General features: G+C 56.1%; 42 protein-coding genes and 3 tRNA genes (1 of these 45 only partly in view). 43 read left to right on the top strand and 2 right to left on the bottom strand.

Translation table 11 applies throughout. The annotated features are described in order from the left end of the window. The 6 genes from HMPREF1986_RS07940 to asd all read left to right on the top strand — a co-directional run. Nucleotides 1-1,925: hypothetical protein (locus HMPREF1986_RS07940; RefSeq protein ID WP_021774309.1), on the top strand; the 1,925-nt coding region annotated here is incomplete at its 5' end. A 3-nt stretch (nt 1,926-1,928) separates the two neighbouring features. Beyond that, complete coding sequence (locus HMPREF1986_RS07945; protein ID WP_021774310.1) at nt 1,929-2,579, top strand: ABC transporter ATP-binding protein; 651 nt, start codon at nt 1,929-1,931, stop codon at nt 2,577-2,579. A 117-nt stretch (nt 2,580-2,696) separates the two neighbouring features. Then, nucleotides 2,697-3,728 (top strand): UDP-glucose 4-epimerase GalE, encoded by a 1,032-nt coding sequence (gene galE, locus HMPREF1986_RS07950; RefSeq protein WP_036599957.1) that lies wholly within the window; start codon nt 2,697-2,699, stop codon nt 3,726-3,728. Nucleotides 3,729-3,828: 100 nt separating this feature from the next. Then, nucleotides 3,829-5,757, top strand: a complete 1,929-nt coding sequence (locus HMPREF1986_RS07955) for a DNA gyrase/topoisomerase IV subunit B (RefSeq protein ID WP_021774312.1) — start codon at nt 3,829-3,831, stop codon at nt 5,755-5,757. 21 nt (nt 5,758-5,778) lie between these two features. Then, the gene (locus HMPREF1986_RS07960) at nt 5,779-8,022 is read left to right on the top strand and encodes a DNA gyrase/topoisomerase IV subunit A (RefSeq protein ID WP_021774313.1); all 2,244 of its coding nucleotides are present in this window, start codon (nt 5,779-5,781) and stop codon (nt 8,020-8,022) included. Nucleotides 8,023-8,102: 80 nt separating this feature from the next. Beyond that, a complete protein-coding gene (asd, locus tag HMPREF1986_RS07965; RefSeq protein WP_021774314.1) occupies nt 8,103-9,185 on the top strand; it encodes an aspartate-semialdehyde dehydrogenase in 1,083 nt (360 codons plus the stop codon). A gap of 157 nt (nt 9,186-9,342) precedes the next feature. Here asd and HMPREF1986_RS07970 read toward each other — a convergent pair whose 3' ends face one another. Next, complete coding sequence (locus HMPREF1986_RS07970) at nt 9,343-9,852, bottom strand: COG2426 family protein (protein ID WP_021774315.1); 510 nt, start codon at nt 9,850-9,852, stop codon at nt 9,343-9,345. Between the two features lie 259 nt (nt 9,853-10,111). Here HMPREF1986_RS07970 and HMPREF1986_RS13305 point away from each other — a divergent pair, with 259 nt between their 5' ends. The 29 genes from HMPREF1986_RS13305 (at nt 10,112) to HMPREF1986_RS08110 (ending at nt 50,211) form a co-directional block, all read left to right on the top strand. Next, the gene (locus tag HMPREF1986_RS13305) at nt 10,112-10,267 is read left to right on the top strand and encodes a hypothetical protein (RefSeq protein WP_009214840.1); all 156 of its coding nucleotides are present in this window, start codon (nt 10,112-10,114) and stop codon (nt 10,265-10,267) included. Further along, nucleotides 10,264-11,565 carry a tetratricopeptide repeat protein gene (locus HMPREF1986_RS07975; RefSeq protein ID WP_021774317.1) on the top strand — a complete coding sequence of 434 codons (1,302 nt, stop codon included), beginning with the start codon at nt 10,264-10,266 and terminating at the stop codon, nt 11,563-11,565. Before HMPREF1986_RS13305 ends, HMPREF1986_RS07975 begins: the two co-directional genes overlap by 4 nt. Before the next feature lie 61 nt (nt 11,566-11,626). Then, nucleotides 11,627-12,301, top strand: coding sequence for a hypothetical protein (locus HMPREF1986_RS12630; protein ID WP_051273901.1), 675 nt, complete (start codon nt 11,627-11,629; stop codon nt 12,299-12,301). A 57-nt stretch (nt 12,302-12,358) separates the two neighbouring features. Next, entirely contained in the window at nt 12,359-13,336 is a 978-nt protein-coding gene (locus HMPREF1986_RS07985) for a hypothetical protein (protein ID WP_155978792.1), read from the top strand. After that, nucleotides 13,326-14,183 (top strand): diadenylate cyclase CdaA, encoded by an 858-nt coding sequence (gene cdaA / locus HMPREF1986_RS07990; RefSeq protein WP_330365139.1) that lies wholly within the window; start codon nt 13,326-13,328, stop codon nt 14,181-14,183. The genes HMPREF1986_RS07985 and cdaA overlap by 11 nt, the downstream gene beginning before the upstream one ends. Further along, nucleotides 14,180-15,469 carry a CdaR family protein gene (locus tag HMPREF1986_RS07995; RefSeq protein WP_021774321.1) on the top strand — a complete coding sequence of 430 codons (1,290 nt, stop codon included), beginning with the start codon at nt 14,180-14,182 and terminating at the stop codon, nt 15,467-15,469. The genes cdaA and HMPREF1986_RS07995 overlap by 4 nt, the downstream gene beginning before the upstream one ends. After that, entirely contained in the window at nt 15,466-16,836 is a 1,371-nt protein-coding gene (locus HMPREF1986_RS08000) for an O-antigen polymerase (RefSeq protein WP_021774322.1), read from the top strand. Before HMPREF1986_RS07995 ends, HMPREF1986_RS08000 begins: the two co-directional genes overlap by 4 nt. Then, nucleotides 16,833-17,942 (top strand): sporulation integral membrane protein YtvI, encoded by a 1,110-nt coding sequence (gene ytvI / locus HMPREF1986_RS08005; RefSeq protein ID WP_021774323.1) that lies wholly within the window; start codon nt 16,833-16,835, stop codon nt 17,940-17,942. Before HMPREF1986_RS08000 ends, ytvI begins: the two co-directional genes overlap by 4 nt. Nucleotides 17,943-18,252: 310 nt before the next feature. Further along, nucleotides 18,253-18,684, top strand: a complete 432-nt coding sequence (locus HMPREF1986_RS08010; protein WP_021774325.1) for a DUF6465 family protein — start codon at nt 18,253-18,255, stop codon at nt 18,682-18,684. A 202-nt stretch (nt 18,685-18,886) separates the two neighbouring features. Continuing rightward, nucleotides 18,887-20,311, top strand: a complete 1,425-nt coding sequence (locus HMPREF1986_RS08015) for an RsmF rRNA methyltransferase first C-terminal domain-containing protein (RefSeq protein WP_036599831.1) — start codon at nt 18,887-18,889, stop codon at nt 20,309-20,311. Between the two features lie 144 nt (nt 20,312-20,455). Then, complete coding sequence (locus HMPREF1986_RS08020; protein WP_036599833.1) at nt 20,456-21,832, top strand: carboxyl transferase domain-containing protein; 1,377 nt, start codon at nt 20,456-20,458, stop codon at nt 21,830-21,832. A 9-nt stretch (nt 21,833-21,841) separates the two neighbouring features. Continuing rightward, nucleotides 21,842-22,657, top strand: coding sequence for an OadG family transporter subunit (locus tag HMPREF1986_RS08025; protein WP_021774328.1), 816 nt, complete (start codon nt 21,842-21,844; stop codon nt 22,655-22,657). Between the two features lie 140 nt (nt 22,658-22,797). Then, nucleotides 22,798-23,169 (top strand): biotin/lipoyl-containing protein, encoded by a 372-nt coding sequence (locus HMPREF1986_RS08030; protein ID WP_021774329.1) that lies wholly within the window; start codon nt 22,798-22,800, stop codon nt 23,167-23,169. Between the two features lie 44 nt (nt 23,170-23,213). After that, nucleotides 23,214-24,362: a sodium ion-translocating decarboxylase subunit beta gene (locus HMPREF1986_RS08035; RefSeq protein WP_021774330.1), complete on the top strand. Its 1,149-nt coding sequence runs from the start codon at nt 23,214-23,216 to the stop codon at nt 24,360-24,362. Between the two features lie 153 nt (nt 24,363-24,515). After that, nucleotides 24,516-25,916: an oxaloacetate decarboxylase subunit alpha gene (locus tag HMPREF1986_RS08040; RefSeq protein WP_021774331.1), complete on the top strand. Its 1,401-nt coding sequence runs from the start codon at nt 24,516-24,518 to the stop codon at nt 25,914-25,916. A gap of 195 nt (nt 25,917-26,111) precedes the next feature. After that, the gene (locus tag HMPREF1986_RS08045; RefSeq protein ID WP_051273902.1) at nt 26,112-27,560 is read left to right on the top strand and encodes a cadherin-like beta sandwich domain-containing protein; all 1,449 of its coding nucleotides are present in this window, start codon (nt 26,112-26,114) and stop codon (nt 27,558-27,560) included. An 18-nt stretch (nt 27,561-27,578) separates the two neighbouring features. Next, nucleotides 27,579-30,065 carry an ATP-dependent Clp protease ATP-binding subunit gene (locus HMPREF1986_RS08050; RefSeq protein ID WP_021774333.1) on the top strand — a complete coding sequence of 829 codons (2,487 nt, stop codon included), beginning with the start codon at nt 27,579-27,581 and terminating at the stop codon, nt 30,063-30,065. Continuing rightward, nucleotides 30,046-31,434 carry a DNA repair protein RadA gene (gene radA / locus HMPREF1986_RS08055; RefSeq protein WP_021774334.1) on the top strand — a complete coding sequence of 463 codons (1,389 nt, stop codon included), beginning with the start codon at nt 30,046-30,048 and terminating at the stop codon, nt 31,432-31,434. Before HMPREF1986_RS08050 ends, radA begins: the two co-directional genes overlap by 20 nt. Nucleotides 31,435-31,459: 25 nt before the next feature. After that, nucleotides 31,460-31,530: transfer RNA gene (locus HMPREF1986_RS08060), tRNA-Trp, on the top strand. Between the two features lie 270 nt (nt 31,531-31,800). After that, nucleotides 31,801-32,487: an ABC transporter ATP-binding protein gene (locus HMPREF1986_RS08065; RefSeq protein ID WP_305808217.1), complete on the top strand. Its 687-nt coding sequence runs from the start codon at nt 31,801-31,803 to the stop codon at nt 32,485-32,487. Next, entirely contained in the window at nt 32,488-34,833 is a 2,346-nt protein-coding gene (locus tag HMPREF1986_RS08070) for an ABC transporter permease (protein WP_021774337.1), read from the top strand. A gap of 51 nt (nt 34,834-34,884) precedes the next feature. Next, nucleotides 34,885-36,156, top strand: a complete 1,272-nt coding sequence (locus HMPREF1986_RS08075; RefSeq protein WP_155978793.1) for an efflux RND transporter periplasmic adaptor subunit — start codon at nt 34,885-34,887, stop codon at nt 36,154-36,156. After that, complete coding sequence (locus tag HMPREF1986_RS08080) at nt 36,146-37,042, top strand: ketopantoate reductase family protein (RefSeq protein WP_036599975.1); 897 nt, start codon at nt 36,146-36,148, stop codon at nt 37,040-37,042. Before HMPREF1986_RS08075 ends, HMPREF1986_RS08080 begins: the two co-directional genes overlap by 11 nt. Beyond that, nucleotides 37,039-39,450 (top strand): non-ribosomal peptide synthetase, encoded by a 2,412-nt coding sequence (locus HMPREF1986_RS08085; protein WP_021774340.1) that lies wholly within the window; start codon nt 37,039-37,041, stop codon nt 39,448-39,450. The genes HMPREF1986_RS08080 and HMPREF1986_RS08085 overlap by 4 nt, the downstream gene beginning before the upstream one ends. Further along, a complete protein-coding gene (locus HMPREF1986_RS08090; RefSeq protein WP_021774341.1) occupies nt 39,447-40,355 on the top strand; it encodes an ACP S-malonyltransferase in 909 nt (302 codons plus the stop codon). Before HMPREF1986_RS08085 ends, HMPREF1986_RS08090 begins: the two co-directional genes overlap by 4 nt. Then, on the top strand, nt 40,330-43,842 hold the full coding sequence (locus tag HMPREF1986_RS08095) for a condensation domain-containing protein (protein WP_021774342.1): 3,513 nt from the start codon (nt 40,330-40,332) through the stop codon (nt 43,840-43,842). Before HMPREF1986_RS08090 ends, HMPREF1986_RS08095 begins: the two co-directional genes overlap by 26 nt. A gap of 12 nt (nt 43,843-43,854) precedes the next feature. Further along, nucleotides 43,855-48,447 (top strand): AMP-binding protein, encoded by a 4,593-nt coding sequence (locus HMPREF1986_RS12635; protein WP_021774343.1) that lies wholly within the window; start codon nt 43,855-43,857, stop codon nt 48,445-48,447. Next, a complete protein-coding gene (locus HMPREF1986_RS08105; RefSeq protein WP_021774344.1) occupies nt 48,447-49,085 on the top strand; it encodes a 4'-phosphopantetheinyl transferase family protein in 639 nt (212 codons plus the stop codon). The genes HMPREF1986_RS12635 and HMPREF1986_RS08105 overlap by 1 nt, the downstream gene beginning before the upstream one ends. An 88-nt stretch (nt 49,086-49,173) precedes the next feature. Further along, a complete protein-coding gene (locus HMPREF1986_RS08110) occupies nt 49,174-50,211 on the top strand; it encodes an MBL fold metallo-hydrolase (RefSeq protein ID WP_021774345.1) in 1,038 nt (345 codons plus the stop codon). Between the two features lie 360 nt (nt 50,212-50,571). On the opposite strand, the gene HMPREF1986_RS08115 is transcribed toward HMPREF1986_RS08110, so the two are convergent. After that, nucleotides 50,572-50,655 (bottom strand) — tRNA-Ser (locus HMPREF1986_RS08115). Between the two features lie 145 nt (nt 50,656-50,800). Between HMPREF1986_RS08115 and HMPREF1986_RS08120 the strand changes: the two genes are divergently transcribed. The 8 genes from HMPREF1986_RS08120 to dprA form a co-directional block, all read left to right on the top strand. Continuing rightward, a complete protein-coding gene (locus HMPREF1986_RS08120) occupies nt 50,801-52,273 on the top strand; it encodes a PIN domain-containing protein (protein WP_021774347.1) in 1,473 nt (490 codons plus the stop codon). A gap of 75 nt (nt 52,274-52,348) precedes the next feature. Next, a tRNA-Leu gene (locus HMPREF1986_RS08125) sits at nt 52,349-52,432 on the top strand. 153 nt (nt 52,433-52,585) lie between these two features. Then, the gene (locus HMPREF1986_RS13160; RefSeq protein WP_021774348.1) at nt 52,586-52,729 is read left to right on the top strand and encodes a hypothetical protein; all 144 of its coding nucleotides are present in this window, start codon (nt 52,586-52,588) and stop codon (nt 52,727-52,729) included. Between the two features lie 84 nt (nt 52,730-52,813). After that, complete coding sequence (locus HMPREF1986_RS08130; protein ID WP_021774349.1) at nt 52,814-53,635, top strand: SDR family NAD(P)-dependent oxidoreductase; 822 nt, start codon at nt 52,814-52,816, stop codon at nt 53,633-53,635. Next, a complete protein-coding gene (locus tag HMPREF1986_RS08135) occupies nt 53,632-54,699 on the top strand; it encodes an RluA family pseudouridine synthase (RefSeq protein ID WP_021774350.1) in 1,068 nt (355 codons plus the stop codon). The genes HMPREF1986_RS08130 and HMPREF1986_RS08135 overlap by 4 nt, the downstream gene beginning before the upstream one ends. A 235-nt stretch (nt 54,700-54,934) precedes the next feature. Continuing rightward, nucleotides 54,935-55,189, top strand: coding sequence for a type II toxin-antitoxin system prevent-host-death family antitoxin (locus tag HMPREF1986_RS08140; protein ID WP_021774351.1), 255 nt, complete (start codon nt 54,935-54,937; stop codon nt 55,187-55,189). A 421-nt stretch (nt 55,190-55,610) separates the two neighbouring features. After that, nucleotides 55,611-57,164, top strand: a complete 1,554-nt coding sequence (locus HMPREF1986_RS08145) for a YifB family Mg chelatase-like AAA ATPase (RefSeq protein WP_021774354.1) — start codon at nt 55,611-55,613, stop codon at nt 57,162-57,164. Continuing rightward, nucleotides 57,161-57,671 carry the 5' portion of a DNA-processing protein DprA gene (dprA, locus tag HMPREF1986_RS08150; protein WP_021774355.1) on the top strand. It continues 479 nt past the right edge of the window, so the window shows 511 of its 990 coding nt (coding positions 1-511); its start codon is at nt 57,161-57,163; the stop codon falls past the right edge of the window. Before HMPREF1986_RS08145 ends, dprA begins: the two co-directional genes overlap by 4 nt.

Genomic DNA, 57,671 nt, shown 5'->3' on the forward strand with positions numbered 1-57,671 from the left:
GCGCTGAGGAGAGAACGGAAAAGGAGAGCGCTTCTGTTCCGCTGGCAGGCGGGGAGAGCATCGCCTCGGAAAAGGGCGCTGAGGAGAGAACGGAAAAGGAGAGCGCTTCCGCTCCGCTTGCAAGCGGGGAGAGCGATTCTTCGGAAAGGGGCGCTGAGGAGAGAACGGAAAAGGAGAGCGCTTCCGCTCCGCTTGCAGGCGGGGAGAGCATCGCCTCGGAAGAGAGCGCGGAGGAAGGACCGAAGGAAGAGAGCGCTTTCACGCTGGTGCCAAGCAGTGAGAGTGCTGCCTCCGAAAAAGGCAGTGAGGAAGGGGCGAAAGAGGAGAGCAGCTCCGCCATAGTGACAAGCGGGGGGAGCATCGCCGGAGAGCTGCAGGGGACCGTGTCCTCCGGAACGTGGAATCCTCAGAGCAGGCCGGAGGAGGGATATCACTACACTGTGGAGGAGCCGAAGAAGAAGGGCATAAATCTCCTCCTGATCGGTCTCCTCGCCATCATCGGCATTTTCCTGATCGCCTTCTTCGCCTTTGGCGCGAATACTCTGCTCCGGGGCGGCGGGGGTGCGAAGAAGCAGTTTGTAAACCTCCAAAAGCAGCTCTTCCTGGAAAAGTCCGAGGGGCTTCGGAAGCTTGGCTTTTTTGACATCGACAGGGATTTTTCCACGGATCTTACGATTACGGCTTCCGTCGATGGAAGCGCTGCGGCGGATGAGATCAATCAGCAGCTCGAGGATTCCTCCGTTGTCATGAAGCTCGATACATCGGAGAAGAGGACGCTCTTTGATTTAAGGCTGAATTACATGGGGTCTGATATCCTGAAGCTTTTCACAAGCTATGACAGTGAAAAGGGGAAGGTCGGATTCTATCTTCCGGATGCGGATGAGAATTATTATGTCGCCGATCTTAAGACGCTCTACCAGAATATGACGGACGAGGAGATCGAGCTTCCGGACGAGAAGAATGTGAAGGAGAATCAGAAAGAAGCTCTGAAGATCTATAACCGGTATTTTGATCTTGTCACTTCTATGATCAACAAAAAGAATCTGAAGCTCAGCCGGGAGGAGGTCAGTCTGGAAAGACTGGGAGAGCATTTTAAGGGAAAGGTCTATACCTTCCGTCCGGATGCGGAGGAGATGAGGACGATGCTCCGGGAGCTTGCGGATAAGATGGAGGATGATGAGGAGCTCAGCGAGTTCCTGAAGAAGATGAACCGGGAGAATATGCTTGGCTTTACAGGACAGAAAAAGAGCGACAAGGATATTGAGAGGATGATCCGGGACGGCGCGGACGAGCTCCGGGAAAAGGCGGATGAGTACTCGAAGGAGCTGGAGAGCGAGGATCTTAGCTGGGTCGTCGCGACGGAGAAGGGAAAGGTCAGGCTCATCCGGATCGAATCAAAGAGCGGGAGCCTGAGCTATGAGAGAGGGAAGGATGGAGACGGAAAGATCACAGAGTGCCTGAGCAGAAGTGATGCCTCCGGTTCCGTCGTACTGGAGAATAGCTACCGCGTAAAGGGAAAGAACTATGAGGGAAAGATCAGTCTGGAGGGACCTGGAGTCCCGCCCCGGGCGGCTCTTGTCTATGATTTTGACAGCGGAAAGCACTCCGTCTTCCTCCCGTACGGGGATTATGAGCTTCGGGGCATGGATAATCTGGATTTAAACTTAAGGGTAGAGGAGGGAGAGAAGGGAAGCAGCCTGCATACCTTCAGCCTGGACGGCCTGGAGTCCCTTTCCCTTCCGCTGAGCGGGGCAGAGCTCAGGATTCAATCGACGGACAAGAGTACGGCGGAGCTCCCAAAGAAGGAGGAGACCGACATCAGCGGGTATTCGAAGGAGGAGCTCGGGCAGCTTGCCGAACAGATCGCCGGAAAGCTTGAGGAGGTTTTGCAGTCCGCTATGGACAGCGGTCTCTCTCAGGGATAGAGCGTGGAGGAGCTTCTGGAGATCCGGGACCTTAGGAAGGGATACCGCGGGAAGAGCCGGAAGGGAGGAGAAGACAGGGCGGTGCTGTCCGGGCTGTCTCTCCGTCTTTTCCGGGGGGAAATCCTGGGAATACGGGGGAGAAACGGGGCGGGGAAGAGCACGCTGCTCCAGATCATCGCCGCCGTGAGGAAGCCGGACAGCGGAGAGCTTCTCTACCGGGGAGCGGAGAAGCGGGGGATTTCCTATCTCCCGCAGGAGCTCTCTCTCTATGAGGAGCTCACGGTCTCGGAAAATCTGCACTTCTATGGGGCGGCGCTCTCCCTCCGGGCGGAGCAGATCCGGCCGAGATGCCGCTGGCTGCTCGAACGGCTCGGACTTTCGGGGAGAGAGAAAAATCTTGTGTCGGAGCTCTCCGGCGGCATGAAGCGGAGAGTTCACCTCGCCAGCGCTCTTATGGGGACGCCGGAGCTTCTGCTCCTCGATGAGCCGACCGTCGGAAGTGATGATGAGTCCGCGGAACGGATTCTGGCTCTCATCCGGCATTTCCGGGAGCGTGGAAGCGCAGTGATCATGACGAGCCATCGAAGCGGAGAGCTGGATGAGCTCTGCGACAGGGTGATGACGCTGGAGGGCGGGAGGCTCTTAGAGGCGTAGTTGCGCTGCCGAATGGATGTCTTTGGAATAGGGGCGGATTTTCTGCCGCCCTCTGAGAAACGCGCCGAATATTCCCTTGGGAGTATGGCGCGTTTCCTTGAGAGAAGGGAGAAGAGGATGACGATACTTGTGAGCGGAGGGGCCGGCTATATCGGAACTCATACCTGCGTAGAGCTTCTTCAGAGAGATTATAAGGTGATTATCCTGGACAATCTCTATAATTCCAGTGAGAAGGCGGTGGAGAGAATCCGTGAGATCACGGGGAAAGCGGTGAAATTCTACCGGGTCGATATGCGGGACAAGGAGGGAGTGGAGAGGGTCTTTCGGGAAAATCCGGATATTTCGGCGCTGATCCATTTCGCGGGGCTGAAGGCCGTCGGGGAATCTGTGAGAAAGCCGATGGAATATTATGAGACGAACATCGGGGGGCTTTTGAATCTCACGGATGCGATGCAGAGGCATGGGTGCAGGAACATCATTTTTTCCTCCTCCGCGACAGTCTATGGGGATCCTGCCGAGATTCCGATTACGGAAAGCTGTCCGAAGGGGCTCTGTACCAATCCCTACGGCTGGACGAAGTGGATGCAGGAGCAGATCCTCACGGATATCCACACGGCAGATCCGGAGTGGAATGTGATTCTTCTCCGCTACTTTAATCCGATCGGGGCCCATCGCTCCGGGCTGATCGGAGAGGACCCGAAGGGGATTCCGAATAATCTCCTCCCCTATGTCTCTCAGGTCGCGATCGGAAGACTGCCGAAGATCCAGGTCTTCGGGGCGGATTATCCGACGCCGGACGGGAGCGGGGTCCGGGACTATATCCATGTCGTGGATCTCGCAAGGGGCCATGTCCATGCGCTGGAACGTCTTAAGAAGAAGGACGGAGTCTTTGTGTGCAATCTCGGGACCGGCAGGGGCTACTCCGTTTTCGAGGTGATCCGCGCCTTTGAGAAGGCCTGCGGGAAGGAGCTTCCCTATGAGATAAAGCCCAGGAGGGAGGGGGATATCGCGGTATGCTATTCGAGCCCCGAAAAGGCGCTTCGGGAGCTGGGATGGAAGGCGGAGTTCGATCTCGACGCGATGTGCCGGGACTCCTGGAACTGGCAGAAGAAAAATCCGAACGGCTATGCGGATCTGAAAAAGGACTGAGGCGAGGGGCATGGAGCAGAAAAGCTCTTGAAAAAGAAAACAGATGTATGCTATTATAGCCGCCGAAAGAGAAACTTGAGATGGAGGGCGAGGGATTTTCATGGCAGAGAAGTACAATGCGGACAGTATCACCGTGCTGGAGGGGCTCGAGGCCGTGCGGAGGAGGCCGGGGATGTATATCGGCTCCGTCGGCACGAAGGGCCTGAACCACCTGATCTATGAGATCCTGGACAATTCCGTGGATGAGCATCTCGCGGGGTACTGCACGGAGATCTGGGTCACGCTGGATCCGGACGGCTCCTGCACGGTCCGGGACAACGGCCGCGGCATCCCTGTGGGGATTCATAAAAAGGGGGTCTCCGCGGAGCGGGTCGTGATGACGACTCTCCATGCGGGCGGGAAGTTCAACGCCTCCTCCTACAAGATTTCCGGAGGGCTGCACGGCGTGGGCTCCTCTGTCGTGAATGCGCTTTCCTCCTATATGCGGATCCGTGTCTTCCAGGATGGGAAAATCTATGAGGATGAGTACAGCCGCGGCGTCCCGACGAAGGAGCTTTCGGACGGCATGCCGCCTGTGATCGGAAAGACCAGGGAGAAGGGGACGGAGATCCGTTTTATCCCGGATCCGGAGATCTTTGAGAAGACGCAGTTTCGGGCGGAGTGGCTGATGTCCAGGCTCCATGAGACCGCCTATCTGAACCCGGAGCTGAGCATCCACTACTGTGACAGGAGGGGAGAGGAGGAGATCCTCGCCGACTACCACGAACCGGAGGGACTCAGGGCCTTCGTCAGAGATCTCGACCGGGACTGCGGGGAGGCCGTGAGCCCGGAGATTTACTTCCGGGGAAGGGCGGAGAACACGGAGCTTGAGTGCTGCATTCAGTTCACGGACTCCTTTGAGGAGAATATCCTCGGCTTCTGCAATGATATCTACACCCAGGAGGGCGGGACGCATATCGTCGGCTTTAAGACGAAATTCACGCAGCTCATCAACGGCTATGCCAGGGAGCTCGGACTTTTGAAGGAGAAGGATCCGAACTTTACGGGGGCGGATACCCGAAACGGCATGACCGCCGTCATTGCGCTGAAGTATCCGGAGCCGATCTTTGAGGGACAGACGAAGACCAAGCTTGCGAGTCTGGACGCGGCGAAGCATGTCGCCGCCATCGCAGGGGAGGAGCTCTCGCATTATTTCGACCGGAATATCGAGGTCGTAAAGGCGATCATCGGCTGCGCAGAAAAGTCCGCGAGGATACGGAGGCAGGAGGAGAAGGCCAAGACCAATCTCCTCTCGAAATCGAAGTACAGCTTTGATTCCAACGGAAAGCTCGCAAACTGCATCTCCAGGGAGCCGGAGAACTGCGAGATCTTCATCGTGGAGGGGGACTCCGCCGGGGGCTCCGCAAAGAGCTCGAGGGATCGGAATACGCAGGCAATCCTGCCGCTTCGGGGAAAGATCCTGAATGTCGAAAAGGCCTCCATCGACAAGGTGCTCGCGAATGCGGAGATCAAGACGATGATCAATGCCTTCGGCTGCGGTTTCTCGGAGGGCTACGGAAATGACTTCGACATCTCAAAGCTCCGCTACCACAAAATCATTTTGATGACCGATGCCGACGTGGACGGCAGCCACATCGATACGCTGCTTCTGACCTTTTTCTATCGCTTCATGCCAGATCTCATCCGGGAGGGACATGTCTATGTCTCCATGCCGCCCCTTTATCTCGCGACACCCAGTGCGAAGAAGGAGAAGGCGGAGTACCTCTACGATGACAAGGCCCTGCTTCGCTACCGGGAGAAGCATCGGGAGGGGAGCTATGAGATCAAGCGCTTCAAGGGTCTTGGGGAGATGGATCCCTCGGAGCTTTGGGAGACGACGCTCAATCCGGAGAACCGGGTCTTAAAGCGCGTGGAGATCGAGGACGCGCGGCTCGCCTCCGAGGTGACGGGAATGCTGATGGGCACGGAGGTCGGACCGAGGCGGGAATTTATTTATGAGCATGCGAGAGAGGCGACGATTGACGCCTAAGCCCGGGACAGGAGAGAGGATATGGCAGAAAAGATATTGACGACGGAATTTTCGGAGGAGATGCAGAAATCCTATCTGGATTATTCCATGAGCGTCATCACCTCCCGCGCGGTGCCGGACATCCGGGACGGCTTAAAGCCGGTGCAGAGGCGGGTGCTCTACGATATGAATGAGCTGCACGTCCACAGCGACCGTCCGACTCTGAAATCCGCCAGGATCTGCGGCGACACCATGGGAAAATATCATCCCCACGGCGACGCCTCGATCTATGAGACTCTCGTGGTGCTCGCGCAGGACTTTAAGAGGATGCAGCCTCTCGTCCAGGGGCAGGGAAACTTCGGCTCCATCGAGGGGGACTCCGCGGCCGCGCCGAGATATACGGAGGCGAGGCTGCAGCGCTTCACGGATGAGGTGATGCTTCGGGATCTGGAGACGACGGTCCCCTTTCAGCCCAATTACGATGAGAAGCTCCGGGAGCCGGAGGTGCTCCCGGCGAGAATCCCTTATTTTCTTCTGAACGGCTCGGAGGGGATCGCGGTCGGCATGACGACCTCCGCCCCCTCGCATAATCTCTCGGAGATCATCGATCTCGTACTGGCCTATCTGAAGAATCCCGCGATGGAGACCCGGGAGATGCTCCATTACCTTCCGGGGCCGGACTTTCCGACAGGGGGCATCATCGCAAACCGCTCGGAGCTTCTCGACATCTACCGGACGGGGAGCGGGAAGCTCAAGCTCCGGGGGAAGCTCGTCTTTGAGAAGAGGAAGGGGAGGAGCGATAAGGACAAGCTGATCGTCACGGAGATCCCCTATACGATGATCGGCCAGGGCATCATGAAATTCATGCAGGACACGGCGGCCCTCGTGGAGGAGAAGAAGCTCCCGGAGATCACGGATATCTCGAATCAGTCCGATAAGGACGGCATCCGGATCGTCCTCGAGCTAAAGAGCGGCGCGGATATTGACAGGATCACGAATATCCTCTATAAGAAGACGAAGCTCGAGGACAGCTTTGGCGTAAACATGCTCGCCATCGTAAAAGGGAGGCCGGAGGTTCTGTCCCTTCGGGGGATACTCCGGGAATATCTCAGCTTTCAGTACCAGCTGATCGAGCAAAAGTACCAAAAGCTTCTCGAAAAGGAGCTCCTTCGAAAGGAGATCCAGGAGGGATTGATCCGGGCGGTCGACTGCATCGACGCGATTATCGCGCTCCTTCGGAGCTCACAGAAGCAGGAGGAGGCGAAGAAGGCTCTGATGGGCGAGGGCTCGGAGGGGATTCGCCTCCGGGAGAGGGACCGGGAATACCGGGAGCAGATCCGTGACTTTCACTTTACGGAGCGCCAGGCGCAGGCGATCCTGGACATGAAGCTTTCCAAGCTGATCGGGCTTGAGCTTTTGGCACTCCAGAGGGAGTATCGGGAGAGCCTGAAAAGCATCAAGGAGTACCGGGGGATCCTGAGCTCGAGGGAGAGGGCCAATGAGCTTCTCGCGCAGGAGCTTTCCGAGATTCGGGAGCGCTATTTTGTCCCGAGAAGGACTCTCCTTGAGGACGGGAAGGATGCGGTCTATGACGAGTCCGCCGTGGAGGAGATGCAGGTCGTCTATGTACAGGACCGCTTTGGCTATGTGAAGCTTCTCGATGAGACGGTCTATCAGAGAAATCAGGAGGCGCTTCTCTCCGAGAGCCGCTTCCTGATCCCCTGCAAAAACACGGACCGCATTCTCCTGTTCACAGATCAGGGGAGACTCCATCAGATCCGACTCCTCGATGTGCCGCTCGGGAAATTCCGGGACAAGGGAGTGCCGATCGACAATATCAGTAAGTATTCCGCTTCCGAGGAGGAAATCCTCTTCGCAGCGGCGAAGGCGGAGCTGTCCGGAAAGGAGCTTCTCTTTGTCAGTCAGATGGGTCTTGCAAAGCGGGTTCCCTCGGAGGAATTCGACACCGCAAACCGCCTTGTCTCTGCGACGAAGCTGCAGGAGGGAGACCGCGTGGCGTCTGTCTTTTCCGTTCCGGGAGAGAGCGAAGAGGATCTCGTTCTTCAATCGGAGGCCTCCTATTTCCTTCGCTTCCCGATCAAGGAGCTGCCTCTCCAGAAGAAAAATGCGAAGGGGGTGCTCTCCATGAAGCTTGGGAGAGGCGACAGGATCCGCTCGGCCCTGTTGATCGCCCCGGGGTCTGAGAGGCTTTCCACGGAAAAGGGAGAGCTCATGCTGAGCCGCTTAAAACAGAGCCACAGGGGGGGAAGAGGGACAAAGCACTGAGAGCGGGAGAGCCCGCTTTTTCTGCCCGGCGCCTGGAAGTATGAGTCTTCGGACTTCTTGTGAAAGGATAGGGAAATACCATGGAAAAATTCAAGGTAGGAATTCTCGGTGCGACCGGCATGGTGGGACAGCGCTTCGCCGCCCTGCTCGCGGATCACCCCTGGTTTGAGATCAAGGTCCTCGCGGCCTCCCCGCGCTCTGCGGGAAGTCGCTATGGAGACGCAGTGCGGGACCGCTGGAAGCTTGAGCTTCCGATGCCGGAAAAGCTCGGGGATTTTATATTAAAGGATGTGTCCCGGGTCTCGGAGCTCGCCCCGGAGCTGGACCTGGTCTTTTCCGCGGTCGATATGAAGAAGGAGGAGATCCGAAGGATAGAGGAGGATTACGCGAGGGCGGAGGTCCCTGTCATCTCCAATAATTCCGCGCACCGCTGGACGGAGGATGTCCCGATGGTGGTCCCGGAGCTAAACCCGGAGCACTATAGGATTATCGAAGCGCAGAGGAGGCGGCTTGGCACAGAGCGGGGCTTTATCGCGGTGAAGCCGAACTGCTCCATCCAGTCCTATACGCCGGCGATCTTTGCCTGGAGGGAATTCGAGCCCTATGAGCTGGTCGTCACGACCTATCAGGCGATTTCCGGCGCCGGAAAAACCTTCGAAAGCTGGCCGGAGATGCGGGGGAACATCATCCCCTATATCGGGGGGGAGGAGGAAAAGTCAGAGCTTGAGCCGCTTCGGATCTTCGGGAGAATCGAAGGCGGGAAAATCGTCCCCGCTGAGTCCCCAAAGATCAGCTCCCAGTGCATCCGGGTTCCGATTCTGAACGGACATACGGCCGCTGTATTTGTGAACTTCCGAAAGAAGGCCACAAAGGAAGAGCTCATCGAGAAGCTGCAGAGCTACCGGGGGCTTCCTCAGGAATATGCGCTCCCCAGCGCTCCGAAGCAGTTCATCCGCTACCTTGCGGAGGAGGACCGGCCGCAGGTCAAAAAGGATGTCGACTTTGAGGGGGGAATGGGCATCTCGATCGGAAGACTTCGGGAGGACAGGCTCTACGACTGGAAGTTTGTGGGGCTCAGTCACAACACGCTCCGCGGCGCGGCGGGAGGCGGCGTGGAGTCCGCGGAGATGCTGGTAAAGCTCGGATATATCCAAAAAAGATAAGCTCGTAGAGAAGAAATTAGCCGAGCATCAAAAAAATCCCCGGAAGAGCTCGAAAAATCTCCGAAAGAGCCCGAGGAATTTTCGGGAGAACGAGGACGAGAGATTCCAAAAGAGCGCGGAGAAATCCCCCCGCTCTTGGATCCTTTACGGATTGTGCCTAAGAGGCAGCGTTGAGGATTGCCCCGAGAAGACCGTAGCTTAGAAGAGACATGATCAGCGATGCGAGCATTACGCCGCAGAAGATCGCAAGAAATGCCTTCTTCCGCTTCATCCTGAGGATGCCGGCGGCAAGGGCGCCGGTCCAGGCTCCGGTTCCGGGAAGAGGGATGCCCACAAAGAGTACCAGACCCCAAAAGTCATAGCGCTCAATCGACGCCCTCTTCTTTTCCACCTTCCTTCGAAACCAGAGCGCGAGCTTTTGGCTTATGGGAAAGCGCTCCAGGAAATTGACAAAGCGCTCGATGAAGAGAAGGACGAGGGGGATCGGAAGAAGGTTCCCCGCGATACAGAGGAGGAGGGCGAGCGGATAGTTCAGCCTCAGGACTGAGGCCGCGAGCAGCCCGCCCCGGAGCTCCAGCACCGGCATCAGAGATATGAGGAAGACGAGGAGCTCCTTTGAGAGCACAGCCCCCAGCTTCGAGATCAGAAAGCTTACGAGATTTTCCATGTTTTTTCCTTATAAGAGTCGATTCGCCGTCTGACGAATCCCGTCCGTTTACTTGAAGGATATATTTTCTTGTGCTACACTATCTCAATAGTTTGAAAGGGAGCGCGCTGTGGAGGGATTTCCAGGGCGCGGAAAGGGCACAACGCGACTGATTGTAAGGGAAGAAGGGCGGGACTGTCAAGCGGCTCTGCAGAGGCTCTGTCTTCTGTCAGATCATAGCGCGTCTTCCTGAAATGATACTGAAAAGCGAAGAGGCATCATGATAAATTTTGAAGAAGAAATCCAGAGATTTAAGCCCAGTCTCGATGTGGATCAGATCGAGGACGCGATCGTAAAGGTGGATCTGACCGACATGAACGATATCATGACACAGCTCATCGAGGAAGCTATAAAGAGGGATGAAGGGATCCGATGAAATATGATGTCACCCTGGAGCGCATCGCCAACTGCTATTACAATCTGGGTCTGGAGAGGGCGCGGCTCCGGGACCTCTCCGGCGCTGCGGAGCTTCTGAAGCGCGCCCTGCTCTTTGATAAATACCAAAAGGATGCGCGGAATCTGCTCGGCCTGATCTTTTTTGAGTGCGGAGAGACCGCCGATGCGCTGGTGCAGTGGATCATCAGCATGAATCTCCTCCCGGATGACAATATCGCGGACCATTATCTCGATGAGATTCAGAGAAAGCCCGCAATTCTGCGAATCTGCTCGGACAATGTGCATCGCTATAATCAGGCGCTGGACTATGCCCAGCACAATAACGAAGACCTCGCGGTGATGCAGCTCAATCAGGTGATTCAGGACTGCCCGAACTATGTGAAGGCCCATATCCTGCTCGCTCTTCTCTATATGAAGAGAGAGGTCTTTGTGAAGGCGGGAAGGAGCCTCTACACCGTTCTGAAGATCGACAGGAATAATCCGAAGGCCCTGGTCCTGATGGACGAGGTCAAGCAGAGGACCGGGCGGGCGGAGGTGGAGGCGAACCGCCTTCGAAATGCTTTCTCCCACCGGCAGATGACAGACGACGATGTGCTCATCCCCAGGGAGGTGCGGCAGGTCTCCCTCTGGAATGTCCTGCTCTATGTCCTGCTCGGCTTCGGGCTCGCGATCCTCTGCTTCAAGCTCCTCATCCTTCCCGCCTATACCCGTTCCCTGAACGCGGGGAAGAACCAGGAGCTGATCCTCTATACGGAGAAGCTTGATGCGGCGAACAGCCAGCTGAATTCCCTGCAGTCCGAGAGAGATCAGCTGCAGTCTCAGTACGACGATGCGAGATCTCAGCTCGACAGCTATGAAAATCAGAATGCCTCCTTCAAATCGCAGTATCAGACGCTCACGAAGATCAGTGCCTCCTATCAGAGCGGCGATCTTGTGACCGCTGCGGAGCTCTATACCCAGCTCGATCCGGCCAGCATTACGGATGAGAGCCTGCTCTCCATGTTCTCGGGCATCAAGTCCTATATGGAGGGATCGGTCTACCAGCGCCTGGCGGACCTCGGAACCAAGGCGTGGAATTCGGGAAGCCTGCAGCAGGCGCGCGCCTATTATCAGCTCAGCGTACAGCTCCGGAGCGATCCCGCGAATATGTATCTTCTTGCGAGGCTGTATCAGAGGATGGGGGACACGGAAAACGCCAACAAGCTCTTTGATCAGATCGTCGGAGAGCATCCGGATTCCCCCTATGCGGAGAGAGCGAGAGGGGCGAGAGGCTATTAGGAAAGGTCCTCACCGGACTTTTGGGAGAGGAAAGAGGAGAGGGAAGGAAAGAGGAGAGGGGATGCTGAATCAGGAAAAGATCCGCATGATGGCGCGGCTTTCCATCTTTGAAAAGAGAGAGGGGAGAGATGTCCCAAGGATCAGCCGCTATTATAAGGCGGACTATATCTCAAACCGCATCCTAAGAGCGGCTCTGCACTACAGCCTCTGCTTTCTTCTTGTGGCATCGTTCGTCCTTCTCTTGAAGATCAACATGATCTTTGAAAGCCTGAACCCGGATTTCCTTTTATCTCTGGGAAGAGGAATCCTGCTTCTCTATCTCCTGGGGCTTTCTGCCGCCGTGGTCGCAGCCGCGGCTCTGTCGGCAAATTACTATGACAGAATCCAAAGACTGGGGGATCGCTATCTGGATGAGCTGGAGCGTCTCCTGGAGCTAGAGGAGGCGGAGGACGCTCTTCCCGCGTCCCCCCCGGGAAAAGAGGAGGCTTCCCCGGACTCCTTCCCTTCGGAGCAGGGAGCTCCGGAGCTTTCGCTGGAGGAGCTCTCAGAAGAAGAGTCTCCGGGGGAGAAAGTCCGGGAGGAGACTGAGGAGGGCGCGGGAGAGCTCACAGAGGAGGAGAGCCGGGAGGAGCTGCGCGCTCCTGCGGCAGAGCTTCAGTTCACACCGCAGGTCTCCAGGAGGATGCAGGGCAGCACGGATAAGAAGAGCGGCGGCCGGAGAAGAGGAGAGGAATAAGCGCGAAGCCTGCGGGGCTTGCTCCGCGGGGATGAGGCTTGGGATGAGAGGTGGAGGATGACAGAGTTTTTGCTTTTCAGAGAGAGGGTGCAGGACTTTTACCAAAAGCAGGACTACTGGCTGCTCCCGCTTTTCCGCGCGTTTTTTGCCGCGCTTAGTTTCTTTTCTGTAAATGCTGTCTTCGGGCACGGGGGAGCTTCCGGAAATCCGCTGCTTCTCCTCCTTTTGTCCGGGCTTTGCTTCTTTCTCCCCTGGGGGGCGGTTCCCCTCTTTGCGGGGGCTTTGATCCTGGCGGATCTCTACCGAGTCTCACTTTTTTTTATGCTGGCGGCGGCCTTCGTATTCCTTATGATCCTGCTCTTTCAGACGGCCTTTCGCGGGGGACACGCGGAGCTCATCGCCCTGGTTCCGCTTCTTTTTGTCCTGAAAATCCCCTATCTCGCCCCGGCGCTCTGCGGACTTTTCTTCGGTCTTATGTCCTTTGCGCCGCTGGCTCTTGGGACCTTTTCCTATTATTTCCTTCGCTTTCTCGCGGCAAATGCCGGGAAGGTCACGCTGGAGAGCGAACCGGAGAAGCTCGTAAACCAGATGGCGGAGATCTTCCTCGGCTTTTTCGAGGACAGGGGCATGCTCCTTATGATCTTTTCCATGGTGATTGCCATGCTCTTAATCTATACGATCCGGAATATGAGCTTTCGAAATTCCTGGTACACCGCAGTGGGCGCCGGCTTCTCGGCGCTTCTGCTCTTTGTCTTCGCGGGCTCCCGGAAGGGGCTCATCTCGATCTCTGCGCCCGGCTTTTTGCTCTCTCTCCTTTTTTCCGTCGCTCTTTCCTGCTTCCTGACGCTTTTCTTTCACGATGCGGATTTTCGTGCGGCGGAGCGGCTTTCCTTCGAGGATGATGAGTATTTTTATTATGTAAAGGCCGTGCCAAAGCGCCGCCCGCCCGCTCCCTTCCCCTCTCCCTCCAAAGAGGAGGAGAGAGAGGACGAGGATGAGGAGGAAGAGGAGAAAGGAGCGGAAATTGTTGGATAGATTTGCGGTACTTCACAGCTGGCTCAGCCTCCTGCCGCCCTTTACGAAGACGAGTGTTCTGGAGATCATCATCCTCTCCTACTTCATCTACATCTGTCTTCTCTGGATCAAAAATACCAGGGCATGGCAGCTTCTGAAGGGAATCCTTGTGATTTTCACCTTCACGGCTTTTGCCGTTATCTTCCGGCTGAGCACGATCGTCTGGCTGATCGAACGGATCTCGACCGCGGCTATCATTGCGGCCGTTGTGATTTTTCAGCCGGAGCTTCGGAAGGCTCTGGAGCAGCTTGGCTCCCGGGATTTTTTCGCAAAGATTTTCCCGGAGCAGATCAGCACGGACAACAGCCAAAATACGGTGGAAGAGATCGTGACGGCATGCTTTGAGATGGCAAAGAAGAAGACGGGGGCCCTCATCGTGCTGGAGCAAAAGCAGTCCCTCCGCGAGATCGAGGACACCGGGATCCGGATCAACGGCATCGTAAGCGCGGCTCTTCTCATCAATATCTTCGAGAAGAACACGCCGCTTCACGACGGCGCGGTGGTGATCGCCCACAATATTGTGACCGCCGCTACCTGCTATCTTCCTCTCTCCGAGGCGGAGATCTCAAAGGCCTACGGCACGAGGCACAGGGCGGCGCTCGGGATTTCCGAGAGCACGGATGCCGTGACGGTCGTAGTGTCCGAGGAGACGGGGGGGATCTCCGTCACACTCCAGGGGAGACTGATCCGTATCCCGGACAGGGAGACGCTCCGCAGCTATCTTCCGGACAACAGAAAGGAGAAGAAGGGGGCACAGCGCCCGTTTCTCGGTCTCTCCTTTCTTCGAAGGAGGGGGGAGAAGCGATGAAATTTTTCCGGGAGAATCTGGGGCTTAAGCTGATCAGCGTCGCGCTGGCTCTCGTGCTCTGGCTGATCGTCGTCAATGTCTCAAAGCCGGAGATCGAGGACAGCTGCCTCGCGGAGCTTCAGGTGGAGAACAAAGACATTTTCAATGCGGATTCGAAGACCTGGGAGATCGACCGGGGCAGCGTCACGATAAGCTACAAGGTGCGTTCTGATCAGAGGAGTCTTATCAGCTCCTCGGATTTCAAGGCCTACATTGACCTGAAGGATTATTCGATCACGGGAACCGTTCCGGTCTATGTCAGCGTCTTAAATCACAGCGGGATCATACAGGATGTGACGCCGAAGCCCACCGTGATTCATGTCAGAGTGGAGGATGTCCAGAAGAAGCACTTCGATCTCGTGAGCCATGAGCAGGGAAAGGCCGCGACAGGCTATGAGATCGCCGGGATCCAGACCGATCCGAGCTCGGTCACGGTATCGGGACCGATTTCTGCGGTAGGGCAGATCTCATCGGTCGGGATCCGGGTCGATGTGGATCAGCTCTCGGAGAATCAGAGCGGAAAGGCGAGCCCTGTATTCTATGATGCGAACAATAAGGCGCTCGAGGGACTGAAGAATGTGACGGTCTCCCCCGAGGAGATCAATTATACGGTGAAGGTCTATAAAAAGAAGTCCGTGAACCTTCTCTCCTCCGTCATCGGCTCTCCGGCGGCGGGATATCAATATGAGAGCAGCACGGTCTCCCCCAGCTCTGTCCAGCTCTCCGGGGACAGCAAGACGGTGGAGGGGCTGCAGGTCCTCGAGCTTCCCACGGTGGACATCACGGGCGCGATGGACAATGTCACAAAGAGCTTTCGCATTTCGGAGCTTCTGCCATCCGGCGTGAAGCTCGCGGACCAGAATACGGACGCCGTTGTCACGATCCGGATCGAAAAGATACCGGAGACAAAGAGCAATTCCTCGGAGGGGACCACGGAGAGTCCGGAGAGCACTGCGGAGAGCAGCAGTGCCAGGGATACGATGAGCACGGAGCAAAGCTCCTCTTCCCAGGGAAGCACGGAGACGGGAAGCGCTGAGAGCACGGAGGAGAGCAGCTCCTCTCAGAGGACGACGAGAGAGAGCAGTTCCTCCTCAAAGGGGCATGAGACATCGAGGACGCATGAGAGCAGCTCCTCTCAGAGAGGCCGGGAGAGCAGCTCTCCCCAGAAAACACAGGAGAGCAGCTCCTCCAGGACACAGGAGACGGAGAGCTCTTCCGGAGGAAAGGAAGGCACGACAGCTTCTTGAAGAGAATATCGGAATACTTCGGATATCTTTCGGATCTTTTTTTCTATACGGCGGCCTCCCTCCTCGCTGTGCTGTTTACGGAAAGGGGGCTTTTTCCGCTGGCTTCCCTGAGCCTTGCGGGAGCGGCGCTCTTTCTCTTTCGGAGGAACCGGAGGAGGGACGGATCCTTTTCTCCCGCGGCCCTTTTTGCGCTCGGACTCATCGGGGGGGAGGGGATCGCCTGCCTTAAGCTGAGCCGTCTGTCTACGGCGAGGACCAAAGAGACCTGGCTCTCCTTCTACCTCGCATACCTTCTCTTTTATCTTTGCTATTATGCGGTCCGCGGAATCCGGGCGGGAGAAAAGGAGGGGGAAGGGAGAGAGAACGCGCTTTATCCGGACGGCGAAGAGCGGGAGAGGAGGCTTTCCTTTTACCGCATCAGCATCCTTTCCCTCCTCGCGCTCTCTCTGTCCTGCTTTCTCTTTGAGGCATGGAGGCTTCGCTTTATTCCGCTCTTTACTGTGAATACGCCGCACGCCTATTCCTATTTTCACCTTCCGGCGATCCATTACTTCACAACCCTCTATGTCCTTCTCCCCTCTGTGGCCGCGCTCTACCGGAGGGAGCTTGGAAGGAAGAGCCCGCTCGCCCTTTTTGGCGCGCTTTTTCCGCTTTTTCTGAGTATTCTCCTGGTCTCCCGCTTTCAGTTTCTCTTCTCGCTCCTCCTCCTTCTCTTTAGCCTGTTGCTTTTGGGAGAGAGGCTGTCCCGGGGTCGTCTCCTCCTTCTCTTTTTCGGCGCTCTTTCGGTATATGTGCTGATTACGATCGAGAGAGCGCATTCCATCCGCTACTTAAACGGGATCTTCGAGATGAAATATCATCTCCCCATCTTTCTCAGCCAGCCCTATATCTATATCGCAAATAACTACGACAACTTCAATGAGATGACGCTTCATCTCAGGGAGCATTCCCACGGCATGAAGCTGCTCTACCCCTTCCTGACTCTGAGCGGGATCAAATATTTTTTCACTTTTCCGCTCGCCTGGCCGGATTTCGTGACGAAGAAGGAGCTCACAACGCTCAGCATCCTCTATGACAGCTGGTACGATTTCGGGCTTTTCGGAGTCGCGCTGTTTTCGTGCCTGCTCGCTTCTGTCTCCGCTTTGTTCCATTCCCTCTCCGGGAGGAATCCCTTCGGCGTTCTCTTCCGGGCACAGCTTTCCTTCTACCTTCTGTTTTCCTTTTTTACAACCTGGTTTTCCAATCCCGCGGTATGGTTTTACCTCCTCGCAACGGCTCTTTTATACTTTGCCTTTCAGCGCTTCTGCCTGTCCCGGGGAGAGAGAGGAGAGGGGGAAGTGCAGCTCGGAGAAGGGAGGAAATCATGAATCACAGGCTTCAGCTTATTCTAAATGTCTTGGTGCCCATCCTCTTTCTCCTGGGGGCGTTTTTGCTTCTCCCGAAGCTCCTCGTCTTTTTCTTTCCCTTTCTCCTCGGGGCACTGCTCTCGCTTCTTGCGTCGCCGCTCATCCGCCTTTTAAACCGGAGGAGCCCCCTCATGAAGAGGCAGCATGCCTCCGCGGTCATCATGATCCTGCTCCTCGCCCTGATCGGCTTCCTGCTCTACTGGCTCCTCGCGGCGGGGCTTCACTTTGTAAAGCTTCTTCTCCGGAGACTCCCGGATATGGCGCAGTGGCTTCTGACTTCGCTCAGGGCTCTCGCCGGAGAGAGGAGGAAGCTTCTCTTCGGCATGCCGGAGCAGCTCAATCGAATCATCGATAATCTCATCGCGAATTCCGATGCCTACGGGGAGGAGCTGATCGGAAGGCTCTCCAGTCCCGCTTTTTCGGCCTCCCTGGATCTTGTGAAATCCCTCCCGACCCTGCTCGTCTATCTCGTTGTGACGATCCTATCCGGCTTTTGCTTTTGCAGAGACGGGGAGCGCTACCTGAAAAGGCTGAAGGAGCTCCTCCCGGAGCGCTTCCGCCGTTACTTTTCCCTCCTCCGGCAGGATGCCTGGAAGATCCTCCACGGCTGGCTTCTCGCAAACCTTGAGATCATGGCGCTGGTCTTCCTCCTCCTTTCCGCGGGCTTTTTTCTCCTGCGGATCCCCTACGGCATATTGATTGCGCTTTTTATCGCCTTTTTGGACTTTCTCCCCCTCTTTGGCGTCGGATTCATCCTCTGGCCCTGGATCGCGCTGGAGCTTCTCTCCCAGAGATTCATGGAGGCCTTCTGGCTCCTTCTTCTCTATCTTATGACGCAGCTCGTGCGGCAGTTCCTGCAGCCGAAGATCATGGGGGACGCGATGGGACTTCCTCCCCTACTGACGCTCCTTTTTCTCTACCTGGGCTTTAAGTTCTATGGGATCGGGGGCATGATCTTTGCCATCCCGCTCGGCATGCTCTTTCTCAGCCTCTACCGCTTCGGAGCCTTCGATAAAATGCTGGACTCCGCGAGGGAACTGTTCCGGGAGCTCTTAAGCTTCCTCTAAATAAAGCGCCGGGGAAGGCACGCGGCTCATTGCCTTCAAAAATGCCTGGGAAAAAGCCGCTGCGCTTGACAAGAAAAAGAACAAAGCTATAATAATTTATTGTAAAAGTTCCCGTCAGACAGATTTTGGGCGGGAGGCATCGACTTTTGCGTATGGCGGATTCGCCATGGAGCGGATCGGCTCCGTTTCACGGGGAGATCAGGCGAAGACGGGAGAGCTTTGTCCTGCTCCGGAACTTTGATGCAGGGACTTATCCTGATGCGAGGCTTTTTCAAAACAGGCAGCAGAGCGACTACAGAAGGAGGGAGCTATGAATAAGAAGAGCGGCAGAGAAAAGGATGAGGCTTTAAGAGAGTCCTTCGCGGAGATCAAGAAGGCCGCGAGAGAGCTCTCCGGGGAAAAGGCGGAGAAGCTGCCGGAAAAGGCGGAGAAAAAGTCATCCGAAAAGACCCCGGAAAAGAAGAGCGGGGCGAAGAAGAGCACGGCCGGGAAGACGGCGGCGAAGGCAGAGAAGGAAAAGAGTGCGGAAAAGGCGGAGAAGAGCGCCCCGAAGGTGAAGCTCTGCTTTGAGTTTTTCGGACGAAAGATCGACGAAGAGGATGTCAGAAAGCGCGCACTGAAGGCGGCGGCGGAGGTGAAGCCGGGCGCAAAGAGGGTGGAGATCTACATCGTCGCGGATCAAAACGCCGCCTATTTCGTTGTGGACGGAGTGGGAAGCGCGGATTACCGGGTTGAGCTTTAAGGGAATCATCAGCGGCGTTTTTATCCTTTAAAGAAAATATGTCTTTTCGGGGACGGGTACCTGTTCCGGGACAAGAGCCCGGGAGGGCAGCCGTCTCTTCTTCGCCTTAAGGAGAAGAAAGCGGCGTAAAGAGAAGCGGCACGATGCCGCCTTTTTAAAGCCGGTCTCAGCGATCGAGGAAGAGCAGAGAGGGGAGGAGAGCATGCGGGCTTTGCCGGCGGAATTTCGAAGGCGGATGGAGCGGCTTTTCGGAGAGAGGGAAGAGTATGAGAGCTTTTTGAAAAGCTATGAGAATCCCCCTGTCCGGGGACTTCGACTGAGTCTTCACAGACTTTTCTCCCTCTATGGGGAGGACGCCCGCTCCGTTTACGAGACCCTTCTTTCAGACTGGGGACTCCGGGCGCTGGCGGGGAGTGATGCAGCGTTTTTCGAAGGAGAGGAGTATTTCCGGGAATTCATCCTGGATGAGCGGAGGCTTTTAGAAAGGTCCATACGCCCTGGCCTCCATCCCTATCATGAGGCGGGGCTCTACTATCTCCAGGAGCCATCGGCGATGCAGGCACTTCCCGCCCTCTCAGTGCGTCCCTTTGACCGCGTTTTGGATCTTTGCGCAAGTCCCGGCGGGAAGTCGGGACAGGCCGCGGATCGTCTCTCTCTCTTAGAGGGAGGCATCCTGATCAGCAATGAATATGTGCCGGAGAGGGCCCGGATACTTTCCTCCAATATAGAACGGCTCGGGATAGAGAATGCCGCCGTCTTAAACGAGGACAGCGACCGGCTCTCCCGGCATTTTCCGGAGTACTTCAGCCGAATCCTCGTGGACGCGCCCTGCTCCGGAGAGGGGATGTTCCGGAAGGACGAGAACGCGATTTCAGAGTGGAGTCCGGAAAATGTGGAGCACTGTATTTTCCGGCAGAGAGAGATCCTCCGAAACGCGGTCTCCATGCTCTCCCCGGGAGGGCTTTTGTGCTATTCGACCTGCACCTTTGAGAGAGGGGAGAACGAAGGGCAGCGAGATTTTCTGCTCTCGGAATATCCCTTCCTCCGCCTGAGCTTTGAAAGGCGGACTTATCCGCAGCGGGGACCGGGGGAGGGGCATTATATCGCGATTTTCCGGAGAGAGGGGGAGGACGGGCTTCTGCCCGGGAAAACGGGCCGGAGGCTCTTAAGGGCGGGCGGAAGGATCTATCTCGTCCCGGACAGCATGCCGGAGCTTCGGGGGCTTCGCGTTCTCCGGCTCGGTCTCCTTGCGGCAGAGGAGGAGGGGGGAGAGCTCCGATATGCGCACGCCCTCTCCCACGGAGAGAATCTCCCTCTTCCCTATTTGAATCTTCGAAGGGGGGATCCGAGGGTCAGAGACTATCTCCTGGGACTGGAGCTTCGGGCGGAGCCCTCCGAGATCCGGAGCAAGGGGGAGCAGGGTGGACCGGATCCTATGAAGGAGCCCCCTTCCTTTCTCTCCTCCTTTTCCTTTCGGGAGGGGGAAAAGCAGAGGAAGCTCGTCTTCTCCCAAAAGGATCGGGGGCTTATGCTTCTTTGCTTCGAGGGGGCCGCTCTGGGCCTTGGAAGATACCGGGGCGGGCGCATAAAAAATATTTATCCAAAGGGGCTTCGGAGGAGCATCTGAGAGAGGAAGACAGGGCGATGAGAACTAGTGAAATTTTTAACGACCTCTGTCAAGTCCGCTTGAATTAGGAGGCCTTTTCGTTTACAATAGGACCGAAAAATCGGGGATTCCTTCCCTGCCTGATAGAGAAATGGAGGATGAAAAATGGATAATCAGTCTACATCATCCGCAATGGGCAGAATACGCTCATTGCTCGATGAGTCCAGCTTCGTCGAGATCGGAGCTTTGGTCCGGGCCAGATCCACCGACTTCAACCTGGCGGAGAAGAAGCTTCCCTCCGACGGCGTTATCACAGGCTACGGCACCATCAGCGGGAGACTGGTCTATGTCTATTCGCAGGACAGCGCCGTGCTGGGGGGCTCCGTCGGAGAGATGCACGGAAAGAAGATCGCGACACTCTACGATATGGCGATGAAGATGGGAGCGCCGCTCATCGAATTGATCGACTGCTCCGGGCTCCGCCTGCAGGAGGCCTCGGATTCTCTCTTTGGCATGGGAAGAATCTATCGAAAAAAGACAGCTGCCTCCGGTGTCATCCCTCAGCTCAGCGCGGTATTCGGAAGCTCCGGCGGCGGCATGGCGGTGCTTACGGCTCTCTCGGACTTCGTCTTCATGGAGAAGGAGAAGGGCCGCCTTTTTGTGAACGCCCCGGACGCTGTCCTTGGGAACAAGGATGATCGGATCGCGATGGCAGAGGCACAGGAGGAAAACGGGCTTGTGGATTTCAGCGGGAGCGAGGAGGAGATCCTCGGGAAGCTGCGAGAGCTCTTTTCCCTGCTCCCCTCGAACAATGAGGATTATGCGGAGCCGGAGGGCACGGAGGATGATCTGAACCGCTCTGTCTCGGGGATCGAGAATCTGAGCGCCCCGGATGCCTTAAGGCTTCTCTCTGACGACGGCGTCTTCTTCCGGACGAAGAGGGGCTATGCACCGGATCTCGTGACGGGCTTCCTCCGACTGAACGGGCAGACGGTCGGCGCGGTCATGACAGAGGAGAAGTCCCTCAGCTGGAAGGGGGCGGAGCAGGCCGCCGGGCTCATCCGCTTCTGCGATGCCTATGAGATTCCGGTGCTCACGATCGTCAATACGGAGGGCTACCGGAACGATGGCTGCACGGAGAAGCATATGGCAAAAGCTGCCGCAAGGCTTGCCTATGCCTATGCCAATGCCTCCGTTCCCCTTGTGACAGTGATCCGCAATGCGATCGGAACCGCGGGCCTCGGTCTCGGGAGCAAGGCGCTCGGCGCGGATATTGTCTACGCCTATCCCGACGCGCGGATCGGGATCCTCAATGAGGAGAAGAGCGCGGAGCTCCTCTTTCCGGACAGTGACAGAGAGAGCATACAGAGGCAGGCAACGGAGCTTGGGAAGACGCAGAATTCCGCTCAGGCGGCGGCAGAGAGGGGCTATCTCGACGATATTATCCTGCCGGAGGAGACGAGGCAGAGGGTGATCGCCGCTCTTGATATGCTCTATACCAAGACGGTCTCTTCTCCGGACAAGAAGCACGGGACCGTGTAGGGAGGTGCCATGAAAAAGCGGATAACGAAAACACTGCTCTTTCTCCTTCTCCTTTTTTCCGTCCTCCTTTCGGCCTGCGGAAGAAAAAAGGAGAGCGGACAGATCAGCGAGGATCAGCAGAGACTCATCGCCCAGGAAAAGCAGTATCTGGAAAGCTTTGCGCCGAGCTTCCTGGAGGATATCGCGCGAAGTGATGAGAGCAGCCTCTCGGAGAGGATCCGGGAGGCGGAGAAGAATAAGGATGCCGTGAGCTATAACGGGCTTGTCAACTTCCAAAACAGCAGGGAGCGCCTGGGAGAATTTCAGTCTGTGGAGAGCTCGGAGGCCAGCCAGGATGCGGATGGAAACTGGACGATTTTGGTCAATGCGGTCTTTGAGAAGAGGAAGCTTCTTTTCACTCTGGGCGTAGACGAGAAGATGACGAAGCTCACGGAGATGAGCTTTCTCCCGGATTATACGATGGCGGAAAAGCTCACAGACGCCGCCGGGAATCTGCTCGTCGGAATGGGAACCGTCTTTGCCGTTCTGATTTTCATCGCCTGGGTCATAAGTCTCTTCCGCTATGTCAATCTGGCGGAGCAAAATGTGAGGGAGAGAAGGGAGAAGAGAAGGGCGATCGATGCCCCGCCTCTTGCGAGGAGCGCCGTAAAGGCTCCGCCGGAGCCGGTCATCCCGCAGAAGGAGAGCGGAGCGGAGGAAGACGATGAGCTGCTGCAGGCGGTCATCGCCGCGGCGATCGCAGCCTATGAGGAGGAGAGAGGAGAGGGAGAGAGCGGAGAGAGCCTTCACAACGGGCTCCGGGTCCGCTCGATCCGAAGAAGATAGAGAGGAAGCGGCAGCTTCTGCATAGGGGTGAAGCTTCGCCGGGCAGAGGCATAAAGCGGAGAAGTACAGAAAAAAACGCTCACAGAACAGCATAGAGAATAAAGGCAGCATAAAAGCATAAAGAATAAGGAAGGATTCCCATGAAGAAATATACCATTACCGTAAACGGTGTTTCCTATGATGTGACAGTGGAAGAGGGCGGGGCGGCGCAGTCCGCTTCCCTTCCTCCGCTTTCTCCCGCCCCCTCCGCCGCTCCCTCAAGGAGCGGCTCCCCGAAGAAGACCGGCGGGGAGGAAGGAGCGGTCAAGGTGACGGCCCCGATGCCCGGGAAGGTCCTCGCTGTGAAAAAGCAGGTCGGCGATGCGGTCAAGTCCGGGGACACCATTCTGGTGCTCGAGGCCATGAAGATGGAAAATGACATCGTCGCTCCGAAGGACGGCGTGATCGCAAGCCTCAATGTCTCCTCCGGTGACTCCGTGGAGTCCGGTGCCGTCCTCGCGAGCATGAACTGAGGAGGGGAGGCAGCGGAGCTTTCTGAGCGGGAGGGTTATAAAATATGAATATAGCGGAGACCTTTAGTAATCTATTGCAGCAGACCGCCTTCTTCAACCTGAGCTGGGGCAATTACCTCATGATGTGCATCGCCTTTTTCTTCCTCTATCTGGGGATTGCAAAGGGCTTCGAGCCGCTCCTCATGGTGCCGATCGCCTTCGGAATGCTGCTTGTGAACATCTATCCGGATATTATGCTGAATCCGGATCAGTCCATGAACGGGACCGGGGGACTGCTCTGGTACTTCTTCCATCTCGACGAGTGGACGATTCTTCCGTCTCTGATCTTCCTCGGCGTCGGAGCGCAGACGGATTTTTCACCCCTGATCGCAAACCCCATCAGCTTCCTGATGGGGGCTGCCGCGCAGTTTGGAATTTACGGAGCCTACTTCATCGCGATCCTCATGGGCTTCAACGGGGCTGCCGCGGCCGCGATTTCGATCATCGGAGGGGCGGACGGACCGACCTCCATCTTTCTTTGCAATAAGCTGGGGCAGACCGCTCTGCTGGGCCCGATCGCCGTCGCGGCCTACAGCTATATGTCCCTGGTCCCGATCATCCAGCCGCCGATCATGAGACTTTTGACGACGGATGAGGAGCGAAAATGCAAGATGTCGCAGCTCCGCCCGGTTTCAAAGCTGGAGAGAATTCTCTTTCCGATCGTCGTCACTGTCATCGTCTGTCTCCTTCTTCCGACCACAGCGCCCCTCGTCGGTATGCTGATGCTCGGGAACCTCTTTAAGGAGTCCGGCGTCGTAAAGCAGCTGACGGAGACCGCCTCCAATGCCATGATGTACATCGTCGTCATCATGCTGGGCACCTCCGTGGGAGCATCGACCTCTGCGGAGGCCTTCCTGAACCTGAATACCTTAAAGATCGTCGGGCTCGGCATGATCGCCTTTGCCTTCGGCACGGCGGCCGGCGTCCTGCTCGGAAAGATCATGTACTACGCCTCCGGGAAGAAGATCAACCCTTTGATCGGCTCCGCGGGCGTCTCTGCCGTCCCCATGGCGGCCCGCGTCTCGCAGAAGGTCGGATCGGAATATGATCCCACGAACTTTCTCCTGATGCACGCGATGGGACCGAATGTGGCGGGAGTCATCGGAACCGCGGTCGCGGCGGGAACCTTCATGGCGGTCTTTGGCGTAAAGTGAGAAGTATCCGGGGATAGGAGTGCTGAGAGCGAGCCGGCCCGGGAAAGGTATCCCTTCCTCTCTTAGAGGAAGGGATACGGAAGGGACAGCCGGAGGAATGCGCCGGACTGCACAAAAAGAGAGATAGAGAGAACAGCAGAGAGAGGGGAAAATATGGCCAGAGTAAAGATTACCGAGACGATCCTTCGGGATGCTCATCAGTCCTTGATTGCGACCCGCATGCCAAGCTCTGAGATGGAGCCGATTCTCGACAGCATGGATCAGATCGGCTATCATGCCGTCGAGTGCTGGGGAGGCGCGACCTTCGATGCCTGCCTCCGTTTTCTGAGAGAGGATCCGTGGGAGCGGCTTCGGATGCTGAAGCGCCACTTCCGAAAGACAAAGCTTCAGATGCTCTTCCGAGGACAGAATATTCTGGGCTACAATCATTACGCGGACGATGTCGTCGAGTATTTCGTCGAGAAGTCCATCGCGAACGGCATCGATGTGATCCGGATCTTCGATTGCCTCAATGATATCCGGAATCTCGAGACCGCAGTGAAGGCCACGAAGAAGGAGGGAGGGCATGCGCAGATCGCGCTCTGCTATACCCTGGGCGATGCCTATACCCTGGAGTATTGGGAGAAGCTCGCGAGCGAGGTCGAGAGCCTGGGGGCGGATTCTCTCTGCATCAAGGATATGGCGGGTCTTCTGCTCCCCAGCGCAGCCTTCGAGCTGGTTCAGGCCTTAAGGAGGGGGACGCAGCTCCCGATCGACATGCATACGCACTATACCTCCGGCATGGCTTCCATGACCTACCTGAAGGCCGTGGAGGCGGGGGCAAATATCATTGACACCGCATCCACCCCCTTCTCCATGGGGACCTCCCAGCCCTCCACTGAGGTCATGGTGAAGGCGCTGGAGGGGACGGAGTACGACACGGGGCTCAAGCTCGACAAGCTGATCGAGGTCTCGAATTATTTCCAGCCCTACCGCGAGGAATGCCTCGCGTCGGGGCTTATGTCCACGAAGGTCCTGGGGGTGAACATCAATACATTGAAGTATCAGGTTCCGGGGGGAATGCTTTCGAATCTGATCTCCCAGCTCCACCAGGCGGGGCAGGACGAAAGGCTCACAGAGGTGCTGGAGGAGGTGCCGAGAGTCCGGAAGGATTTCGGAGAGCCGCCGCTCGTCACGCCGTCCTCCCAGATCGTGGGAACGCAGGCTGTCTTAAACGTCCTGACCGGGGAGCGCTATAAGATGGTGCCGAAGGAATCCCATAAACTGGTGGCCGGGGAGTTTGGCCGCACAGTGAAGCCGATGGACCCGGAGGTCGTAAAGAAGATCCTAAAGCCCGGGGAGACACAGATGACGGACCGCCCGGCGGACCACATCGCCCCGCAGCTTCCGGAATTTGAGAAGGAATGCGCGCAGTGGGTTACGCAGCCGGAGGATGTCCTCTCCTATGCGCTCTTCCCGCAGGTCGCAAAGGATTTCTTCGAGTACCGGGAGGCGCAGAAAAGCGGAGTCGCCCTGAGGCAGGCGGACAAGGAGAACAAGGCGTACCCGGCCTGAAGGATCACCGGGGCATGAAGAACCCGGCTTCTATCGGCGGCGTTTCGGGACGGAGAATGACCCATCGGCATAGACGGTGGGTCAGTTTTTCTTATTGACTTTTCTTATTGACGGAAGGAAGGGAAAAAATTAAACTGTATAGAAGTAGCTGAGTAATGTGAGGGTGAACAATCCATGAAGAAACTGCAGTATATAATGCTTACATTCCTGTTCTGCTGTCTCCTCGCCTTCTCCTCGCTTGCCGCGAGCGGACAGATCTCCTTCTCGGATCCCAAGGTGACGGCCGGCGAAGAGGTCAATGTGACGATGAAGATAAAGAGCGGGGACAGCAGCCTTTCCTCCGCGGAACTGGAGCTGAGCTATGATTCCTCGCTTTTGGAATTTGAGAGCGGAACGGATGCGAGCGGAGGAGAGGGGAGCATCCACGTGAGCGGAGCGGGCTCCGGAGCGGGCTCCGGAACACTGGAATACAATTTCCGCTTCCGGACGCTTGGCAGCGGGGAGACCACGATCAACGTCGTCTCTCAGCAGGTCACGGCCTCGGACAATTCCCAGGTGGAGATCAATCATCTGGGCAGCTCGGCGGTGACGGTGCTCGCGGAGAGCGGATCGGAAAAGGATGCGACCTTGAAGGAACTCTCCGTCTCCCCGGGAGAACTGAGCCCCGCTTTTTCCTCGACCAATACGGATTACAGTCTGACCGTGGGCACGGATGTGAGCCGGCTCACGGTCAATGCCGTTCCCTCTGCGGACAGCGCGAAGGTGGAGATCAGCGGAAACGACAGTCTGAACATGGGGGAGAACCATGTGACCGTCAATGTCTCCTCCTCGGACGGCAGCACGACGCTCGCCTATAACCTGAAGGTGACAAAACAGGAGGGAGGAGCATCCCAAAAGGACGAGGACGGCAGCAAGACGACCAATGAAGGGGTGAAGCTCTCCGCAAAGGAGAAGACCATCACGATTATGAATCCGGGATCCGATGTGAAGATCCCGGATGGCTTTGCAGAGAGCAGGATCGATATCGACGGGCATCAGGTGAGGGGATGGGTCTGGAAGGAGGACACGGAGCATCCCTACTGCATCGTCTATGGCATGAATGACGCGGGAGAGCTCAATTTTTACCGCTATGATCTATCGGAAAAGACGATACAGCGCTATTTTCTGGATCCGGTCGCGGAGAAGACAAAGCAGGACGCGGAGGCCTACGCGGCGCTTGTGAAGACGCATGATTCCCTGGTACTGAGATATAACTGGCAGTTTATCCTAAGCTGCGTACTCGCGCTGCTCTGCCTCTCGATGGCGGCCTGGATCCTGTTGAAGCCGCAGAAGGGCGGGAGGGGAAAGGCGCAGCAGAGCCGGAGAGAGCTCTCGAGAAGAGGAACTGGAAAATCCGCTTCGGAGCCTTCCAAGAAGGAAGGCGGGAGGAAGGAGGAGCTCTCCGAGACCAGGGTGGTGACAGATCTTGGGAAGAATGAAAAGGAGGATCTGGAAATCACCCGGATGATTCAAAAGACGGAGGACAGAGATCGGGGAGAGCCGGAGGTTGAGGAGCTGGATCTCTCCGAGACCAGAGTTTTGAAAAAGCCGTCCAGGGAGAAGGACCCAGGGAGCGGAAAGGCTCTGAATATCGAGGAATTATAGGCGGACGAAGGAGAGAGAATGAATCAATTCACCGTACAGGCGCAGAGAGCGCTGCAGCTTTCCATTGAGGCTGCGGAGAGCCTGCACCACAACTATATCGGAACGGAGCATATCCTTCTTGGGCTCCGCCGGGAGGGCACGGCGCTCGCCGCGAAGGTTCTCGCCGCGAACGGGATCGAGGAGGAGAAGATTCTGGATATGATCTCCCGTTTTCTGTCCCCGGACAGCAATGTCACGGTGGCGGACCGCTCCGGCTACACGCCCTCTGCCAGAAGGGTTCTGGACGCCGCGATTCAGGAGGCGAACCGGAGCCGCTCGAAGCTTGTGGGGACAGAGCATATCCTGATCTCCATTCTGAAGGAGCCGAGCTCCGCCGCGTCCCGCATTATCACGACTCTGGGCGGCAATGTCCAGAACATGTACCAGCAGATCCTCAATGCGATCGGCCCGAGATTCAGCGGAGCGGAGCAGGAGGGAGGGCAGAGGGATCAGCGGCAGCAGAGCAGCACCCCGATGCTGGACCAGTACTCCCGCGACCTCACGGCGCTTGCGAGACAGGACCGTCTCGATCCCGTCATCGGGAGAGAGGCGGAGATCATGCGGGTCATCCAGATCCTGTCCCGTAGGACGAAGAATAACCCCTGCCTGATCGGTGAGCCCGGCGTCGGAAAGACAGCGGTGGCGGAGGGAATCGCGGAGAGGATCGTCTCCGGGAAGGTGCCGGATACCATCGCGGGAAAGCGCCTTCTGACCCTCGATATCTCGGCCATGGTGGCGGGCTCCAAGTACCGCGGAGAGTTCGAGGAGAGGATCAAGAGAGTCATAGCAGAGGCGAAAAACGACGGAAGATCCCTGCTCTTTATCGATGAGATCCACACGATCATCGGCGCGGGCGGTGCGGAGGGCGCGCTGGACGCCGCGAATATTCTGAAACCGGCCCTGGCCAGAGGGGAGCTCCAGATCATCGGGGCGACGACTCTCGATGAGTACCGGAAGCATATTGAGAGGGATGCGGCGCTGGAGAGAAGATTTCAACCGGTGAATATCGAGGAGCCCTCCGAGGAGGAGAGCTATGAAATTCTCCGCGGCGTGGCGCCGAAGTATGAGGAGCATCACCATGTGCTCATTGAGGACGGGGCTCTCCGCGCGGCGGTGAAGCTTTCCTCCCGCTATATCAATGAGCGCTACCTCCCGGACAAGGCGATCGACCTCATAGATGAGGCTGCCTCCCGGCTCCGCATCAGCTTCAGCGGGGAGCCCGAGAAGCTGAAGAGGCTCAGGGAACAGATCGAGGAGCTGGAGCTCGAGAAGGAGGACTGCATCCGCAGGGAAGACCTGGAAGGAGCCGCCGCGGTAAAGAAAAAACAGGAGGAGAAGAGGCGGAAGCTCGAGAAGGAGAGCGAGAGCCTGAGAAGGGAGCAGGAGGAGCATCCGCTCCATGTCACAGAGGCGGAGATCGCGAGAGTGGTCTCCCAGTGGACGCGCATCCCGGTGGAAAAGCTTGCGGAGGCGGAGAGCGAGAAGCTGAAAAAGCTCGAACAGAATCTCCATCAAAGAGTAGTGGGGCAGAGTGAGGCCGTCCATGCAGTCGCGCAGGCGATCAAGCGGGGGAGAGTGGGTCTTAAGGATCCGCGGCGCCCGATCGGCTCCTTTATGTTCCTGGGACCGACCGGCGTCGGAAAGACAGAGCTCTCCAAGGCTCTCGCGGAGCTGATGTTTGGCTCTGAGAACGATCTGATCCGTGTCGATATGTCCGAGTACATGGAGAAGTACAGCGTCTCAAAGATGATCGGCTCTCCCCCCGGCTATGTGGGCTATGACGAGGGCGGACAGCTCTCGGAGAAGGTGCGGAGAAGACCCTATTCCGTAGTCCTTTTCGATGAGATTGAGAAGGCGCACCCGGATGTCCTGAACATCCTTTTGCAGGTCCTGGACGACGGGCATATCACGGATGCGCAGGGGCGGAAGATCTCCTTTAAGAACACCATCATCATCATGACGAGCAACGCGGGGGCGGAATCCATCGTGAACCCGAAGCGGCTGGGCTTTTCCTCCGCTGACGGATCCCGCGAGAAAAACTATGAGCTCATGAAGGAGAAGGTCATGGAGGAGGTGAAGCGCCTTTTCCGGCCGGAATTTCTGAACCGTATCGACGAGATCCTCGTCTTCCACCCGATCAGCCGGGAGGATATGGGAGAGATCCTCGGCATCATGCTGAAGGGGGTGAGACAGAGGGCCCTTTCCGAGCTGAATATCCGCTTAAGCTTCGATCAGGGGACGAAGGACTACCTTATTGAAAAGGGCTTTGACGCAAGATACGGGGCCCGTCCCCTCCGAAGAACGATACAGAGCTATGTGGAGGATCAGCTCGCGGAGCAGATTCTCGAGGGGAAGCTCCAAAGAGACTGCTCCGTCCGAATCAGCTTGGATCGAAAGAAGCAGACGCTGAAATACAGCGTGAGGAGCAGCAGGAGGAAAACGGCCGATGCCGAAGGCGAGCACTAGGTTTTTCTGTAAGGAATGCGGCTATGAGACCTCGAAATGGCTGGGCCAATGCCCCAGCTGCCGCGCGTGGAACAGCATGGTGGAGGAGCCCGTAAAGCGAGTGCAGAAGGGAAAGGGCTCCTCCTTTTCCGCTGCACTGCCGCGGGGGGAGAGGACGAGACCGCTCCTTCTGGGGGAGATCCCGCTCTCCTTGGAGGAGCGCTTAAAGAGCGGATTTACAGAGCTGGACCGGGTGCTCGGGGGAGGGATCGTCGTGGGCTCTCTGCTGCTCCTCGGCGGAGATCCCGGTATCGGAAAGTCTACGCTGCTCCTCGAGCTGTCGAGAAACCTGAGCGCCAAAGAGGGAAGATCCGTCCTCTATGTGAGCGGGGAGGAGAGTCTTCGGCAGATCAAAATGAGGGCCATGCGGCTCTCGGTGGGAGAGGGGGAGCTCCGTTTTCTCTGCGAGACCAATATCGAAAATATTCAGGAGGCGATCGCGGAGACGAGGCCGGAGCTCGTTGTGATCGACTCCATTCAGACGATGTTTACGGAGGCTGTCTCCGCTGCTCCGGGCTCCGTCAGTCAGGTCCGGGAATCCGCGGCGGCGCTTCTTCGAACGGCGAAGGAGGGCGGGAGCGCGATCTTTCTCGTCGGCCATGTCACGAAGGACGGAAACGTCGCGGGGCCGAAGATTCTGGAGCACATGGTGGATGCGGTTCTCTACTTCGAGGGGGAGAGCAGCGGGAATCTCCGCATTCTCCACGGACAGAAGAACCGCTTTGGCGCAAGCGGAGAGATCGCGGTCTTTGAGATGAGCGGAGAGGGACTCAAGGAGGTGAGGAACCCTTCGGAGCTCCTCCTCTCCGGGCGCCCTCTCGGGGCTTCCGGCTCTGTCGTGAGCTGCGGCATGGAGGGGACGAGGCCGCTCCTCCTGGAGATCCAGGGCCTCTCCGTCCCCACGAGCTTCGGCTTGCCGCGCAGGACCTCGAACGGCATCGACTTTAACCGCCTGAATCTCCTGCTCGCTGTGATCGAGCGGAGGCTCGGGATCGAGATGTCCCGCTATGATGCCTATGTCAATATCACGGGGGGACTTCGGATTCAGGAACCCTCCCTGGATCTCGCGGTGATCCTCGCCCTGATCTCCAGCTGCCGGAATCTCTCCGTCCCGGAGGATGTGCTGATCTTCGGGGAGGTGGGACTTGCCGGAGAGGTGCGGGCAGTGTCCAGGGCGGAGCAGCGGATCCAGGAAGCGCTGCGCCTGGGCTTTCGCCGCATCGTCATGCCCGCCTACCACAGCGATAAGGCGCGGGAGCTCGCGGGGAATTCCGCGGAGATCATGGCTGTGAAAAATATCCGGGAGGCATTGACAATCCTGAGGAAATAGCATAGAATGTGTTCTGTCGCAAAAGAGGGGATTAGTTCAAGGGTAGAGCAACGGTCTCCAAAACCGCCGATGGGGGTTCGAATCCCTCATCCCCTGTGAAAAGAAAAATGGCTTAAATACGTGGATTCCTAAGAGAATCAACGCGTTTAAGCCATTTTTATTGCCGTAAAATCTCGCTTGTGATAGCACAAAAATCACGTCTCATCGAAAAAACGGTACAGAAACTGTACAGAGAAAATAGATGATGCAGCACCAGTAAGTTTTTTTTTAAGATCTTTTGCTTGCAATCCCCCGGGGTTTTCATGTATTATGACGATAGTTAGTTATAACTAACGTGTGGGAGGTGTTTCCATCATATTACTTCAGGTGAAAAATATTTCAAAAGTTTTTCGTGTTGGGGAGATAGAAGTCCAGGCCTTGAGGAATGTTTCCTTTGAGGTGGAGGAAGGTGAGTTCATCGTGATTCTCGGGCCGAGCGGCTCCGGGAAGAGCACCCTTTTGAACATTATCGGGGGGATTGAGACCGTCAGCGAGGGGACTGTGCTCTACCGCGGAAAGGCCCTCGAATTTGCCCGAAAGGCCGAGATGAGCCGCTACCGAAAAGAGCATATCGGCTTCGTCTTTCAGTTCTATAACCTGCTGCCGAATCTGTCCGCACTGGAAAATATCGAGATCATGGCGGAGCTCTCGGAGGATCCGCTCGATCCCGGAGATCTGCTGCGTCAGGTGGGACTCTCCGAGCGCGCTGATCACTTCCCATCGAAGCTTTCGGGGGGACAGCAGCAGAGAGTTGCGATCGCCAGGGCACTTTGCAAAAATCCGGATCTGCTTCTCTGTGATGAGCCGACGGGGGCTCTGGACATAAGGACCGGGGCGCAGATTCTTCAGCTTCTCTGGGACTTCAATCGGGAGTACAAAAAGACGGTGCTGATCATCACACACAACGAAAAGATTGCGGAGACGGCGGACAGAGTCTTCTATGTGAGGGACGGCAGGATCGATCATATCGGCGTCAATCAAAGAAGGAGCGCGCCGGAAGAGGTGGAGTGGTAAATGAAGGGGTATCTGAAGAACATCCTAAGAGGAGCCGCCGGGGATCTCTCATCCTATATCGGCGCTGTGCTCATCATAGCGCTCGGTGTACTGATTCTTGTCGCGGAAACAGATATTCGCTGGAATCTCCGGGACTCGCTGAACCGTTATTACGAAAAGCAGCATTTTGCCGATGTCTTTGTGAAGCTTGAGCGCATGCCGGGGAGGGAGCTCGGGAAGCTCCGGGAGATCAAGGGAGTGAAGGAGGTCTTCGGGCGCCTTTCCGAGGATCTGCGTCTTCAGACGGAGGAGGGAGGCGATATCGTCAGCGTTCATATGCTGGCCGTCGGCGAAGAGGATTCCCTGAACCGCTGTCTCATTGCGGGGAATTTTCCGGAGGGAGACGGGATATGCATCGGCTATAAGATGTTTCAGGACAGAGGGCTGCACTACGGGGATCCGGTCCGTCTGATCATCGGAGACAGGCCGAGGACCTTTTACATCTGCGGCACGGTCCAGGAGCCGGAATACATCTATGCCATACCGCCGGGCGGAGCCCAGATCCCTGATACGTTGATCTACGATATCGCCTGCCTGGAGAGGAGAAGTCTTGAGAACTGCCTCGGCAAAGCGGGCATTGTGAATGAGCTTGGGATCAGGCTGGAAAGGGGGTATTCCTTTCAGGATGTCAGGGAGCAGCTTCGGGAAAGGCTTTCCGAATACGGCATTTCCTCCCTCGTATCGAGGGAGGATCAGCTCAGCTATCATCAGATGGATTCGCAGTTTGCGCAGCTCTTTGCGGTCTCTATCCTGCTTCCGCTCATCTTCTTCCTGGTATCTGCTTTCATGCTTTATGTCGTACTCATAAAGCTCATCGAGAGGGATCGCGCTCTGATCGGGACCATGAAGGCATTTGGCTTTCCGGATCTTTCGCTCACGACAGGCTATCTGTTCGTCGGAGCTCTTGTCTCGGCCTTCGGCTCCTTCCTTGGCTCGCTGCTCTCCGTCCCGATGGAGCGCTATGCGCTCTACCTCTATTCTCTATACTATAATCTTCCGAAAAGAGAGCTGCATTATTACTGGGAGAGCAGGGCGGCAGCCGCTTTCCTCGCGCTGATGATAAGTCTGGCTGCGGTCCTTGCGGGAGTCCGCGGTATTTTGAAGGTCCATCCGGCGGAATCCATGAGAGCTGCAGTGCCGGAGCAAAGGAGTGGAAAGAAGCTGCCGGATTTCCTCCGTCTTCGCCTCAGCCCTGCCCAGAGGATGAGTCTTCGCTTCATGCTGAGAAATAAGAGGAGGAATCTCCTCGCGGCCTTTGCGGCGGCCTTCCCCTTTGCCCTGTCCTCCGTCATCTTCTCCTTTAATGTGATCGCAGAGCATATGTATACCATGCAGTTTACGAAGGTCGAGCTCTATGATATGAAGCTCAGCCTGGACGGCTTCAAGGACAGGAATAATATGGAAAACAGCATGCGGCAGATCGCGGGGATCTATGAGCTGGAGTGCGAGGCGAGATATTCCGTAAGCCTGGAGCACGAAAATCACAGCCTGCTTTCGAGCCTCACGGCCTTTCGCCGCGATTCCAGTGAGCATCGGCTGGCAGACTGCTACGGCAGAGAGATCCGGCTCAGAAGGGGAGGACTCGTCATAAACTCCATCACGGCCGGAAAACTCGGTATCCGTGCAGGAGATGAGCTTTCGGTCTACAATCCGTATCTCGCAAAGAACAAAGTATCTCTCCCGGTCGTCTATGTCGCGGAGGAAAGCTTCGGCGGGGGCTGCTATATTGATATCGACGAGATGCAGAGATATTTCCCGAAAAAGATCGGAGTGAATGAGCTTCTCTTTAAGGTGCAGAGAGGGGAGGAGAAGAGAGTAAGAAAGATCCTTTCGGAGACGAGCTCGGTCCGATCCTTTACGGAATCCTCCCGGGTGCTGAAAAGCTATCGGAGCCTGATCGACAGCATGTCCTCGATGATGACGATCTTTTCCTCGCTTTCTGTCGCAATGGGTTTCGTTCTGATCATAAACATCAGAAATATCCTTCTCCGGGAGAGAAGGAATGAGTTCGGAACGCTTCTCCTCTTCGGCACTCCCTCAAAGGAGCTTAGGAGCATGATCCTATGGGAGGAACTGGCCGATTTTTCGCTCGGGATCATTATCGGTTTCCCTCTGTCCTTCCTCGTTCGGGATATTCTCTCGAAAATTCTGTCCTCCGATGCCTATCTCCTTAAATTTCATGTGCCGCCCACTTCCTATCTGAAGGGCTTTTGGCTCTGCGCCTCCGTCTCTGCGCTCTCTCTTTTGCTCTCCTTCCGTTCTTTGGGGAAAATCGATGTCGCAGAGGTTCTGAAGGAAAGGGAGTAGAAGAAGGAGAGGGAGAAAAAGAAAGAAGGGAAAAGAGGGAGGAAAGAAGTGGTGAAGAGGATCTTTAAAAGAAAATACATTCTGATGGCAGCTGTCGTTCTCCTGCTTCCTGCCGCCTTCCTTTTCTTCCTGCAAAGGGGACTTCCGGTCTCTGCGTGCAGGGTAGAGAGAGGGGAGGTCGTCGACCGCTTTACGGAGACCGGCGTCGTCCGGGGCGGGGAGGACAGGGCACTGATCTCTGAGGTGAGCGGGGGCGTTGAGGAGCTTTTCTTTTCCGAGGGCTCTTATGTAGAAGAGGGGGATATCCTTGCCAGGATAAAAACGGAGAACTACGACGATGCGATCGCCGTAAAGCGGCAGAATATAGCGGCCTATCAGGCAGAGATCGAAGGAGCTGTCTCAGAGGAAAGCCGAAAGAAGGAGGATATGCGATCGGAGATGGAGCAGCTCAGACTTAAGGAGAGAGAGGAAAGGAGCAGGAAGGAGAAGGCGGAGCGGGATCTTGACAGATTTAAGAGCCTCTATGAGAGCGGTGATATCTCGCAGGAGGAGAAGGAAAAGGCGGAGCTCGCCCTGGAAAACGCGAAAAGTTCACTGGAGCTCTCGGAGTCCAGACGGAGAAGCCTCGAAGAGAAATTGAAAAATGATTATGCGGGCGATACCAGGGAGAAGCTTGACGCGATGATCGGGGCAGAGGAAAAGGGAATCGAGCAGCTGGAGAAAAAGAAGGGAAAGTGTGAGATCCGGGCCGCTTGCAGCGGCTATATCGTGAGAGCGGATATTGCGGGCTTATCACAGGTCGCGGAGGGGCAGCAGCTTTTTGTGATCCGGGACGGAAAAAGCAGGAGGGCCGAGGCGGATATCCTGACCTCCTATGAGCCCTACCTCAGGGTGGGAGACGAAGTGAAGCTCACGCAGAAGCTTCAGGGGAAGGAAGAGTCCTGCAAAGCTGTGATTTCTGAGATCTTCGGCTTTGCGGAGTCCTCCACCTCCGCGCTCGGACTGAAGGAATACAAGGTGAAGCTCGTAGTCGAGCTGGAGGAGGGACCGGCCTTAAAGCCCGGGAGCGACGTGGATCTGGAGTTTACGATCTACCGGGAGAAGGAGGTTCTGTCTGTCCCGGGTTCCGCGGTCTTTCGGAGTGACGGCAGGGATTTCGTATTCCGCCTGATCGGCAATCGGGCGGTTAAGACAGAGGTCAATGTGAGCTACAAGAGCAATACCGTATATGTGATAAAGGAAGGACTTTCTGAGGGGGAGCTTGTGATCCGCGATGCGGATCTGGAGGGGCTTTCCGATGGGAGGCGCTGTCATGCGGTATAAGGAAAGGCTGTTGATTTTCGGCTGTGGAGCGGTGGGGAGCATCTATGCGAAGAGTCTGTCTCTTGCGGGCTATCCGGTGAGTGTCTGCACGAGGGGGCAGAGGCTTTCAGAGCTTTCGAAGAGGGGGCTTTTGTACCGGGAGGGGAACAGGACTTTGCGCTGCCCGGTTCGCCTCGTGAAGGATTCCGCCGGGAGCTACGATTTTATCTTCGTCACGGTGCGGAGGGAGCAGGCGGAGGAGGCGTTCCGGCAGCTCGCCGATTCGGAATGCAAAAATATCGTGAGCATGATCAACAATCCGGATGGCTATGAAAGCTGGGAGAAAATCCTCGGGAGGGGGCGGCTGATTCCGGCCTTTCCGGGCGCCGGAGGCTCGATCGAGGGAGGGGTGCTCTATGGTGGTCTGACACCATCCTTTCTCCAGAAGACGAGCTTCGGAGAGATCGGAGGGGAGAGGACGGCCCGGATCTATGCGCTGAAGCGGATCTTTCTCCGCTCCCATATCCCCTTTGCAATCTGTCCGAGGATGTACGACTGGCAGCTTTGCCACCTCGCCATGGTCGTCCCTCTCGGGGATGCCATTTACGAGGGGGGAGGGAATCACATCGACGCGGGGAGGAGCAGAGCGCTGATGAAGAAGACGGTCCGCAGGATTCGGAGCAATCTGTGGCTTTTAAAGAAAAGCGGGATCAGGATCCTTCCGGGGGAGATGAAACTCTTTTTGCTTCTCCCGGAGCCTGTTCTATCGGCGTCGCTCTCGGCCTTCTACTGCTCTGAGAGTGGAGAACGCTTTATTTACAGACATGCCGAGAAGGCAAGAGCGGAGATGGAGCTTCTCCACAGAGAGCTCTATCGGATCCTTAAGAAGAGGAGAGAGGTTCAATGAATCTGGTCGAGATCCTAAAAAGTGCCGCGGAGTCCGAGAAGGGGATCCGCTTCATTGAAGCTGGAAAAGAGAGCTTCACAAGCTATGCGGAGCTTCTCGGAGAGGCGGAAAAGGTCCTCGGAGGCATGCAGGAGAGGGGCTATCAGCCTGGAGACAGGGTGATCCTTCAAATCGCGGATCCCCATCGCTTCCTGATTGCCTTCTGGGGCTGCCTCCTGGGAGGCATGCTTCCGGCGGCTCTTCCCGTCGCTCTCGATGAGGAGAAGGAGCGGAAGCTCCGAAGCGTGAGCGCTGTCTTAAAGACGGCACACCTTCTCTCCGAGGAGCGCCTGCTTTCCCTCCGGAGGGAAAGAGCCCTCCCTGAAGCTTTGGAAGAGGAGAGGGAGATTCAGAGTGTGGAGGCTCTCCTTCTGTTTGGAGGGCGGGGCAGGGAGGCTCCTTTATCCGAGAGGGATGCGGCGATGATCCAGTTTTCCTCCGGTTCCACGGGGAGGCCGAAGGGGGTTCTTTTAAGTCATAGGAATATCCTGAGCAATCTCCTCGGGATCAGCCGCGGAGCCGATTTTTCAGAGAGAGATCACGTTTTGAGCTGGCTTCCCCTCAGTCATGATATGGGACTCATCGGAGCGCATCTGAGCCCGATTCTCATAAAGGCGAATCAATGCCTTATGGCGACGCAGGATTTCATACGAAAGCCCGGACTCTGGCTGGACAAGCTCACAGAGCATGCCATAACGGTGACACTTGCTCCGAATTTCGCCTATAAGCTGATCCTTGGACTCCTCTCTTCGGGAGAAAGGGGGGATTGGGATCTCTCTTCCCTTCGCTATCTTTTAAATGGGGCGGAACCGATCTCCGCTGATCTCTGTGAGGCCTTCCTCCGAGAGCTAAGCCCCTTCGGGCTCTCTGATAAGGTCTTTATCAATGCCTATGGGATGGCGGAGGCAAGTCTTCTCATCTCGCTCTCGGAGGCGGGAAGCGGACTTCACTTTGAGAGCTTTTCGAAGGAAAGCCTTACGCTTTTTGGAAAGGTGCGGCTCTCCGGGAGAAAGGAGGAGGGCAGGAAGCTGGTCGATTTAGGGCGCGCCGCAGAGGGCTGTGAGATCCGTATCTGCGGGGAAAGGGATCTTGTCCTCCCGGAGGGCAGCGTGGGGGAGATCGAAATACGAGGTGAGAATGTCAGCTCGGGCTACTTTGGGGAAGAGGAGCTCACGGAGCAGCTCTTTTCTCCGGATGGGTGGCTAAGGACGGGAGACGCCGGATTTTTCTACGGCGGAAGGCTCTATATCAGCGGGAGGCTCAAGGAGATTCTTTTTGTGAACGGGCAGAACTTCTATCCCTCCGACATAGAGGAAGCGCTGGAGAAAAGGCTGCGCTTTCCCGCGGAAAATCTCGCGGTCTCCGCGATACCGGATCAGGACAATATCGACAGGCTGTATCTCTTTGTGAGCGGCGTCGGGGAGGAGGAGCTCAGTTCATTTTCAAAAAAGGCGAGAGAGGCAGCGCTCCTCACATCGGGCTTAAGAATCTTCGGAATCGTGCCGGTAGAGAGGATGCCGAAGACGGAGAGCGGAAAGCGGAAGCGGACAGAGCTCGTCCGTTTGCTGCGGGAAGGAGAACTTGCGATATATGAGGCGGAGCGGGATCTCTCCGGAAAGGAGGAGCCGGAGGAGGATCTGACTAAGACGGAAAAAACCCTCATGCGCCTCTTTGGAGAGTTCATGGAGGAAAACGGCGGGGGAAGCTGGAGCCGCTTCGATAATTTCATGGAGCTCGGACTCGATTCCGTAAAGCTTGCCCGCCTGAGTGCGAGGATCCGGGAGGAATTCGGGAGAGAGCTCCGCCCATCGGATCTCTTCCGCTGTCCCAATGTCCACGCGCTCTCCCGCTTCCTGGACAGCCGGGAGGCCTTGTGTCTTCCCTCCCTTCACTTTAAGAGGGAGAGAGAAGAGGAGAGGGAGATCTTCCGGAACGGATTTTTCCGCTTTGAAGCAGAATGCAGTGGGGAAGGACGGGAAGAGGAGCTTTTCCAGAGCTTTGTCGGGGCGCTCCGCTCCCTCTCTCCCGAGAAGGGCGGGAGCTTCCATGTGATGATGGATGAGGCGGATATCCTCTGCCTTTGCTCTCTGAAGGGGGAGAGACTCGGAGAAATGAATACAGGCGAGCTCTTTCGGACGCCCTCCTCTCCCGGAGGGGGACTCCGATTCCTTCTCTATGATACAGAGCTCAACCGCTCGAACCTAAGCTTATCAAGGAATTATGACCTTTGCGCAGAGTATCGGCTTTCGGAGGGACGGGCAGCCTGCTTTCTGAGCTCTTCCTCGGCCATAGGAAGGGAGGAGCTCCGGAGCTTTGCCGTGAGGATGTCCGAACTTTTGTGCAGGAAGAGGGAAGAGGAGGAAAAATGAGCAAAAAGGCCTTTCTTTTTTCAGGGCAGGGGGCTCAGTGCTCCGGCATGGCCCTGCCCATCCTGGAGCGCTTCCCCCGCGCCGCGGCTTATTTTGAGGAGGCGGATGAGATCTGCGGATTTCCCCTCTCCAAGCTTTGTAAATACGGCGCGGAGGAGGAGCTTAAGGAGACCACGGTCTCTCAGCCCGCGATCCTCCTTTGCTCCTATCTTTGGTTTCTTATCTACTGCAAGGAGCATGGAAGGGATGCGGATTATTTTGCGGGGCACAGTCTGGGGGAATATTCCGCTTTACTCTCCGCCGGGGTCCTTTCCTTTCGGGATGCGCTGCATCTTATCGTAAAGCGGGCGGCATATATGAAGCGCGCGGCGGACGAAGCGAGAGGGAGCATGATGGCGGTGCGAAATCCCGAGCGCGAGAAGCTCCTTTCCTGCATCCGGCATGCGCGCTATCGGAGAGGGCTTTGCCTGGATCTTGCCTGCCTGAACAGTCAAAAGCAGCTCGTCCTTTCGGGGGAGGAGGGGGCGATCCGGGAAATGGCCGGGGAGATCGAGGCCTCCGGAGCCGGGGAGCCGATCCTTCTCCGAGTGAGCGGGGCCTTCCACAGCAGGCTCATGGAGGAGGCGGTCGGAGCGCTCGGAGAATGCCTAGAGAGGACCCGGCTTCATCCGATCCGGGGAAGCATCCTTTCCAATGTGAGCGGAAGACCGTACCGTTCTCTCTCAGAGATCCGGAGGAGCTTAAGGAGGCAGCTCATAAGCCCCGTACACTGGAGGGAGAGTATGCGTTATCTCTTTCGCGCCGGAGTGAGCGAGTTCGTGGAATTCGGAGCCAGGGCAACTTTATCGGGAATGCTGAGACAGGAGGAAGCAAACTGCCATGCGAAGCTGTACAGAGGGGAATGAGGGGACGGTCCGTTCTCTTTACTCGGAGGATATCGCGGTGATCGGGATGGACTGCCTGCTTCCGAACGCCGACGGGACAGAGGAATTCTTTGATAATCTGAAGCTCGGCCGGGACTCCGTATCGGAATTTCCGGAAAAGAGAAGGAGAGATGCGGATAATTGCCGCGCCTATGCCGGACTCGGCCGCGCGGACTATCGCCTTGGAAATTATCTTTGTGAGATCGATAGCTTTGACTATCGTTTCTTCCATATCACGCCCAGGGAAGCCGCCCTGATGAACCCAAACCAGCGCATCCTTTTACAGCTGATCTACAGGACGATACAGGATGCGGGGCTTTCTGAGGAGAGGGTACGGGGGAGCGATACAGGGCTTTTCATCGGCTATATCGGGGACTATGACGGGGGAGCTTATACCAGCATGGTTTATGAAAGTCAGGAGGAGAGTTCTCCGACGGGGAGTCTGGCCTCTATGATGGCGGGGAGGATTGCCTATCTTCTGGATCTTCGCGGACCGGCGATGCTGATCGATACTGCCTGCTCTTCCTCTCTCACCGCAGTTCACCAGGCCTGCCGCGCGATCCGTTCCGGAGAGTGCAGTATGGCGCTCGCCGCGGGAGTTCGGACAGTGCTTTTTCCCGGAAGGGAGCATTCCATCGGTATTGAGTCAGAGGACGGCTATACCAGGGTCTTTGATGAGAATGCGAGCGGAACAGGGCTTGGTGAGGGCGCGGCCGGGATCCTCTTAAAATCCCTCCCCGAGGCGGAGAAGGACGGCGATATGATCTATGCCGTGATCCGGGGGAGCGCTGTGAACCAGGATGGAAGCTGCATCGGCCTCACGGCCCCGAACGGAAATGCCCAGACCCGAGTGCTCAGGCAGGCGTGGAAGGATGCCGCTGTGAGGGCGGAGGAGATCTCCTATATCGAGGCGCACGGGACCGGCACGAGGCTCGGGGATCCGGTTGAGATCGAGGCCCTGAACCAGGCCTTCCGCTGCGATACCGAGGAGGAGGACTTCTGCCGCATCGGTTCCGTCAAGTCGAATCTCGGGCATCTCTATGACTGCGCGGGCATTGTCGGCGTTATAAAGACCGCGCTGATGCTCTATCATCGATGCTATGTCCCGAGCGCACATTTTCACCGCTTAAACCCGGAGATTCGGCTGGAGCATTCCCCGCTTCGGATCTCGGAGGAGTACTGCGAGTGGGAGCCCAGGAACGGGAGATGGATCGCGGGAGTCAGCGCCTTCGGCTTTAGCGGGACGAACTGTCATCTCGTGATGGAGGCGCATCGGGAAGAGGAGGGAGAGGAGAGGAGGAGCGCCCCCGAAGCCTCGCATCTCTTTCCCCTCTCTGCAAAGAGCAGGGAGGCGCTGTATGAGCTTATTAACTCTTACCGGATTCTCTCCCTGGATCTTCAGGACAGAGAGCTGGAGGCACTCTGTACGAGCATGCAGCTTGACAGGACGCACTATGACTATCGCCTCGCCTTCCGGCTCTCTGACAGTGAGAGCCTTTGGAGGATGCTGGAGGAGATCTATGATTACCGCTTGCTGGATGAACCGGACTATCTCCCGGAGGGAGTCTGCTTTGGAAAAGCGGAGGAAGAGGGGAAGGGCAGTCCGCGGGCAGAAGGGCTTACGATGGAGGAGCTGTGCGCTTCCTATGTCCGATTCCGAAGCTTCTCCTTTGAGAGCATCTATTATCATCGCAGGAAGAAACGAATGCGGCTTCCGCTCTATCCCTTCGAAAAGGAGCGCTGCTGGATCCGTCTCCCGAAGGAGAAGCTGAGAAAATCGCCCGGGAGAGAGGAGGAGACGGGAGGTCCGGGGGAGGAGATGGAGCCTATTGTCTTAAGGGGAAGGGAGGAAGGCGCTTCCTACAGCAGGATGGAGCGGGAAATCGCAGGCATCTTTCAGCGGGAAATGGGATTTCATGAGTTCTCCGTCCATGACAGCTTTTACGCCCTGGGAGGGGATTCCATCACAGCCTACCGGATTGTAAACCGGATCAATGCAGCCCATGGCAGCCGGATGACGATGGCGGATATCCTGCAATACAGCACGATCGAAAAGCTGGCCGCACATATAGAGGAGAATGTCGGAGATCCCGAGGAGAGCGTGGCTCTTTACCATATCGAAAAGGCTCCAAAGCAGAGCTCCTATCCGCTCTCCTATGCGCAGCAGCGGATGTTCCTTCTCTATCTCAGAGACCCGGAGGACAGCTCCTACAACATGCCCTTTTCGATTCGCTTCCGAGGATGCCTTGATATCGAACGCTTCCGCTCAAGCTTTCAAAGGATTTTCCGCCTGCACGACATTTTTCGAAGCCGCTTCTATATAGAAGACGGGGCGGCGCGGCAGTCTGTGGACGAGGAAAAGGAGCTCTCGATCACCGAGCTCAGGGGAGGGGAAGAGGCTTCCTTCCCAAGGCTCAGAGAGCTCATGAACCGGCCCTTCGACCTTGAAAAGGATCCCCTTCTTCGGGTCGCCCTCCTGGAGATTTCGAAGGAGGAGTATCTTTCCTTTATCGTTATGAACCATATCGCCGCAGACGGAAGCTCCCTTCGCATCCTGAGCGATGAATTCGTGAAGCTCTATCAGGGAATTCCGGTGGAGCGGCAGGAGCTTCAGTATAAGGACTTTGCGCTTTGGCAGAGGAAGCTGGATCTCAGTCGGCAGGAGCACTTCTGGCTTGAGCGGATGGAGGGGTACCGCAGAGAAGAGCTGCCGCTTGACTTTGAGAGAAGAGGAGGGGAGAGAAAGAGCGAGGAGCTCGGATTTTCGATGGATAAAGGAAGCGCCGAGAAGCTCAGGGGGCTTTGCAGGGAGAAGGATCTGAGCCTCTTTTCCGTCCTGATGGCGGCGTTTCAGCTTGCGCTTTCTCAGTTTACAGCCTCGGATGAGGTGATTGTCGGAACCCCGATCAGCGGGAGGATCGCGATAGAAACGCAGCAGATGGTCGGAATGTTTGTGAATGTGATGCCGGTACGGGGAAGGATTGAGAGGGAGGAGAAGCTTTCGGAATTCATCCGGAGGACCCATCGGCTTTTACTCTCTGTCCTCGGAAACCAGGATTATCCCTTCGAGCTTTTGGTGGAGAAGCTGAAGGAAGAGAGGGAGGCTTTTAGAAATCCTGTCTTTGACACTGTCTTTGCCTTCCAGAATATGGATCGCCCCGAGTTTTCGCTCCTCGGACTCTCCGCCGCCATGGAGAATGAGGACAAAAGGGCCAAGTTTGATATTACGATGGAGGCCTCGGAAGAGGAGGGAGAGCTCTCCTTCCTGCTCCGCTATGCCGGCACTCTCTTTCTGAAGGAGTCCATGGAGGGATTCTTCACTCTCTACCGGGACCTTGTACAGAAGATCGCGGAGGGATCAGAGCTTCCGATCGGAGAGCTCCTCTCGCTTATTTCCCGAAACGGCGGAATGGATGGAGAGATAATGGAGGATGCGGCAGAGTTTTCGGGGCTTGACTTTGACTTTTGAGCGGGGGGAAGGATGATCGGAAACGGAAATCTCTCGTACTGGAGGGCTGTTCTCGATGAGGATCAGGGGACGGACGGCTTTCCGGAGAAGCATATCAGAACAGTAAAGAGCAGGGCTCCGAGGAGGAAAGCGGAGATAAAGCTTTCCATAAGCTGCGGAGAAAAGCTTTTTTCAATGGGAAAGGGAAGGCTGCCGAACCTTTTTATCCTGCTCCTCACAGGGGGATCGATCCTCTTATCGAAGCGAAGCTTCTCAAAGGATATCAGCTATGCTGTCCCGCTGCTGCTCTCGGCACGAGGGATGGGGCGGAAAAACCGGGTAGTGCTGCTCCGCCTTAGGATGAGAGCGGAGCAAAGCTTCCGGGAGCTTTCGAAAGAGACTGCGGAGGTCTACCAAAACGCGCTGAAGCACCAGGATATCGCGGAGGAGGAGCTTCCCCTTCCCTGCGATACCCATATGCCCCTCGTCAGGACGATCTTCTCTATGGAGGGGCTCCACGATGCGGAAGGGGCGAGTGGAATCTATCCGGACATCCTCTTTCTCTTCCGTTTAAGAGACGGGAGCATTTCGATCGAGGCTGACTACAACGCCGATCTCTATGAGGAGGAAGGGATCACCCATCTTCTCGCGGAGCTTCGCCGTCTCTTCCTGTTTGTCTCCGAAAACCCGGGCATTACTCTTTCCGAGCTGGACCTTCTTTCCGAGGAGGAGAAACGACTTCTTTCCTCCTTTCAGGGGAAGAGAGTTCCGGTGCCAAAGGAAGTGAATGCAGTCAGCGCTTTTTGCCTCTCCGCCAAACGCTATCCGGATAAGCGGGCACTGGTGCAGGGCGGAAAAGCCATGAGCTACCATGAGCTGGATCTTTTATCGGACAGGATCGCCTCCTTCCTCTTGGAGCAGTGCAGCGGATGCGGATATGTCGGGATCCATATGAGAAACTGCATGGAAAATACAGCCTCCATCCTGGGCATTCTGAAATCCGGTGCGGCCTATGTGCCGATCGACCCGGAGCTTCCCTTAGAGAGAATCGGCAGCATCATTGAAGATCTCGATCTCTCTGTCATTTTGACGAAAAAGGAGCAGCTCTTTGCGCTGGAGAGGCTGCAAATGGAGTCGCCCTGTCTTAGAGTACTGCTTTGTCTGGATGCGGAGGATATTCGATCGGAGGACAGCTCTTTGGAGAATCCGCTGGGAAATCAGGAGCTTTGGGAGTATGTCGGGAGCTCCGCGAAGGACGCGATCGAGGGGGGAGGCTGGAAGAGCAGCTATACGGGAGAGTACCTCTCGGAGCAGGAGATGAGGGAGTATGCGGACAATGTATCCGAAAAAATGCTTCCGCTCTTAAAGAAGGATGCGAAGCTTCTGGAGATCGGCTGTGCATCGGGACTTACGATGTTTCCGCTCTCGGAAAGGGTCGGGGAGTACTGGGGCACAGACCTTTCCGGATCGATCCTGGAAAAGGATCAAAGGAGGATAGAGGAGGAGCAGATCAAAAATATCAGGCTTATGAGGGTGGAGGCGATCGAGATCGATAAAATCGGGAGCAGGGACTTTGACGCCTTTTTACTGAACAGCGTGATCCAGTGCTTTCGGAGTTATTCGTATTTCCGGACGGTCCTGGAAAAGATGCTCTCTCTCTCCGCGGAGCGCTCTGTGATCTTCCTTGGCGATGTCATGGATGCCGGGACAAAGAAGGAGATGGTCGAGTCCCTGCGGCGTTTTTCCGAAGAAAACAGCGGAAAGGGCTATCAGACGAAAATGGACTGGTCCCAGGAGCTCTTCTTTGCGAGGGAGTATTTCAGAGACCTTCCGGCGGATTATCCGGAGATCGCCGCGGTGGAGATCTCAGAGAAGAGGGGAAGCATCCAGAATGAGCTGACCCGCTACCGCTACGATGTGCTGCTCTTTATCGATAAGAAAAAAGCGGAAAGGAGGAGGGAGGACAGGGAAAAGAGAGAGAGGGAAAAGGTCCGGAGATTCGGGAGGCAGTACGGCTTTGGGATTTTAAAAAGTTGTCCGGAGAGATTTTCCGGAAAAAGGATCTCACACGAGGACCCGGCCTATGTGATCTATACCTCCGGCACGACGGGAAAGCCGAAGGGGATCTGCATCCAGCACGGCTCCCTGATCCGTTTCATTGAGTGGAACAGGCGCTATTATGGGCTCACGGAGAAGGATGTAGGGACCCGCTACGCCGGGGTCGGATTTGACGCCTCCGTCTGGGAGCTTTTCCCGCTTCTTTCGTCAGGAGCGGAGCTGCATCTCATAGAGGAGGAGCTCAGGCTGGATATGGAGGCTCTGAATCGCTACTATGAGAAGCATCATATCAGCTTCAGCTTCCTGCCGACACAGATCGCGGAGCAGTTCATGGAGCTCGAGAATCACTCTCTGCGGATCCTCTGCACAGGGGGAGATGCGCTGGGCCGGATGAAGAAGCGGAGCTACCGCTTTTTCAATAACTACGGGCCGACGGAGAACACGGTCATCACAAGCGCGATCGAGCTCTCTCCAGAGGAGGAAAAGGATCTTTCGATCGGAAGGCCGATCGACAATACCGAGGTCTTCATCGTGGATCCATATGGGGCACCCCAACCGGTCGGATGCCCGGGAGAGCTCTGGATCGGAGGAGAGAATCTCGCGAAGGGCTATATCAATAGGCCGGAGCTCAACAGAAAGTGCTTCTCGGGGAGTAAGGTCCTAAGAAGAGAGAGACTTTATCGGAGCGGAGACCTCGCGAAATGGTCTTTGGACGGGAGACTTCACTTCCTGGGCAGGATCGACGGGCAGGTCAAGATATCGGCCTTTCGGATCGAGGTGGAGGAGATTGAAACGGCTCTTTGCGAAAACAGCGCGGTAAAGCGCGCTGTCGTTCGGCTTCTCCGATCGGGAGACGGGGGGAAGGCGCTCTGCGCCTATATCATTCGGCGGGGAGAGGTATCGGAGGAAGAGCTTAGGAGCTATCTCCTCACAAAGCTCCCGGAATACATGCTCCCCTCCTATATCCTGTTTATGGAGCGCTTTCCTGTGAGCAGAAACGGGAAGATCAATGATCGGAAGCTGCCGGATCCGAGAGAAAGCAAGGGAGAGGACCGGGGACTTGGACCGGAGAACAGGAGGGAGGAGCGTATCCTTCAGGCCTTCCGGACTGTCCTGCAAAATGACAGGATCGGCGTCACGGACAATTTCTTTCACTTTGGTGGAAACTCCATACAGGCGATCCGGCTGGTCTCTGAGCTTTCCGCAGACTTTGAGATCCGGATCAACGACCTCTTTCTTTATCAGACGGTCCGGGAGCTCTCTGGGCATATCACAGAGAAAAAAGAGGAGCTTTGGGAGCGCTTTTTGGAGGTCGAAAAGACCGTTCTCGAATGGCAGAGCAGCCCTCCGGACAAAGAATTTTTGGAAAAACAACGGTTCTATCGGGAATCCCTTCGGAATCTTCCGGAGAAGCTCTCCGTGGATCCGAAAAAATATAAGGCGATTTTTCTGACCGGCGGGACGGGCTTTTTCGGAATTCATACCGCAAGGCGTCTTTTAATGGACAGTAAAGCGGAGCTCTATCTCTCCATGAGAGACGGGAGTGAGGAGGAGGCCTGGGAGCGCCTCTTCCGAAAGTGGAGACATTATTTCGGAGCAGAGCCCTCGAGAGAGGAAGCCGGGAGGCTTCATATCGTGCTCGCTTCTCTCACAAAAGAACGGCTGGGACTCTGCGAAGAGGATTATGCGCTTCTCTCAGAGAGAACGGACTGCATCATCAATGCGGCTGCGAATGTGCGGCACTACGGGCATTATGAAGATTTTTCCGGGATCAATGCGGAGCTTATCCGAAAGCTCGCGGAGCTCTCAGACAGGGGGAGGAGAAAGGAGATCCACCATATTTCCACCATCGGAGTCGCGGAAGGGCTGATCGAAGGGAAGAAATTGTTCTTTTACACGGAAAAGGACGGCGATCTCGGACAGGCGGACGACAATTATTACACGAGTACGAAGCGGGAGGCGGAGCGGCATATCGAAAGACTGCGGAAGGAGGGAAGGGATATCAGCATCTACCGGCTTGGCAATCTGATCGCGGATTCCGAGAGCGGCATCTTCCAAGACAATATCGACACGAATGGCTTTTACAAAATCCTTCGGGCGATGATCTGTATGGAGAGGACAGCGGAGTCCTCGATATGGCTTCCGGATTTTTCCTTCATCGATCAGATAACGGATGCCTTTATACGGCTTCTTCTCTCAGAGCACAGTCACTTCGAAACGTATCATCTCTTAAACTCCTCACGGCTCAGCATGGCGGAGCTTGGAGAAATTCTCCGGGAACTCGGGTACCCGGTTCATTCCATGAGTGCGGAAGACTATCTTCGCTTCCTCTATGAGATGCGGGAGGATCCAAAGCTTGGACCCTATGTCTCGGACTTTATCCTCCATGGCCGGCTCTTGGACATCCCCCGGAGCACGTATTTTTACCTTGCCTCGGAGAGGACGGAAAGGCTGCTGGATAGACTGGGCTTTCGATGGAAGGCAGCGGACAAGGAGAGTATCGGAAGGATGCTTTCATACTGTGAAAAGGTAGCTTTTCTGCCAAAGCCCGGACAGAGGAAGAGCTAGTGCTTTCTAAAAGCTTGGGGGATTCGGAGCTTTGGCTTGAAGAGGTGATTTTTGAAAGAGAGACAGAAATCCTCTCCGAGCTTCCGCCGGAGAGCCGGCTTCGGATCGAAAGATATCGGCGCAGAGAGGACCGGGCGAGAAGTGCGTTTTCAGAGCGGATGGTGCGGCAGTATTTTTCAAAAAGACAGGATATTCCTCCGGAAAGGCTCAGGATCTTCCGGGACCTCCTGGGAAGGCCCTATATCCCCGGGGAGAGTATGGACTTTAACATAAGCCACTCCGGACGCTATGCGGCCGTCGTCTTTTCCCCCGGGAGAGTGGGGCTTGATATCGAGAGGATACAGAGGGAGACAGAACCCGGAATGGAAGAGCAGCTATGCAGCCGGAGGGAGCTTCTTTCGATCAGAAGCTCCGACTGCCCCGCAGAGCTTTTCAGCAGGCTTTGGGTATTGAAGGAGAGCTATCTGAAAGCGAGGGGAAGCGGCTTTTTGACAGAAGAAGAGCTTCCGGAATTTCAATTTCTGGGGAAGCGGATTCTTTGCAGCCGGAGGACCCGCTCCATAAGCCTCCTAAAGCTCTCCCCATCGAAAGACAGCGCCGATCCCGAAGCCTATTACCTCGCCGTGACCGTGCTCTGAGAGATCGGAGTGCACGAATTTACAGATTTATTCTTGAAAGGGGAGCAGGATTCGGATATAGTAGTGCAAAGTCAGGAGGGGAAAAATAATGAGAGAGGTATTTCCGGGGGTATTTGAGATCCGTCTTCATGACAGGAGTGACAGTCACGGCGTCAGAGAGATCAGCATTTTTTTGATCCCGGCGAGGGATAGGAGCCTCATGATCGACACGGGCTTCCGACTCCCGGAGTGCTTCCGGATGCTGGAAGAGGGGCTTCACAGTCTCCATATTCCCATGGACCGCCTGGATATCTTTCTCACGCACCGGCATCACGACCACTGCGGCCTTGCCTCTGAATTCCAGAAAAGGGGAGCGCGGATCTTCATGAATCCCGAGGAGGAGCGTCATCCCTATGACTGCCTGAGTTATCGTCCGGAAAAGAACTCTCTTCCCGAGCAGGAAAGAGTCCTTCGCTCTGCCGGAATCTCCGAGGAGCAAAGCCCCGAAATCTGGGCCGCCTTCCAGAAGGTCTCCGAGAGGATCGAACGGCATGAGGATTGGTTCCTCGCGATCACGGGCTTTCCCTATGAGAAAGCGAGGGCGGGGGAACACTTTGACTACGGAGATTTTCACTTCCGCGCCATCCCCCTCCGCGGACATACCTACGGACAGCTGGGACTCATGGAGGAGGAGAAAAAGCTTTTCTTCACGGCGGATCAGCTGATCCATGGTGTCTCCCCGATCGTTGCGACGACCTATGTCGGAGAGGGGCTCCTGCAGGCCTTCTTTGATTCCATGGAATATGTAAAAAAGCGCTGTCACAGCGGCTGGACGATTCTCCCCTCCCACGGAAACAGGATAGAGAATGTCTCGGAGGAGGTCGATAAGACGGTATTTGCCTATCTGGAAAAGACGAGCCGGGTGAAGGACTGTCTGGAAAAGCAAAGAGAGGAAATGTGCTGCCGGCGCCTCATGGAGCTTTGCTATCAGGCGGGGGAAGCGCCGAAGGATGAGGCCGGGCTCTTTCTCTATAAGATGACGCTCACAAAGACCTTCAGCATCCTGGAATACCTCCATGATATTAACTTTGTCAGCCGGAGGATGCAGGGGGGGACCTATTACTGGAAGCTTTTGGAAAAGGAATAGCGCTTCCGGCGGCAGCGTGCAGCCTGCCCTTTTGTTCGGGCGCTCTTCTGAGGACTCTTCTGAGAGAGCCTGAGAGAGCGGCGGGAGCAGAGGCCGCATTGCCTCCTTCCTGATTTTATGCGGAATCGGATGGAAAAGTCGGAACGGAAATATACTGCTGAAATAGATTGCCAGGGGGCGGACAAAAACTGTCATCGAGCAGCGATATCCTTCCCACTGCCGACCGGATTTTGGATTTTCACCGCTTAGAAACGTGCGCCTCCGGGCGCATAAAAACAGGGGCGCCGATTTCTCAGCGCCCTCAACTTTTTGGAAAAGTCCTTTCTCCGAATCTCCCCGGAGACTTTTCTTTTCCTTTCGCGACGAGGATGGGACTTGAACCCACAACCCGCAGAACGGGCACCAACTTTCCAGGCTGGCCGACTACCATTATCACACCTCGTCTCAAACAGCCCGCTAAGTATAGCATTCCGTCTTCTAAAAAGCAAGAGATATTTGGAGAATCTCAGAGAAGCCATTGGAAAAGCGGAGAATATAATGTATAATCCTAGGGGAAAAAACTGCAAAGCGCAGGGTAAGGAGAAAAAGAGTGATCATTTTAGTGGATTTTGAAAACACGCACGGGAGCGGCTTTGAGGGCTATGAATACCTCAATGATACGGATACCGTGGTGGTCTATTACAGCGATGATAATTCCGCTGTGAAACGGGGCATGGTCGATGATCTGAAGGACCGGAACGTCAACGTGCGCATGGTGAAGCTTTTGAAGCAGCACAGCAATGCTCTGGACATGTATATTGCGTCTACAACCGGTATGTTTTTGGACACGGGGGAGAAGATATGCATCGTCTCAAAGGACAAGGGATATGCGGCGGTCCGCGATTTCTGGCACAGCCTCCGCGGAGCGGAGATTCTCCTCGGGGAAACGATCGAAGAGTGCTTTCTGCACTCCGTGGCCAATGACGACCCGAGGATCCGGAGCGCGAAGGAGAGAAACCAGAAGGCGATCCTGACGGATGCCTTTGAGACCATGAACCGGATCCCGACAAGGCCTACTCTGAGCCGGGGGAATTTCCGGAGGAGAAGAGGGAACGAGGACCTGAACCGCAATACAGATCCCGTGGAGATCCTTCCCAATCCGCTTTTGAAGGATCAGAAGGAGAGCACACACAGGGAGACCCCGGAACAGGCCGCGGCGAATGCTGTCATTGCCGAGCTTGTCGCTTCTATGGATCAGTCACTGGATCAGGCCCTTCTCGGGGAGGAGAAAAGCGAGATGCTGCCGTTGCTCCAGGAAGAGGGAAGGACCTCGGGAGCCCAGGAGGATTTTTCCAAGACAGAGCATGCAGGGGCGCAGGAAGAGATTTCGAGGGCGATCCCAAAGCTAAACCCCAATCAGGTGCGCTTTGTCTATGATCCGAAGACCCGCACCATGCAAAAAATCGGCGGGGAAGAGCCGAAAGAGGAAAAAACTGCGGGAGCGGCAGAGGCAGAGAGGGACGAAAAGGCCCCGGTGAGAGAAGAGAGCGAAAAGCCGGCCGCAGAGGGAAAGAACGGAAGGCACGCGAGAAGAGGAAGAAAGAGGAATACGGAGAAAAAGGCGGAGTCCCTGAAGGATGAGAAGATCGAGAAGAATGAGAATGGAAAAAAGGCAGGGGATGTAGAGCCGGGGAAAGAGATAGAGCAGGCGGAAAAGGCCATAGAGAAAAAGAGCGGGGGAGAGCTTCCTAAGACAGAGAAGACCGCTCCGAAGAGACGGGGACGGAAGCCAAAGGCGAAGCAGAACGAGGACAGTGCACCGGAGGAGAAGGAGATCATGGCACTCTCGGTGAGCCATGAGCCTGCCCCAGAGGAAGCGGAGAAGGAAAAGAAGCCGGGACGTCGGGGACGCGTCGGCACAAAGAGCGGGAAGGAGACATCCTCCGCGGAGTCCTCCTCCGAAAAGTCGGAGAAAAAGACCGGAGAAGAGAGCAAAGAGAATAAGGAAAAGGGAGCGGAGCCGAAGAAAAGAAGGAGAGGCCGGAAGCCGAAGGCAGAGCATACTGAGGGAAGTGACAGCTAGACATTCTGCGCCGAAATCTTTTTTATAAAAGAGCTTGCGCTTTCGCGGACAGCGTGCTAATATACAAGCTGTCGCGCGGGAGTGCTGGAATTGGCAGACAGGCAAGACTAAGGATCTTGTGTCCGGTAGGACGTGTGGGTTCAAGTCCCATCTCCCGCAGGAGAAAAGAGCAAGGATATCGGCCTAAGTGGAAGGGCCCGAGTCCTTGCTTTTTCCATAGCAGGGGATCTTGTTATTTTCCTTTTGGAGAGAAGGCAGCGCCTTCGGAACGCTTTATGCTCTCAGTGAAAAGGCAAGAGAAGACGGAGCAGTATGGAAAAGCGTATCCGTCTCGATACCGTATTGAGCTTCGATATCACAGCGGATAAGGCACTCCCGATCCTCTACCGCGAGATTTCCTCGCGTTATCCGGACTACAGGATCGAAATCACACCGGATCTGGATACCGCGGATTAGCCGTTTGAAAAACGGGAGGGAAAAGGGAGGACAGAAGATTTTTCCTGATATCCGCCAATATAAGACAGAGGAAGGAGAGAGAAGATGAAAATTGCGGTGATCACCGGGGCAAGCTCCGGCATGGGGAGGGAGCTCGCCCTCCTTTTGGATCAGCGGATCCCGAATATTCAGGAGCTTTGGCTGATCGGGAGACGGAGGGAGCGCCTCCTCTCTCTGGAGAGGCGGCTTAGGAAAAAGTGCCGCCTCCTTTCCATGGATCTCCTGGAGCCCTCCTCTTTCCTTTCCTATGAGAGAGCTCTTGAGGAGAGCGGGGCAGAGATCGTCTTTTTGGTAAATGCGGCGGGCTTTGGCAAGATCGGTGCGGTTTCCCGGCTGTCTTTGTCGGAGCAGCTCGCCATGATCGATCTGAATCTTCGATCGCTTACCGCATTTTGCCGTGTTTCCATCCCATATCTTTCGGAAAAGTCGAGAATCATCAATTTCTCCTCCGCCGCGGCCTTCCTGCCGCAGCCGGACTTTTCGGTCTACGCCGCGGGGAAAAGCTACGTTCTCAGCTTCTCCGAGGCGCTGGATGAGGAGCTCCGGGGGAGCGGCTGCCGCGTCTGCGCGGTCTGCCCCGGGCCGGTAAAAACGGAATTTTTCGATGTCGCAGAGAGAGACGGACGGAGCATAGCCGCCTATAAGATACTTTTTATGGCAAGACCGGATAGAGTGGCACGCCTTGCCTTAAGGGACAGTGTGCTCGGGAAGAAATGCTCTGTTTACGGATATTCCATGAAGCTTTTTCGGCTTCTCGCAAAGCTTCTCCCCCACCGCTTTTTTTTCTTTCTCTTAAGGGAGATCCAGAGGCTTTCCGGCTCTATGGATTCGAACAGTACCTTATCCAATAAGCGGAGGAATCCTTGAGAGAGCTTAGGATCGGGGAAAACGAGGCGGGACAGCGGCTCGATAAGCTCCTTCGGAAATATCTGAGGCGGGCGGAGAACGGCTTTCTCTATAAAATGCTTCGAAAGAAAAATATTACATTGAACGGGAGGAAGGCCTCGGGTAAGGAGCTTCTCAAAGAGGGAGATCTTTTAAAGCTCTTCTTTTCGGAGGAGAGCTTTCAGAAGCTTTGCGCTCCGCTTCCTCTGCTTTCTGAGACGAAGGAAAGAGAGGAGGGGAGAGCGCAGGCAGAGTGGGAGGGGGAAGCTTTTTCATCCCGCATCGTCTATGAGGATGAAAATCTTCTGCTTTTCAATAAGCCCGCGGGCCTTCTCTCACAATCCGATGGGAGCGGACTCCCCTCAGTAAATGAGCTCTGCCTCTTCTATCTCATGGAAAAGGGGGAGCTTGGAAGAGAGCAGCTCGCAAGCTTCCGGCCCGGGGTCGCAAATCGTCTGGATAGAAATACCACGGGTCTTCTCCTCTTCGGAAAAACGCTCCCGGCTCTTCAGGAGCTCTCTTTCTGCCTTAAGAAAAGAACGATCGGGAAATACTACCTCGCCGTAGTCCTCGGCCATACCCCGGAGCAGGGAAGGATCGAGGGCTTCCTTCGGAAGGATCCGGACAAAAACAGAGTCTTTCTTCAGGAAGAGGCGTCCGGTGGGGCGAAGGAGGTGCAGAGCGAGTATAGAAGGCTCTTCGCGGGGGAGAGCGGGGAACAGATTTCCTTCAGCGTGCTCCTCGTCCATCTCATCAGCGGAAAGACGCATCAGATTCGCGTGCATCTTGCCTCCGTCTCCCATCCGATCCTGGGGGACCCGAAGTATGGAGATCGGGATCTGAACCGCCTTTTACAAAAGAGGACGGGGCTTCGCTCGCAGCTTCTCCACGCCTGTGAGCTCCGTTTTCCGAAGTTCCCGGAGGACTCGCGCCTTTCCTATCTCTCGGAAAAAAGCTTTTATGCGAGTCCGCCGCGCTCCTTCCTTCCCTTCCTCCCGAAAAAGTACCGGCCCCCGGAGGGCTCGCGCCTCTTTCAGATAAAATAGAAAAACAGATTCGCATTGTCCAGAGTCTCTTCACAAAGTGCCGCCTTCCTATCGCCAGTTCCCAGACAGCGGAATCAAAGCAATCAAGCATATCATCATGAGCTTGCTGTCCGTTATGAATTTAGTCAATGGTATAGGCTTCGTTATCTGAATATAATCGAAGCCCGTGCTGTAAAAGCTTCGGTTGGATTTTACAGCAGATTGGGATATACTATGGGCGAAAGGAGTCAGCAATATGCCAAATATCAAACCCGTTTCCGATCTGCGAAATTACAGCGATGTGCTGCATGATGTGGCTGTCGGCGCTCCGGTTTTTCTGACAAAGAACGGACGCGGCCGATATGTGATTCTCGATATGCAGGACTTTGAAAAGACGGAGGCAAGCCTCCGTCTGATGAAGGAACTTGCGAAAGGACGAAAATCCGGCGAAGAGAAAGCCTGGCTGACATTAGAAGCCGTGGAGAAGAAGCTCGGGATCGTCAATGAATAGTCTGCATTTATCCGAAGAAGCTCAAAATGATCTCATTGAAATCAAAGCCTATATTGAGGAAGAGCTGCTGAACCCATCCGTAGCAAAGGAACCCCCTCCCCCTTCGTGCAAGCACGAGGGGGAGAGGGTTCCTTTGACACTGGAATTTTATATTTGACAAGCTTTGTCGGAGCGGCTATGATTAAAAAAAGTCTTTGATTCTGGGCGTTCTGCCCGAGATTTTCACTTTTTATCATCTGTCAATTTCCCATATATTTCCCATATTTCAGCATTGGATAATGAGAGCGCTGTTTTGTGTTTTCCCGGGAGGGGGCTTCCGTTTTTTTGTCTTTCTGTAAAGGGGATTTTCTGCCTCTTAGATAGAAAATATCGCGGAAGCTGTCCGCAGGCTCCTGGAGTTTTGATATAAGGAGGGGGATTTATGCTTGCGAAAATCAACAGTGCCGGGCTGCATGGGCTGGACGGCTACCCGGTCTGCGTGCAGGTGGATGAGAGCAACGGCCTGCCCCGTTCGGTCATCGTCGGGAATGTCTCCGCGAATGTGAGGGAGGCGCTGGATCGCTGCACGGTGGCGATGAAGAATGCGGAGCTTCCCCTTCCGCCAAAGCGCTTGACGATCAATCTCCAGCCGGCGGATCGGAGGAAGGATGGGAGCGGCTTTGATCTTCCGATCCTCCTCGGCATGCTCCTCTCCCTCGGACTTGTGGCCTGCTCCCCTCCGGAGGATTATGGCTTTTTCGGAGAGGTCGGACTGGATGGGGAGATCCGACATGTGCGGGGTGCGCTCTCTTTGGTTACGGCGCTCCAGGAAGCGGGGCTTCGAGGCGCGGTGGTTCCGGAGGAGGATGCGGCGGAGGCATCCGTCGTGGAGGGGATGGATATCATCGGAGTCCGTTCGATCTCGGATCTTAGGTCTCTTCTCTCCTCGGAGGAGAGCTTTCGGAGCTTTCAGAGGGGGAGGGGAGGGCAGAGGGAGGAGAGTGAGCCGGAGAAAATCCCGGATTTTTCCGATGTGCGCGGGCAGAGCTTTTCCGTGCGGGCGGCCTTGATCGCCGCCGCAGGGAAGCATAATCTCCTTTTGTCCGGGCCGGCCGGCTCCGGAAAAAGCATGATCGCAAAGCGGATTCCTGGGATCCTTCCGCCCCTCTCTCGGAAGGAGGATATCGAGATCACAAAGCTATACTCCATCGCGGGCATGCTCCCGAAGGGGAGGGCTCTCTATGGGAAGCGCCCCTTTCGCTCCCCGCATCACAGCATCACTTCTACGGCTCTCCTTGGGGGGAGCGGACCCGGAGGGATCGTGCCGGGCGAGCTGCCGCTTGCCTTAAACGGGGTGCTTTTCCTCGATGAGCTCCCCCTTTTTTCCAAAAGCTCGATCGAGGGGCTCAGGCAGCCCATGGAGGACCGCTTTTTGGTGATTCAGCGCCTGAGCGGTTCCTTTCGCTATCCGGCGGACTGCCTTTTGATCGCCGCGATGAATCCCTGCCCCTGCGGACATTTCCCGGACAGAAGGCGCTGCCACTGCACACCCTCCCAGATCCGCTCCTATCAAAGGGGCATCTCCAAACCGATCCTAGAGAGGATGGATCTCTGCGTGGAGGTCTCCCCCGTGAGCTACGAGGATGCCAGATCCCGGGGGCGGGGGATTTCCAGTGAGAGGCTCCGGGAGGATGTGATCCGGGCCAGAGAGATCCAGCGGGAGCGCTTCCGGGGGCTTCCGATCCGCTGTAATTCCGAGATGGGGATCGGGGAGATCGAGCGCTTCTGTACGCTAAGAGAGAAGGAGGAGAGCTTTATGAGGAGGATTTTCCAGCTGAAGCAGCTTTCCATGCGGACCTATCACAAGCTTCTGAAGACCGCGAGGACCATAGCGGATCTCTCGGGAGAGGCGGAGATCGGGATCCCGCAGCTCTCCGAGGCCGTGTCCTATCGAAGCCTGGAGGAGCGGCTTTTCGGGGAGGAGGCTGCGCTATGAGAGGAGGCTATGAGAGATCCTTTTCCGAGCGCTTTCCCATACGGGAGATCACGCCGCTGGATCCGGAATTTCCGGAGCGGCTCAGACAGATTCCGGACTGTCCCTCCTGCCTCTACCTTAGGGGAGAGCTCCCCTCCGATCACAGTCCCTCCGTCTCGATCATCGGGGCAAGAGACGGGAGCCCCTACGGAAGGGAGATCGCGGAGGCCTTTGCGGGGGCGCTCGCAGGACGGGGAGTCAGCATCGTGAGCGGGATGGCCCGGGGGATCGATACGGCGGGGCATTGGGGCGCGCTGAAGGGCGGGGGAAGGACCTATGCCGTACTCGGCTGCGGAGCGGATATCTGCTATCCCAGGAGCAATTATGAGCTCTACGAGAGGATCGCGGAGCAGGGAGGGATTCTCAGCGAATTTCCCGCGGGGACGGCGCCCCTTCCCGCAAATTTTGTGAGGAGAAACCGGCTGATTTCCGGTCTCTCGGATGCGGTGCTTGTGATCGAGGCAAAGG

Source organism: Oribacterium sp. oral taxon 078 str. F0263 (assembly GCF_000469565.1).
Lineage (GTDB): Bacteria > Bacillota > Clostridia > Lachnospirales > Lachnospiraceae > Oribacterium.

What these genes read in the sequence shown, in the direction of transcription:
- HMPREF1986_RS08040 (WP_021774331.1), top strand. Translation starts at nt 24,516, where the DNA reads ATGGCCAGAGTAAAGATTACCGAGACGATCCTTCGGGATGCTCATCAG.
- HMPREF1986_RS07955 (WP_021774312.1), top strand. Translation starts at nt 3,829, where the DNA reads ATGGCAGAGAAGTACAATGCGGACAGTATCACCGTGCTGGAGGGGCTC.
- HMPREF1986_RS08090 (WP_021774341.1), top strand. Translation starts at nt 39,447, where the DNA reads ATGAGCAAAAAGGCCTTTCTTTTTTCAGGGCAGGGGGCTCAGTGCTCC.
- HMPREF1986_RS07995 (WP_021774321.1), top strand. Translation starts at nt 14,180, where the DNA reads ATGAAATTTTTCCGGGAGAATCTGGGGCTTAAGCTGATCAGCGTCGCG.
- HMPREF1986_RS08010 (WP_021774325.1), top strand. Translation starts at nt 18,253, where the DNA reads ATGAATAAGAAGAGCGGCAGAGAAAAGGATGAGGCTTTAAGAGAGTCC.
- HMPREF1986_RS08085 (WP_021774340.1), top strand. Translation starts at nt 37,039, where the DNA reads ATGAATCTGGTCGAGATCCTAAAAAGTGCCGCGGAGTCCGAGAAGGGG.
- galE (WP_036599957.1), top strand. Translation starts at nt 2,697, where the DNA reads ATGACGATACTTGTGAGCGGAGGGGCCGGCTATATCGGAACTCATACC.
- HMPREF1986_RS13305 (WP_009214840.1), top strand. Translation starts at nt 10,112, where the DNA reads ATGATAAATTTTGAAGAAGAAATCCAGAGATTTAAGCCCAGTCTCGAT.
- HMPREF1986_RS13160 (WP_021774348.1), top strand. Translation starts at nt 52,586, where the DNA reads ATGGAAAAGCGTATCCGTCTCGATACCGTATTGAGCTTCGATATCACA.
- HMPREF1986_RS08080 (WP_036599975.1), top strand. Translation starts at nt 36,146, where the DNA reads ATGCGGTATAAGGAAAGGCTGTTGATTTTCGGCTGTGGAGCGGTGGGG.
- HMPREF1986_RS07970 (WP_021774315.1), bottom strand. Translation starts at nt 9,852, where the DNA reads ATGGAAAATCTCGTAAGCTTTCTGATCTCGAAGCTGGGGGCTGTGCTC.
- asd (WP_021774314.1), top strand. Translation starts at nt 8,103, where the DNA reads ATGGAAAAATTCAAGGTAGGAATTCTCGGTGCGACCGGCATGGTGGGA.
- HMPREF1986_RS08020 (WP_036599833.1), top strand. Translation starts at nt 20,456, where the DNA reads ATGGATAATCAGTCTACATCATCCGCAATGGGCAGAATACGCTCATTG.
- HMPREF1986_RS08070 (WP_021774337.1), top strand. Translation starts at nt 32,488, where the DNA reads ATGAAGGGGTATCTGAAGAACATCCTAAGAGGAGCCGCCGGGGATCTC.
- HMPREF1986_RS08025 (WP_021774328.1), top strand. Translation starts at nt 21,842, where the DNA reads ATGAAAAAGCGGATAACGAAAACACTGCTCTTTCTCCTTCTCCTTTTT.
- HMPREF1986_RS07985 (WP_155978792.1), top strand. Translation starts at nt 12,359, where the DNA reads ATGACAGAGTTTTTGCTTTTCAGAGAGAGGGTGCAGGACTTTTACCAA.
- HMPREF1986_RS07975 (WP_021774317.1), top strand. Translation starts at nt 10,264, where the DNA reads ATGAAATATGATGTCACCCTGGAGCGCATCGCCAACTGCTATTACAAT.
- HMPREF1986_RS08095 (WP_021774342.1), top strand. Translation starts at nt 40,330, where the DNA reads ATGCGAAGCTGTACAGAGGGGAATGAGGGGACGGTCCGTTCTCTTTAC.
- HMPREF1986_RS08140 (WP_021774351.1), top strand. Translation starts at nt 54,935, where the DNA reads ATGCCAAATATCAAACCCGTTTCCGATCTGCGAAATTACAGCGATGTG.
- HMPREF1986_RS08130 (WP_021774349.1), top strand. Translation starts at nt 52,814, where the DNA reads ATGAAAATTGCGGTGATCACCGGGGCAAGCTCCGGCATGGGGAGGGAG.
- HMPREF1986_RS08050 (WP_021774333.1), top strand. Translation starts at nt 27,579, where the DNA reads ATGAATCAATTCACCGTACAGGCGCAGAGAGCGCTGCAGCTTTCCATT.
- HMPREF1986_RS12635 (WP_021774343.1), top strand. Translation starts at nt 43,855, where the DNA reads ATGATCGGAAACGGAAATCTCTCGTACTGGAGGGCTGTTCTCGATGAG.
- HMPREF1986_RS08015 (WP_036599831.1), top strand. Translation starts at nt 18,887, where the DNA reads ATGCGGGCTTTGCCGGCGGAATTTCGAAGGCGGATGGAGCGGCTTTTC.
- HMPREF1986_RS08035 (WP_021774330.1), top strand. Translation starts at nt 23,214, where the DNA reads ATGAATATAGCGGAGACCTTTAGTAATCTATTGCAGCAGACCGCCTTC.
- HMPREF1986_RS08145 (WP_021774354.1), top strand. Translation starts at nt 55,611, where the DNA reads ATGCTTGCGAAAATCAACAGTGCCGGGCTGCATGGGCTGGACGGCTAC.
- HMPREF1986_RS08030 (WP_021774329.1), top strand. Translation starts at nt 22,798, where the DNA reads ATGAAGAAATATACCATTACCGTAAACGGTGTTTCCTATGATGTGACA.
- HMPREF1986_RS07960 (WP_021774313.1), top strand. Translation starts at nt 5,779, where the DNA reads ATGGCAGAAAAGATATTGACGACGGAATTTTCGGAGGAGATGCAGAAA.
- radA (WP_021774334.1), top strand. Translation starts at nt 30,046, where the DNA reads ATGCCGAAGGCGAGCACTAGGTTTTTCTGTAAGGAATGCGGCTATGAG.
- HMPREF1986_RS08110 (WP_021774345.1), top strand. Translation starts at nt 49,174, where the DNA reads ATGAGAGAGGTATTTCCGGGGGTATTTGAGATCCGTCTTCATGACAGG.
- HMPREF1986_RS08045 (WP_051273902.1), top strand. Translation starts at nt 26,112, where the DNA reads ATGCTTACATTCCTGTTCTGCTGTCTCCTCGCCTTCTCCTCGCTTGCC.
- HMPREF1986_RS12630 (WP_051273901.1), top strand. Translation starts at nt 11,627, where the DNA reads ATGCTGAATCAGGAAAAGATCCGCATGATGGCGCGGCTTTCCATCTTT.
- ytvI (WP_021774323.1), top strand. Translation starts at nt 16,833, where the DNA reads ATGAATCACAGGCTTCAGCTTATTCTAAATGTCTTGGTGCCCATCCTC.